The following is a 57,090-nucleotide window of genomic DNA, read 5'->3' as shown; positions in this document are numbered from 1 at the left end:
GGACTCGCGCTCGGGGACGCCCTGGGATTCCCCACCGAGTTCGACGACGTGCCGCGGATCCTCGCCACGTGCGGCCCCTGGCGCGAGATGCCGCTGCCCCGGCCCGCGTACGTCACCGACGACACCCAGATGACCATCGCCGTCGCCAACGGCATCCGCACCGCCATGGACCGCGGACTGCTCGTCGCCTCCCGCCTCGTCCGCCCGCTGCGCGAGGAGTTCACCTCCTGGTACCACTCCCCGGAGAACAACCGTGCCCCCGGCAACACCTGCCTCACCGCCTGTCGGCTTCTCGACGACGAACGGCGGCCCTGGACGGAGGCGAGCCAGATCGGCTCCAAGGGCTGCGGCGCGAACATGCGCGTCGCCCCCGTCGGACTCGTCCCCGGACTGAGCGACGAACAGCGCGCCGGGGCGGCCCAGCTCCAGTCCGCGCTCACCCACGGCCACCCCACCGCGCTGGCCGCCAGCGACCTCACCGCCCGCGCCGTCCATCTGCTGGCCCGGGGCGCGGACCCGGCCGGCCTGGTGGTGCGGCTGCGCACCTACGCGTACGAGAGCCGCTCCCGCTACTACGAGCGCTGGCTCGGCGATCTGTGGACGAAGTCCTCCGACGCCTCGCCCCTGGCCTTCGTCGCGCGCGGCTGGGACGAGTGCCTCACCGCCCTGGACCGGGTGGCGACCGCCCTGCGCGACCCCGACCCGGAGACCGACCCCTGCCTCGCCACCGGCGACGGCTGGATCGCCGAGGAAGCCCTCGCCACCGCCCTGCACTGCTTCCTGCTCTTCCCCCGGGAACCGGTCACCGCGCTGCGCAGGGCCGCCTGCACCCGGGGCGACTCGGACTCGATAGCCGCCCTGACGGGCGCGTTCGCCGGAGCGCACCTCGGCGCGGACGCCTGGCCCAAGGAGTGGTCCGAGCGGATCGAGTACCGCAGCGACCTGCTCTCCCTGGGCGCGCTCTGGGACTCCTGACCCCGGCCGGCCCCGGCCCGGCCCCCGCCCCGGGGGCCGGTCGCCGCGGCGCGCGCCCGGACGGCTGACTAGGCTGATCGGGAACACCCGCCCGGACGCCGCCTCGCGCAAGGACATCACCCAGTGGGAAGCCACCAGTGAGAACCGCCCTCGTCATCGGAACCGGACTGATCGGCACCTCCGCCGCGCTCGCTCTCGCGGGCCGGGGGGTGACCGTCCATCTGGTCGACCACGACCCCGAGCGGGCCCAGACCGCCGCCGCCCTCGGCGCGGGCACCGACGCCCCGCCGCCGGGCCCGGTCGACCTCGCGATCGTCGCCGTGCCCCCGGCGTACACCGCCACCGCGCTCGCCGCCGCCATGCGCGACGGCGTCGCCCGGGGCTATCTCGACGTCGCCAGCGTCAAGGGCGCCCCCCGGCGCGAGCTGGAGGCCCTCTCCCTGGACCTCTCCGCCTACATCGGGTCCCACCCGATGTCCGGCAAGGAGCGCTCCGGCCCCCTCGCGGCCACCGCCGACCTCTTCGAGGGGCGGCCCTGGGTGCTCACCCCCACCGCCGCCACGGACACCGAGGTGCTCAACCTCGCCCTCGAACTGGTCGCCCTCTGCCGGGCCGTCCCGGTGGTCATGGACGCCGACGCCCACGACCGCGCGGTCGCCCTCGTCTCGCACACCCCGCAGCTGGTCTCCTCGATGGTCGCCGCCCGGCTGGAGGAGGCCGACGAGACCGCCGTGCGCCTGTGCGGACAGGGCATCCGCGACGTCACCCGGATCGCCGCTTCCGACCCCGCCATGTGGGTCGACATCCTCACCGCGAACCCCGGCCCGGTGGCCGACGTGCTCACCGGGATCGCCGCCGACCTGGACGAGACCGTCCGGGCGCTGCGCTCGCTCCAGTCCCCGGACGAGGAGCGCCGCCGGGACGGCGCGACGGACATCGGCGCCGTGCTGCGCCGGGGCAACGCCGGACGGGCCCGGGTCCCCGGCAAGCACGGCACGGCCCCCGCCGCGTACGAGATCGTCGGAGTGCTCATCAGCGACCAGCCGGGCGAGCTGGCCCGGATCTTCTCCGACGCCGGACGCGAGGGCGTCAACATCGAGGACGTCCGCATCGAGCACGCCACCGGGCAGCAGGCCGGTCTGGTGCAGCTGATGGTCGAACCCTCCGCCGCGGCCTCCCTCGCGGCCTCGCTGCGCGAGCGGGGATGGGCGATCCGGCAGTGACCGAAACGGCCGCTTCCGGACACTCGGCGTCACGGTGACGGCCGCCGGGGCCGCCCGGCCGTACGCGTGTCCGTGACGGGTCCCGGCACTCGGTAACCTTGGGCCGGGGCCCACCGCATTTCCGCGCGGCCCCGTCCCCGCCTCAGGAAAGGTGTCCGACACCGTGGAATCCGTGATCGTCGCCATCGACGGCCCCGCCGGCACGGGCAAGTCGAGCACGTCCAAGGCCGTGGCCGCCGCCCTGGGGCTGAGCTATCTGGACACCGGTGCGCAGTACCGGGCGATCACCTGGTGGATGGTCAGCAAGGGGATCGACCTCTCCGACCCGGCCCGGATCGCCGCCGTCGCGGACCGGCCGGCCATCGTCTCCGGCACCGACCCCGCCGCCCCGACCATCACCGTCGACGGCGTGGACGCCTCCGGCCCGATCCGCACCCAGGAGGTCAGCTCCAAGGTCAGCGCGGTCAGCGCCGTCCCCGAGGTGCGGACCCGGATCACCGAGCTCCAGCGCGAGATCGCCGCCGCGGCCGTCGCGGGCATCGTCGTCGAGGGCCGCGACATCGGTACCACCGTGCTGCCGGACGCCGATCTGAAGATCTTCCTGACCGCCTCCGCCGAGGCCCGCGCCGCGCGCCGCAGCGGAGAGCTGAAGGGCGCCGACCTGGCGGCCACCCGCGAGGCCCTGATCAAGCGGGACGCGGCGGACTCCAGCCGTAAGACCTCCCCGCTCGCCAAGGCCGACGACGCGATCGAGGTGGACACCACCGAGCTGACCCTTCAGCAGGTGATCGACCGGGTGGTCGCCCTGGTCCGGTCCCGGCAGGCCGAGGGCGTCACCGGCACCCGGGCGGTGCGGTGACCGATTCGGCCGTGAGGAATTCGGCCGGCGCCGCCCCCGCCGGGGACGCGGCGCCCTCCGCACGCGGTGCGGTGATCGGCCGGCGCATCGGCATCGGCCTGATGTACGGGCTGTGGAAGCCCCGGGTGCTCGGCGACTGGCGGGTTCCGTCCGCCGGCCCCGTGATCCTCGCCGTGAACCACTCGCACATGGTGGACGGACCCATGCTGATGGGCACCGCACCCCGCCCGGTGCACTTTCTGATCAAGAAAGAGGCGTTCGTCGGCCCGCTGGACCCCTTCCTGCTGGCGATCGGACAGCTGAAGGTGGACCGCTCCGGCACCGACCGCGCGGCGGTCACCGGCGCGCTCGGCGTACTGGCGAACGGCGGAGTCCTCGGCATATTTCCCGAGGGCACCCGGGGTGAGGGAGACTTCGCCTCACTGCGCGCCGGGCTCGCCTACTTCGCGGTACGCTCCGGCGCGCCGATCGTCCCGGTGGCCGTTCTCGGCGGCGACGAACGGCCCGGCAGGCTGATCAGGGCGCTCCCCGCGCTGCGCGGCCGGGTGGACATCGTCTTCGGCGACGCCTTCCGGGCGGGGGACGGCAGCGGCCGCCGTACGCGCACGGCGCTGGACGACGCCACCGTACACATCCAGCAGCGGCTGACCGGCCATCTGGAAAACGCCAGGCGCCTCACCGGGCGCTCCGGGTAAGACTTTGAGCAGGGGGTCACCGCGAGGTGGCCCGGTTGACGATCGAGGAACGGACTTCATGAACGACCAGCACGACCACGGAGCACTCGGCGACGCCGAGTACGCGGAGTTCATGGAGCTCGCCGCGGTAGAGGGCTTCGACGTCGAGGAGGTCGAGGACGCGATCGGCGAGGCCGGTCACGGCCCGCTGCCCGTCCTCGCCGTCGTCGGCCGCCCCAATGTCGGAAAGTCGACCCTGGTGAACCGCATCATCGGCCGCCGTGAGGCCGTGGTGGAGGACAAGCCGGGCGTCACCCGGGACCGGGTCACCTACGAGGCCGAGTGGGCCGGCCGCCGCTTCAAGGTGGTGGACACCGGAGGCTGGGAGCAGGACGTCCTCGGCATCGACGCCTCCGTCGCCGCCCAGGCCGAGTACGCGATCGAGGCCGCCGACGCGGTCGTCTTCGTCGTGGACTCCACGGTCGGCGCGACCGACACCGACGAGGCCGTCGTCCGGCTGCTGCGCCGGGCCGGCAAGCCCGTGGTGCTCTGCGCCAACAAGGTCGACGGCCCCAGCGGCGAGGCGGACGCCACCGCCCTGTGGTCGCTCGGCCTCGGCGAGCCCCACCCGGTCTCCTCGCTGCACGGCCGCGGCACGGGCGACATGCTCGACGCCGTCCTGGAGGCGCTGCCGGAGGCCCCGGCCCAGACCTTCGGCACGGTCCTCGGCGGTCCCCGTCGCATCGCCCTGATCGGCCGCCCGAACGTCGGCAAGTCCTCGCTGCTCAACAAGGTGGCCAACGAGGAGCGGGTGGTCGTCAACGAGATCGCCGGCACCACCCGTGACCCGGTCGACGAGCTGATCGAGCTGGGCGGTGTCACCTGGAAGTTCGTGGACACGGCCGGCATCCGCCGCCGGGTCCACCTCCAGGAGGGCGCGGACTACTACGCCTCGCTGCGTACCGCCGCCGCCGTGGAGAAGGCGGAGGTCGCCGTCGTGCTGATCGACGCCAGTGAGTCCATCAGCGTCCAGGACCAGCGGATCATCACCATGGCGGTCGAGGCCGGCCGTGCGATGGTCGTCGCGTTCAACAAGTGGGACACCCTCGACGAGGAGCGCCGCTACTACCTGGAGCGCGAGATCGACACGGAGCTGGCCCAGATCTCCTGGGCCCCCCGGGTCAATGTCTCGGCCCTCACCGGCCGCCACATGGAGAAGCTGGTCCCGGCGATCACCACCGCCCTGGCGGGCTGGGAGACCCGGGTCCCCACCGGCCGGCTGAACGCCTTCCTCGGTGAGATCGTCGCCGCGCACCCGCACCCGGTCCGGGGCGGAAAGCAGCCCCGTATCCTCTTCGGCACCCAGGCGGGCACCAAGCCGCCGAGGTTCGTCCTCTTCGCCTCCGGCTTCCTGGAGCACGGCTACCGCCGCTTCGTGGAGCGCAGGCTCCGCGAGGAGTTCGGCTTCGAGGGCACCCCGATCCACATCTCGGTGCGGGTCCGGGAGAAGCGCGGCCGCAACAAGTAGGGCTCCGTACGCGTACGGGTGAGGGCGCTGTCCCGGACCGGATGATCCTCCGGCCCGGGACAGCGCCCTCACCCGTACGGCGGGCGGGAACTCAGAAGCCCCGGCGGGGGGCCGGGGGCAGGGCGACCGGATGGTGGCCCACATAGGCCCGGGGGGCCGGGTAGGGCTGCCAGCCCGCGCCGGGATACGGCGGATGGCCGATGCTCCCGAAGCCCCGGCTGCTGGTCAGCCCCATGCCGAAGTCCTTGAATCCGAGATCTTCCTCACCGCTCCGGTCGCCGGGCAGTGCCCGGAACGCCCTGCGGTACTCGGCGCACAGTGTGTCGTAGATGGGCGTGGGGGAGGGGGCCGGGGGCACCTCGTAGGCGGGGCGCATCGCCGGGATCTGGGGCGGGTACTGATGGCGGGTCGGGTCGTATGAGTGCACGTACCTGCAACGAGGCACGCCCCCGGCCCGTCACTGCCCGGCCCGCCGCAGAAATGTCCCGGGATCAGGTGTTCCGGCGGGCGGGCCGGGCAGGGGGCAGGGGGGAGCCGCCGGGGGCGGCGCGGTGGGTGGGGCCGGGCCCTCAGGTCCCGGCGAGCGGCATCGCGGCGGCCACCAGCCGGCCGCCCGCCGCCGCCTTCTCCAGGGCGTCCCGCAGCAGATCCTCCCGGGGCTGCTGGCCGATCGAGCCGACCGGGGCCGCGTAGACCAGCACCGTGCGGGACTTGTTGGCGGCGGTCCGCCAGCCGTCGGTGACCTGGAGCGGCTGATGCGCCTGCCACCAGGCGACCTGATTGCCGCCGCCGGTGCCGGGCTGGAGCACGGCGTGCAGCTGGCCCATGGCGAGCAGCACGGACCAGCCGGGGAGCTGGCCGGGCGGCCGGGCGACGTCGTGGACGGGTCCGAAGCCCTGCTCGATGAGGAGGGTGAGGAAGTCGTCGCCGCCCTCGCCCGTGGTGCCGGGGCGGGCGATCGGCGCGGTCGGCTCCACCACCAGCGCCGGGCGCAGCTCCCCCTGGATCAGCAGCAGCCCGCTGGTGATGCCGAGGACCGCCTGCCCGGGGGCGGGGCCGGCCTCGGCGGCCAGGGGCGCCGGGGCGGGCACGGGCGCGGGTGCGAAGCCGCCCGCCTGGTCGCCGGTGATGGAGCGCACCGCGCCCTGGAGCTCGGACTCGGCGACCTGGACGACCTGCGAGGGGATGCAGGTGGCGTGGGCGAAGGCGAGGACGGCGGTCTCCTCGCCGACGAACAGCACCGTGCTGGTGCGCTCCTGCTCGGTGTCGCCCGGGGTGCGGCAGGAGGTGCAGTCGTAGCTGCCCGGGGCGTTCTCGCCGGCGAGCAGCCGGTCGGCTTCCTGGTCACCGATCTCGGCGCGTACGTCCTCGCTGACGTCGAGCATGCGCGGCACGGGTGGCTCCTCGGGCTTGTTCTTGTGAGCCGGGCCGATCCCCGCTCATAAAGGGTTCAACGGGTGTCTGTGTCCGGAGTCACGCCTGGAGGGGAACGGAAACGAACCATCCGGGACGGGAGCGGCGACCTCGGCCGGAATCGGCTGGTCCGGGCCAAGGAGCGCTGGTGCGGGGGGTGTCGACGCGGTGCGCGGGCGGGCCGGACCAGCCCTGGAAGAGTCCATAAATCATGAAATAAGCGAACCAAAAGGGTGGCCTGATGTGATCCTTACCGAAGGTAATCGCCGAGGGCGTGGGGCCGGGTTCGGAGCCGCCCCCGGAAGGGTCCGAACGCGCGCGACCAGTAGGGTCCGTTCCTGACCGCTTTTTTGTTGTTCCCGGGGGAACGGACGCCACCGCGCATGCGCATCTCTTTTCTGCTCCACAACGCCTACGGCATCGGGGGCACGATCCGCACGACCTTCAACCTCGCCCAGACCCTCGCCGAACGGCACGAGGTCGAGATCGTCTCCGTCTTCCGCCACCGCGACAGCCCGCTCATGGGCGCGCCCGACGGCGTCGTCCTGAGGCATCTGGTGGATCTGCGGAAGAAGAGCCCCGGATACGACGGGGACCACCCCGACTACGCCAGGCCGGCGAAGGTCTTCCCGCGCGGCGACGGCCGGCACAAGCAGTACAGCCGGCTCACCGACGCCCGGATCGGGGCCCATCTGGGGTCGGTCGAGGCCGATGTCGTCATCGGCACCCGCCCCGGCCTCATCGTGCACGTGGCCCGCCAGACCCGGCCAGGACCGCTCAAGGTCGGCCAGGAGCACCTCACCCTGGACGGACACGGCTTCCGGATGCGCCGCGAGATCGGCTACCGCTATCCGCTGCTCGACGCGCTCACCACCGTCACCGAGGCCGACGCCCGCGCCTACCGGGGGCTGGGCCTGACCGGACCGCGCATCGAGGCCGTCCCCAACAGCGTGCCCGCGCCCTCGGTCGAGCCCGCCGACTCCACCGCCAAGTACGTCGTCGCGGCGGGCCGGCTCACCAGGGTCAAGCGGTACGACGTCCTCGTGGAGGCCTTCGCCCTGGTCGCCGCCGAGCGCCCGGACTGGAAGCTGCGCATCTACGGCAGCGGCGACCAGACCGGCAACGAGCGCGACACCCTCAAGGCGCTGATCGCGGAGCGCGGGCTGAGCGACAGCGTCGCGCTGATGGGCAACGCCGACCCGCTGGAGAAGGAGTGGGTCAAGGGCTCCGTCGCGGCCGTCACCTCGGTCCGGGAGTCCTTCGGGATGACCATCGTCGAGGCGATGCGCTGCGGACTGCCCGTCGTCTCCACCGACTGCCCGCACGGCCCCCGCGAGATCATCGAGGACGGGGTGGACGGCCGGCTGGTGCCGGTCGGCGATGTGAAGGCGGTCGCCGCCGCCCTCCTTGAGCTGATCAACGACGACGAGCTGCGCCGGCGCACCGGCGCGGCGGCCCTCGCCGCGTCCGAACGCTTCGACCCGGCCCGGATCGCCGCCCGCCACGAGGCCCTCTTCACCGAGCTGGCCGACGCCCGGGCGGCCGGCGGCGGCCCGCGCGGCGCTCTGCGGGACCGGGTCTTCCGCGCCCGGGGAGCCGTGCTCGACGCCTTCTACTCGGCCCGCCATCTCGCCGGACGGGTGATCCGCCGGAAGGGCTGACCACCCGGACCCGCCGCCGACCCGCCGCTGCCCGGCGGCCGTGGCCGCGGTCGTGGCCGCGCACGGCGGTCGCGGACACAGGCTGTCCGCGACCGCTGGCAGACTTCCTCCCATGCTGGAGACCTCCGCACGGCTGCTGCGCCTGCTCTCACTGCTTCAGGCCCACCGGGAATGGCCGGGGGCCGAACTGGCCCGACGGCTCGGCGTCACCCCGCGCACGGTGCGCCGCGACGTCGACCGGCTGCGCGAGCTGGGCTATCCCGTCAACGCCAGCCCCGGCACCGGCGGCGGCTACCGGCTGGGCGCGGGCGCGGAGCTGCCCCCGCTGCTCCTCGACGACGAGGAGGCGGTGGCCGTCGCGGTCGGGCTGCGCACCGCGGCGGGCCAGGGCATCGAGGGCATCGGCGAGACCTCCGTACGCGCCCTCGCCAAGCTGGAGCAGGTGCTTCCGCACCGGCTGCGGCGGCGGGTGAGCGCGCTCACCGACTTCACCGTGCCGATGCTGCGGCCCGCCAGGGCCCAGGTCGACGCCTCCCTCCTCACCGAACTGGCCAACGCCTGCCGCGATAACGAGCGGCTCCGCTTCGACTACCGCGACCACGGGGGCACCGTCACGAGCCGGAGCGCCGAGCCGCACCGGCTGGTGTGCGCGGAGGGCCGCTGGTATCTGGTCGCCTGGGACCTGGACCGCGCCGACTGGCGCACCTACCGGGCCGACCGGATCACCCCCACCCCGCCCCACGGCCCCCGGTTCGCCCCGCGCACCCCGCCCGCCGACGATCTGGCCCGCTATGTCTCCCAGGGAGTCTCCACCCGGGCCTACCCGGCGCGCGCGGTCGTCCGCCTCCACACCTCCGCCGAGGAGGCGGCCCGGGTCGTCGGACCGTCCGACGGAGTGGTCGAACCGATCGACGCGCACAGCTGTCTGCTGACCACGGGCGCGACGAGCGTGGAGGTGATGGTGATTCATGTGATGCTCATGGGAGTGGATTTCGACGTCGTCGAGCCGCCGGAGCTGAAGGACAGCCTCAGGGTGGTCCGGGATCGCTTTTCCCGTGCCCTGGCGGAGCCCGGGACGGTTGATTCCCGTTCCCCGGCCGTTCCGGATCAATAGCGGGACGCTCGGAGCGGATCCGGGGCGGTGCGCGGAAGCCGCCGCCCTCCTCCTGTACGGCGTGAGTGGTGTGCCGTACGAGGCGGGGGAGGCGGGTACGAGCGCCTGTCCGAAGAACGGGCCGTCGGGGGCGGTGCCGCCCGCCCGGCCGCCGTCGCGCGCCCCGTCGGCTGCGGAACGTGCGCTCCGGCCCCGGCGGAACACACAAGGGGATCCTGTAAGGAAGAGGTGAATTCTTGACGCCCCGGCGAACGATTCGCCGAACGGTCCGTCAATTCACTCCCGGATGTGCTGACTCATTAATTGACCAGGGAATTGCACGACTCCGGCGGGCTATCGGGAATTTCCGTACACCGGTCCCAGAAGTGCTCGTTCGGGTGACGCGCATTGAGCCGTACGCGTGTTGAGGAGCTGTGACAGAAGCGTGACCGCTGGGGTACCTGAGGTGGGTGAAGGGTGTACGGCCGTCCGCTTCCGTCACCGTCCGCTGCCGCCTACCGTGGGGTCATGGCACCCACACCGAACCCCTCGGCCCATCCCGAAGACGACCCCGCCGCCTATGTCGGCCTCTTGGCCGAGAGCGCGGAGCGGCTGGCCCGGCAGCGCGGCTGGAGCACCGTGCGCTCGCTGCCGCCGGGCGCGATCGTCACCCTGGAGTATCTGGCGGGGCGGTTGAACTTCGAGGTGAGGGGCGGCGAGGTGGTCCGCTCCTGGACGGGGTGAGCCGCCGCGGGCCGCGCGAGGCGAAGGCCCCGACCGCAGTGGTCGGGGCCTTCGCCCGTGGGTGTCGCGGATCCGCCGAGCGAGCCGCCGTCCGCCGTCAGCCGCCGGACGAGGGCCGTGAGGCCGAGGCGTGGTGGCCCGCCGGCGGGGCGGCCGGTGACCGCTCGGCCCGTACGGTGCGGGCACGCGGCCGGTCCCGCTGGGCGGTCGACCGCCCGCTCTGGCCCGCCCGCTGGCCGCCCGCCGCCACCGGCTCGTACAGCCTGCCGTCCGGCACGGGCTCCCGCTCCGGGGTTCCGGCCGCCGCCGGGGAGGGCGATCGGCGCTGGGAGACCAGCACCGGCCGGGGTCCGCCCGCCGCCACCGGCAGCGAGGGCACGAGCCTGCGGCGTGCCCGCCACCGCTCGCGCTGCGCGAAGATCAGGGCCTCGGTCCTGGCGATCAGCGGTTCGCACCACGGCAGTCCCAGCAGGATCAGCAGCCCGGCCGCCCAGCCGAGGAGCACATCGCTCAGCCAGTGCGTACCGAGATAGGTGGTGGTCAGACCGACCCCGAGCGAGACCGTCGCGGAGAGCGCCGACAGATAGCGCCGGGTCTTGGGGGTGGTGGCCAGATACGCCAGGATTCCCCAGGTCACCACCGCGTTGGCGGTGTGCCCGGAGGGAAATATATCGCCGCCGGCGAACAGCTCGGGAGAGCCGATCCGGGTGGCGTAGTGAGGGCCGAGCCGGCCGAGGCCGATCTTGACCGCGCCGACGGTCGCGTTGAGCAGCAACAGCGACACGCCGAGCACCAGCAGGGGCCGCAGGGTGTGCTGGCGCCAGGAGCGCCAGCCCAGCCAGGCGGCGACCATCACGGCCGTGGGGCCGCGTTGGCCGAGCACCACGAAGTAATCGAGATAGGGGTGCAGCTCCGGCCACTGCTGATAGGGCCGGAACAGCATGACCTTCCAGTCGATGAGCACCAGCCAGGTCGAGGCCAGTACGGCGACGACGATGGCGAGATAGAACGCAGACGTCCCGCCGAAGAGGGCGAGGCGAGTGCGGCTCATCCGCGGGATCTCTATCTTCGGCGGTTCCGGCTCTCGGTCCAAGCGGGCGAAGATGTCGGTACGCACCCTATCGACGTTACAGCGAGTGAGTGCGGGGCTAGGCCGATCCAGCGTCTTTGTGATGACGATGTGATGTGGAGTATGTCTCAGGCGTGATGGTTTATTTGGTGCCAACTCGGAAATCCCGGAGGTCACCCGGCCTATTGCTCATCCGCTCTGTTGAAGGGGCCTTTCGGCGGCGCGAATTGACGTTCACCACTCTGCCGTATGAATTCTTTCTCATCTCCGCCGCCGTCCCGGGCCCGGGCGGCAGTGCACCGGCGGCGACCCGGCGTGGCGCACGCCACACGCGACCGCCGCTCGGAACTCGCGTACGCTGACGGCTCACTCGCCCGTCGATGCCGGACCGCCCTGAGGGACCGTCCCCGTCCCCGGCTGGCCCGCCGAGCGCGAGGAGAGATCACTGGAGGTGTGCATGTCAGGGGCGACCACGGCCGCGGCACGATTGCGTGCGGCGGGCGGCGGCGGCAATCGCTGGGTCGTCCTTCTCGTCCTCTGTGTGAGTCTGCTGCTGGTCGCGCTGGACGCCACCGTGCTGCACATCGCGGTGCCGGCGGTCACCGAGGACCTGCGCCCCACCGGTGTCGAGCTGCTGTGGATGGTGGACGCCTATCCGCTGATCTGCGCCGCGCTGCTGATCCTCTTCGGAACGCTCGGCGACCGCGTCGGCCGCCGGCGGGTGCTGCTGCTCGGCTTCGGGATCTTCGGTGTCGCCTCGGCCCTCGCCGCGTTCGCCACCACCCCCGAGGTGCTGATCGCGGCCCGTGCCCTGCTCGGCCTCGGCGGCGCGATGATCATGCCGGCGACCCTCTCGATACTCCGCTCGGTCTTCCCCGACCGGCGGGAGCGGGCGATGGCCATCGGCATCTGGACCGCCGTCGCCGCCATCGGCGCGGCCACCGGGCCGGTCCTCGGCGGCTTCCTCATCGAGCACTTCTGGTGGGGTTCGGTCTTCCTCATCAACATCCCGCTGATGATGATCCTCCTCCCGGCCGGCCGCTGGCTGCTGCCCGAGTCGAAGGGCGGCTTCGACGGCCCCTGGGACGTGCTCGGCGCGCTGATGGCGGCGGGCGGAATCCTCGGCATCGTCCTCTGGGTGAAGCGGATCGGCGCCGGACACCAGCTGCTCGACCCGGCCACCGCCCTCCCGCTGCTGGCCGGCGCGGCGCTGCTGACCCTCTTCGTCCGCAGGCAGAGGCGCCGCAGGCACCCGCTGATCGACATCCGGATGTTCGCCGCGCCCGCCTTCTCCACCTCCGTCGGCTGCATCGTGCTCGCCATGCTCGCGCTGGTCGGACTCCAGCTGATCGCCGTCCAGTACCTTCAGCTGATCCTGGGGCTGGGCCCGCTGGAGACCGGGCTGAGACTGCTGCCGCTGACCTTCGCCGCGATGGCCGCCGGGGCGAGCGGCTCGTACATCCTGCGCCGTGTCGGCACCCGCCGCATGGTCGGCTGGGGCTTCGTGCTGACCGCCGGGGCGGTGCTGCTGCTGACGCTGATGGGCCAGCAGGACCGGCCGGTGCTGCTCACCACCGGATTCGTCCTGCTCGGATTCGGTCTCCAGACCACCCTGTTCGCGGCGTACGAGTCGATGCTCAGCGAGGCTCCGCCGGAGCACGCGGGCGGGGCCGCGGCGATCGGCGAGACCTCGTACCAGCTGGGCGCGGGCATGGGCACCGCGCTGCTCGGCAGTGTCATGAACGCGGCCTACGCCCCCGCGTTCCACTCGCTCGCCGGGGTGCCCCAGGGGGCCGCGTCCGCCGCCTCCCACTCGCTGGGCGAGGCCTATCAGGTCTCGGAGCGCCTGGGCGGCGCGGCCGGTGAGGCGCTGCGCGCCACCGCGCGCCACTCCTTCGTCGACGGTCTGCACATCACCCTGACGGTCAGCGCCGGACTGCTGCTGCTCGGCTCGCTCGCCGCGCTGAAACTGCCCACGATCATGGACTGCGGGCCCCGGGAGCGGGGTGCCAAGGCGGCCGGGACGGTCTGCCCGCCGCCCCGGCGGGGCGAACCGGCGGACCCCGAGGACCCGTGCGACGGCCCCCTCGCCGCGCTCCCCGGCACCGCCCTGACCGCCGGCCGCGAACCCGCCCCCTGTGTCGCCGACGCCTCCGGCCCCCCGCGCTGAACAGCCCCTCGTCCCCCGTCCGCTGAGACGCCCGGGGCGGGCGGGTCTGGACGGGTGGCACGGCGAACCGTAACGTCGGAGCCCGTGATCGACTGAAGCTGCCGAGCCGTCTGTCCAGCGGAGGCCCCCATGCCCGAGAGCCCGAAGCCCGCCCGCTTCGACGCCGCCGACCCGCTCGGCATCGACGAGCTGCTCACCCCCGAGGATCTGGCGGTCCGCGACACCGTGCGCGCCTGGGCCGCCGAGCGCGTCCTGCCGTACATCGCCGACTGGTACGAGCGCGGCGAGCTGCCCGGCATCCATGAGCTGGCCCGGGAGCTGGGCGCGATGGGCGCGCTCGGGATGTCGCTGAAGGGGTACGGCTGCGCGGGCGCGACGGCGGTCCAGTACGGACTGGCCTGTCTGGAGCTGGAGGCTGCCGACTCCGGCATCCGCTCCCTGGTCTCCGTGCAGGGTTCCCTCGCGATGTACGCGATCCACCGCTACGGCTCCGAGGAGCAGAAGCTGCGCTGGCTGCCCGGCATGGCGGCGGGGGAGACCATCGGCTGCTTCGCGCTCACCGAGCCCGACCACGGCTCGGACCCGGCCGGCATGCGCACCCACGCCCGGCGGGACGGCCCGGACTGGGTGCTGACGGGCCGCAAGACGTGGATCACCAATGGCTCGGTGGCCGGGGTCGCCGTGGTCTGGGCCCAGACGGACGAGGGCATCCGGGGCTTCGCCGTCCCGACCTCGCTGCCGGGCTTCACGGCGTCCGAGATCCGCCACAAGTGGTCCCTGCGGGCGAGCGTCACCAGCGAACTGGTCCTGGACGGGGTCCGGCTGCCCGCCGACGCGCTCCTCCCCGGGGCCGCCGGCCTCGGCGGCCCGCTCCGCTGTCTCACCCACGCGCGGTACGGGATCGTCTGGGGGGCCATGGGCGCGGCGCGCGCCAGCTTCGAGTCGGCGCTCGACTACGCCCGTACCCGTGAGCAGTTCGGCAGGCCCATCGGCGGTTTCCAGCTCACCCAGGCCAAGCTCGCCGACATGGCGGTGGAGCTGCACAAGGGGATCCTGCTCGCCCACCATCTGGGGGTGCGGATGGACGCGGGCCGCCTCCGCCCGGAGCAGGTGAGCTTCGGGAAGCTGAACAACGTCCGCGAGGCGATCGACATCTGCCGGACCGCGCGGACGGTGCTGGGGGCCAACGGGATCTCGCTGGAGTATCCCGTGATGCGGCACGCGACCAATCTGGAGTCGGTGCTCACCTACGAGGGCACCGTCGAGATGCACCAGCTCGTGCTGGGCAAGGCGCTCACCGGGCTGGACGCGTTCCGGTGAGCGGCCCCGCTCAGCTCTGGTTGTAGAAGCCGTCCTGGGGACGGCCCTGCGGCTCGCCGTTGACGACCTGGGTGTGCGCGGGGCTCAGCAGGAAGACCCGGGTGGCCACCCGCTCGATGGAGCCGCGCAGTCCGAAGGTGAGCCCGGCCGCGAAGTCGACCACGCGCTTGGCGTCGCCGGACTCCAGCGAGGTGAGGTTGACGATCACCGGGACGCCCTCGCGGAACAGTTCGCCGATGTTGCGGGCGTCCCGGAAGCAGGTGGGCGAGACAGTGGCGATCCGGCGGCTCTGGGCCTGGGCGGACTCGGAGGCGACGCGCACCCGGGGGTCGGTGACCCAGGCGTCGGCCGTCTCGGCACCCTCTGAGTACTCGGCGTACTCGTCGGCGTAGTAGCGCTCGTCGTTGTCCTCGACGAGTCCCAGCCAGGCGCTCGCCTTGCGCACAGATCCCATGGACGCCTCCTTCCACTGCGGTCCGCTCACTAGCGGTCTTTCGTCTTTCCTGTCCCTATCGTGGTCCATCATGCGGATCGCGCGCCAAGTGGATAGCCGCAGCGCAGGGGTTTCGTGACGGGACTGGTGCAGATGATGTGGTGGTTCGTCAGCTTTCTTCCCGTATGCGGGTGGTGATCCGCACAAAATATGAAAGTCAGTCCGGATGGGTGACGTCCAGGGCGTACGGGTGATCGATCCCTCGATACGATGCGGCCCGCACAATTGAACGACGCACGGGGGAAAACCATGTTCGGGATCGTCCGGCCCTGCGGCCATCGCCTCACCGACGGCCTCAGGGCGGAGTGGATGGCGCACCTCTGCGGCCTCTGTCTGGCACTCCGCTCGGACCACGGTCAATTCGCACGAGTGGTCACCAATTACGACGGCCTGATCATCTCCGTCCTGACGGAGGCTCAGTCCGAATGGACCCCCGCGGCCCGCCGCACCGCGGGCCCCTGCCCGCTGCGCGCCCTGCGCACCGCACCCGTCGCCCGGGGCGAGGGGGCCCGGCTCGCGGCCGCCGTCTCGCTGGTGCTGGCCTCCGCCAAGGTGCGCGACCATGTCGCCGACCGGGACGGGCTGCTGGCCCGCAAGCCGGTCGCCGCCGCCGCCCGCAAGGTCGCCGCGGGCTGGGACCGGGCGGGTTCGCGGGCGGGCGCGCGCGTCGGCTTCGACACCGCCGTACTCCTCGACGCGGTCGACCGGCAGACCGGGATCGAGGCCCTCGCCGGCCCCGGCACCCCGCTGCTGACGGTCACCGAGCCCACCGAGACGGCCACGGCCGCCGCCTTCGCGCACACCGCCGTGCTCGCCGGACGCCCCGAGAACGCCCTCCCGCTCGCCGAGGCGGGTCGTCTCTTCGGCCGCCTCGCCCATCTGCTGGACGCGGTCGAGGACCAGGGGGCCGACGCCGCCGCCGGGGCCTGGAACCCGCTCACCGCCACCGGGACCCCGCTCGCCGAGGCCCGCCGGCTCGCCGACGACGCCGTCCGCGGAGTCCGCCTCGCGCTGCGCGACGCGCGCTTCACCGACGGCCGGCTCGTCCACATCCTGCTCGCCCACGAGCTGGCCGCGGCGGTGGACCGGGCATTCGGTACGACAAGCTGCTCCCACCAGGGGCAGGTCTCGACGCCCGGTTCGCACCGAAGCGGACCGAACCACTCGTACGGGGGAGGCGGTCAGTACGGCGGGGCACACCCCGGTGACCCCAGTGGCCCCAGGACTCCCGGCGGGCCGGGCGGCCCCGGCGGGAGCGGCCGACCGCCCGCCGACGGACCCCGGCCCCCCTCGCCCCGGGGCTTCCTCGCGGGCTGCGCCGCGTTCACCCGGCTGCTGTGCACCTGCCGGCTCTGCTGCGCCAAGGAGTACGAGGGCCCCTGGTCGCGCAAGAAGCGCAAGGGCTGCTGCCGCGACGGCGACTGCGTCGAGTGCTCCTGCTGCTCCTGCGAGGGCTGCTGCTGCGCCTGCGACTGACGGCCCGCCGGGGCGTCAGGGCCTCGAAGCGCCCGTCTCCGTCTCCCCGGGCAGCTCCTTCTCGAACGACAGCAGACCGAGCGACTCCGGATCGGCGCGGACATCGAAGAGCGGGCGATAGCCGGTGGCCAGATACAGCCCCCTGGCCTCCGGCTGGCGCGGCCCGGTCGTCAGATGGATCCGGGTGTAGCCGTGCCCGGCAGCCTCCGCCTCCAGCACCCGCAGCACCTCACGGGCGAGCCCCCGGCGGCGGTGGGCGGAGTGCGTCCAGATCCGCTTCAGCTCGGCGGTGACGCCGTCGTACCGCCGGTACGCGCCGCCGGCCACCGGCCGCCCCCGCTCCAGCAGCAGCAGGAACGCCCCGTCGGGCGGGGCGAATTCGACGGCCGGATAGCGCGTCATGTCGGAGCTGTCCCCGTACCGGACGAGGTACTCGTGGGACAGCTCCTCCAGCAGGGGCCGCGCCAGCGGGTCGGCGGGCGTCGTACGGAGGACCGTCGTACGGGGTGCCGTCGTACGGAGAACCGTCGGGACGGAATCGACGGAATCGACGGAGTCGACGGGATCACGGTGCGGGGTGTACGCCATGCGGACCCTTCGAGTTCGAGGGAGTGCGGTCGGGGCGACGGTGCGGCGAGGGGAGTGGAGCGTGGTGCGCATCGCGGAGCAGGGTGACGACAGTGCCGTGACGGGGGTCGCGCGGCCCGCCGGACGCCGACGGCCGGTCCGGGAGGACCGGCGGCGGTACGTCAGGGGCGGGGCCGGGCGGGGAGGGGGGGCCGAAGGGCCCACGAGGCAGCGCGGTCGGCTCAACAGGAAGCGGACCACACGCGACCGAAGTCGATGTGGGAGCGCCTGACCAGCGGCTGCTGTGAAGACATGGCCCAAGTGGAACAGGCATCCGTTTTGGCGTCAACTGCCGTGAGATCAACGGCTCACAGTGTGGACACCCTTGACAGTGGACCCCGCCGAGCGCCTAGCCTCGGTCGGGGGTCGTGCTGAGGGGCGCGCTCCCCATCGCCTCGGCGCGCGCAGCGCGGACGCTTCCGGTGAAGACAGGCCCGTGTTCGATACACGCATCCACGGAGCCCTTCTATGGCCGCCCCTGCCGACGCCTTCTCCGCCTGCCCCCCGGCCCCGCCCGGTCCCACCGATGAGATCCGGCCACCCACAACCCCACCCCGCCGCGCCCGCAGGCCCGCCCCGCCCGCCCCGCCGTCCATCGCCGTCATAGGCGCGGGCCCGCGCGGGGCCGGCTTCCTGGAGCGGCTCGCGGCCAACGCGTCCGAGCTGTACGGGGACCTCCCGCTGGAGGTCCATCTCATCGACCCCCACCCGCCGGGCCCCGGCCGCATCTGGCGCGCCGACCAGTCCCCGCTGCTGTGGATGAACTCCATGGCCGAGGACGTCACCATGTTCACCGACGACACCGTCCGCCAGGAAGGACCCGTCAGACCCGGCCCCACCCTCGCCGAATGGGCCGGGGTCGACGGCCGCACCTTCTCCGCCCGCACCAGCCAGGGCTCCTATCTGCGCTGGTTCTACGAGCGGGCCGTGGCCGCCCTCCCGCCCTCCGTCACCGTCCACGAGCACCGGGCCACCGCGCTGCGCGTCACCGGACCGCGCGACGGCCCGCAGCGGATCTCGCTCGCGGGCGGGAGCCGGCCGCTCACCGCCGATCTGGTACTGCTCACTCTCGGCCATCTCGACGCCGAACCCGACGCCGAACAGCGCGCCCTCGCCGACTTCGCCGACCGCCACGGACTGCTCCACCTGCCGCCCGACTTCACCGCCGACAGCGACCTCGACCGCATACCCGCCGGTGAGCCCGTCATCGTCCGGGGCCTCGGACTCGCCTTCATCGACCTCATGGTGCTGCTCACCGAGGGCCGCGGCGGACGGTACGAGAACGGCGAGTACCTCCCCTCCGGCCGGGAGCCCGTCCTGTACGCCGGATCGCGGCGCGGAGTCCCGTATCGTACGAAGATCGGATACGACCTCGGGGGCGAACCCCCGCCGCTGCCACGCCACTTCGGCCCCGAACAGACCGCGGAGCTGCTGCGCCGGGGGCCGCTCGACTTCCGGCGGGACATCTGGCCGCTCATCGACAAGGAACTCGGCCACGCCCACTACCACCGGCTCTTCCACGCCCACCCCGAGCGCACCTCCGGCGGCGGCTGGGCCGCCTTCGACGAGAGGTACACCGCCGTCGAACCCGGCTCCCCCCGGCTGCGCGAACTGATCGCCGGAGCCGTGCCCGACCCCGCCGACCGGCTCGACCTCCTCGGTCTGGACCGGCCCCTGGCGGGACGGAGCTTCGCCTCGCACGAGGCGGTCCAGGACACGCTGCGCGCCCATGTCGAAGCCGATCTGATCCGCGCCCACGACCCCGCCCGCAGCCCCGACCTGGCCGTCTTCATCGGACTGCTCTCCGTCTACGGACAGCTGGTCCGGCTCGGCGACGTCGGCAACTGGTGGCACGGCTACTTCAGCTATCTCGCCTCCGGCCCGCCGGGACCCCGGCTGCGCCAGCTGCTCGCGCTCTCCCGCGCCGGGGTCGTCCGCTTCCTCGGGCCCGACACGGCCGTCGGCACGGACGAGCGGCGCGGGGTCTTCCACGCGGCCGGCGCCGGAGTGTCCGGCCCACCGGTGACGGCCCGGACACTCGTCGAGGCACGGCTGCCCGAACCCTCGCTGGCGCGCAGCGCGAGCCCCCTGCTGCGCGCGCTCCACGAGGGCGGGGCCGCGGGCACCCCCACCGGGCTGCTCGCCGTCGACCCGGCGGACGGCCGGATCCTGGACCGTACGGGAGCGTCCCACCCGCGCCGGTTCGCGCTCGGGCCGCACACCGACGGCCGCAACAGCGGGGCGTTCACCCGGCCCCGGACCGGCGGGGCGGCCTTCGGACAGAACGACGCCACGGCGCGCGCGGCGCTCACCCTGCTGCGCGAGCTGTCCGCCCGAGCCCACCCCTCCGCCTGACCCGCCCCGCCCGCTCCACCCCGACCGCCCGCACCACCTCGTACCGCCCGTGACCGGACACCCCTCCGGCCGCGGCGCTTCGACCGACCTCTTGCGCACCCACCGGTGAACCGACCATTCACCGGACCACCGCCCGTCGCGGGACCGACCGCCCGCGACGGCTCCGACCCCCCGGAGAGGCCTCCCATGTCCGCCACCCGCTCCCCTCATCTGGCCGTCGCCCTCGACGGCCCGGCGCACTGCGGCGCCGAGCACTACGCCGAACTCGCCGGGCTCGCCGAGCGCGGCGCCCTCGACTTCGTCACTCTCGGGGACTCCTTCGCCCGGCCCGGGCTCGACGCGCTCGCCGTGCTGGCCCGGCTCGCCCCCGGTACCCGACGGATCGGTCTGGTGCCGACCGTGACCACCACCCACACCGAGCCGTTCCACGTCTCCACCTCGGTGGCCACCCTCGACTGGGTCAGCCGGGGCCGGGCCGGCTGGTCCGTCGGGGTCTCCGCCACCGAGGCCGAGGCCAGGCTCTTCGGCCGCCGCCCCGCCGCCCCCCTGGACGCGCTCTGGCGGGAGGCGGGCGAGGTCGCCGACGTCGTCGCCCGGCTCTGGGACAGCTGGGAGGACGACGCCGAGATCCGCTCCACCGCGACCGGCCGCTTCATCGACCGCAAGAAACTCCACCACGTCGACTTCCAGGGCTCCTCCTTCCGGGTCCGGGGCCCGTCGACCGTGCCCCGGCCGCCCCAGGGCCGCCCGGTCACCGTCGTGGACCTCACCGGCACCGGGGAGCAGGGCCACCGGGTCGCCGCCGCCCACGCCGATGTCGTCCTGGTCCGGGCCGCCACCCCGGAGCGGGCGGCCCGGCTCCGCGCCGATCTGCACCGCGCGGCCGGGGCCCGCGGCCGGGACCCCCGGCAGCTGCGGGTGCTCGTCTCGATCGCCGTCGACCTCGGCGGGAGCGAGTCCGTCCCCCAGCCGGGGCTGGAGGCCAGACCCCGTACCGCCGCCCCCGTCGCGCACTTCAGCGGCGGCCCCGTCGAACTGGCCGAGCTGATCGCCCGCTGGCACCGGGCCGGGGCCGCCGACGGCTTCCATCTCGCCCCCATCGCCCCCCACCGGGACCTGGAGCGGATCGTCAACGGCACGGTCGCCCTCCTCCAGCACCGCAGCCTCTTCCGCACCTTCCACCCCGGCGGCACCCTCCGCGAACACCTGGGGCTCGCCCGGCCCGCCAACCAGTACGCCACCGCGCCCGGGGGAGGGGCCGCATGACCGCCTTAACCCGCGAACTCCACCTCGCCGCCCACTTCCCGGGCGTCAACAACACCACCGTCTGGTCCGACGAACGCTCCGGCAGCCAGATCGACTTCACCTCCTTCGAGCATCTCGCCCGCACCGCCGAACGCGGACTCTTCGACTTCTTCTTCCTCGCCGAAGGGCTGCGGCTGCGCGAGCACAAGGGCCGGGTGCACGATCTCGACGTGGTCGGCCGCCCCGAGTCGATCACCGTGCTGAACGCGCTCGCGGCCGTCACCGACCGGCTCGGACTCGCCGCCACCGTCAGCGCCACCTTCAACGAGCCCTATGAACTCGCCCGCCGGCTGGCCTCCCTGGACCATCTCAGCGGCGGCCGGGCCGGCTGGAACGTGGTCACCACCTCCGACGCCTTCACCGGCGAGAACTTCCGGCGCGGCGGCTATCTGGACCGGGCCGACCGCTACCGCAGGGCGGAGGAGTTCCTCCACGCCGCCCGGAAGCTCTGGGACTCCTGGACCCCCGACGGCGCGGCGCGCCCCGTCGAGCACACCGGCGCCCACTTCACCATCGAGGGGGAGTTCACCGTACCCAGGTCCCCCCAGGGGCATCCGGTCGTCATCCAGGCCGGGGACTCCGCCGAGGGGCGCGACTTCGCCGCCGCCTCGGCGGACGTGATCTTCAGCAGGCACGGCACGCTGGAGGCGGGCCGCGCCTTCTACGCCGACGTCAAGGCGCGCCTCGCCGCACACGGCCGGCACCACGACGACCTGAAGATCATGCCGGGGGTCACCTTCGTCCTCGGCGACACCGACGCCGAGGCCCGGGAGCGGGCCGCCGAGATCCGCCGGCAGCAGATCTCCCCGCAGAACGCGATCCTCGCCCTGGAGCAGATCTGGGGCCGGGACCTCTCCTCGTACGACCCCGACGGCCCGCTCCCGGAGACCGACCCGGAACCGGACTCCGCCCTCGCCCAGGGCCGGGTGAGAGCGGGCGACCCCTTCGAGGTCGCGGCCCGGTGGCGGGCCCTGTCGGAGGCGAAGGGCCTCTCGATCCGGCAGACCGTCATCGAGGCCACCGGGAGGCAGTCCTTCGTCGGAACCCCGCGGGCGGTCGCCGAGGAGATGCGGCGCTTCGTCGACCTGGGGGCGGCCGACGGATTCATCCTCGTACCGCACATCACCCCCGGCGGACTCGACGAATTCGTCGACCGCGTGGTGCCCCTGCTCCAGGAGCGCGGAGCCTTCCGGACGGGCTACTCCGGCACGACCCTCCGCTCCCATCTGGGGCTCGCCGAGCCGATATGGAAAGGTTGAGAGCATGACCACCCAGGCACAGAGACCGGCCGAGGACGGCAGCGACGAGCCGCAGGAGTGGCGGAAGTGGCACCGGCGGCGGGTGGAGACCATCACCGCGCCGTACGGGCCGCTCTCGCTCACCGGCACACACTGGCTGGAGGACCACCCGGACGGGCGGATCCCGCCGGTCCCGGGCACCTGGACGGCCGACGGCGACGAGGTGGTGCTCACCGCCGGGCCCGCCGACGGGCTCACCCTCGACGGCAAGCCGTTCACCGGGACCGCCCGGCTCACCGCCCACCACGGACCCATCCCCGAGGCGCCGGTCGCCCACGGGGACCGGCGGCTCGTGGTGCTGCGCCGCGAAGGGCTCTGGGCGGTACGCGACTTCGACCCGGGCTCCCCGGCGCGCGCCGCGTTCACGGGCATCGAGGCCACCGGGTACGACCCCCGCTGGACGCTGCCGGGGCGTTTCCTTCCCTACCCGGAGCACCGCAGCGTCCGGGTGGCCAACGCCGACGGGCGCGAGCGCGGGCTCGGCCTCGCGGGCGAGATCGTCTTCGTGCTCGACGGGGAGGAGCACCGGCTGCACGCGGCCGTCGAGGACGACGGCTCGCTCTGGGCGGTCTTCTCCGACACCACCGGCGGGGACACCAGCTACCGGTTCCGCTTCCTGCGCCCGGCGGCCCCTGCCGAGGACGGCTCGGTGACCGTCGACTTCAACCGGGCGCTGCTGCCGCCCTGCGCCTTCGCCGACCACTTCATCTGCCCGTTCCCGCCGCCCGGGAACACCCTCCCGGTCGCCGTGGCGGCGGGGGAGCGCGTCCCGCTGGGCGGCTGACCCGGCCGCCGCGCCCTCTTCGCTCCCCCTTCCGCCCCCGGCCGCCTGCGCGCCGCCGGGGGCGGTGCTCCGTCCCCGATGCCCCGAACGACCCCGGAACGGGGGAGTACGCGCCCCCGGCGCAGGGAAGGCCGTCTGCGGGCCGCGGCGACGGGGCCCGGCGTCACGGAGCGCCCCGGGGACGAGGCCCAGGGGCCCAGAGACGGGGGCGGGGACATGAGGCGGATCGGGATCACCGGCCACCGGTTCATCCCCGAAGGGGCCGGCGGACACATCAGGGCCCGGCTGCGCGAGGCGCTCCACGGCCACGAGGGGACGCTGGAGGCGTACTCCAGCCTCGCCGTCGGCGCGGACCAGATCTTCGCGGACGTCGCGCTCTCCTGCGGGGCCGAGCTGACGGCCGTGATCCCCAGCGGCGACTACGCGGACGGCTTCACCGAACCGGCCGAACTCGCCCGCTTCCAGGAGCTGAGGGGGCGCGCGACCAGGGAGGTCCGGCTGGCCTTCCCGCACTCCACGGACGAGGCGTACTACGCGGCGGGGGCGTACATCGCGGACCACTGCGACCGGCTGTTCGCCGTCTGGGACGGCTGCCCGGCGCGCGGGCTCGGCGGCACGGCCGACATCGTCCGTTACGCCAGGGGCCGGGGCACCCCGGTGACCGTCATCTGGCGCGAGGGCCTGAAGCGCCCCTGACCCCCGGTCTCCCGCCCCTCCCTCAGCTCCGGTGCCGGACCAGCCAGTCCGTGTGCTGCGGGGACACGATCCGCTCCGTCTCATAGACGGCGGACGGCCACTGCGCCTCGGTGACCGTGGTCTCCATCGCCGTGTGCATCGCCGCCAGATCCTCCTCCACCAGCGAGTGCGCGGCGATCAGCGGCTGGTGCCGGCGGATCTCGGACCAGGCCAGAGCCGCCGCCGCAGCCGCCGAGAGCACCCCCGCCGCGCCCGCCGGGCCGGTGAGCGAGAAGGCGCGCAGCAGGGAGACGAAGAGCGCCCCCAGGGTGAGCAGGCCGATCGAGAGCGACCACAGCAGCGTCGCCCGGCGGGAGTTCTCCGCGCTGCGGTGGTACCAGTTGCGCTGTTCGATCAGCCGGTCCCGGACGAAGGTCTCCCGGCGGGCGGGGTACGGCTCCGCGCGCAGCCGCCGCATGGCCGGGGTGACCAGCTCGGCGGCGGCCAGCTCGGGCAGGGTGTTCCGGGGGTCCCGCCAGCCCACTTTGGCGAGTTCCCCGAGTCCGTCCCCGAGCCGTTCGGCGAAGGCCGCGTCGGGATCGCCCGATCGGGCATCGAAAGGTGCTCCATGCACGGAATAGCGCCAGCACAGTGATTTGATGAACTCGGCCGCCGAGCGATTCAGTTGCCATTGCGACTTCGCGCCGCGCTTGGAAGCGCGGTAGCCCAGCAGGAGCACTCCGGCGTACGCCAACGCCCCCAGCACGCCCGGGAGTTGGACGGAGCCGCCCACCGTGAGCGACGACGGCAGCGCCGCCGCAGCGGCCCCCGCCACCAGCAGCAGCAGGGAAATTCGGGTGGATCCGACGGATTCCCGCTGACGGGCGATGGCTAGGGAGTCGGTGTGGTGGAAGAGGGCGGGGAGATCGCTGTTGCGGAATACGATGCTCCCCGTTGCACCAGGAAACCCGCTCATGTGTCCCCCTGACTGCTGCATGCCTTCACTCTTTAGGTGGAATGACCCGTTCTGGAGCCGCCTGTGAGAATGTGACGAACTCTTTCGCGCCCTGTCCCCGAGCTGAGTTGCCGACAGTGGCCATGAGAGTAAAGTCGTGCCGCCACCACCGCAATGGTGCGTGGTGAACAGCGTTGGGACACAAGATCAAAGGACGGCCCCCCATGACGATTCAGACCATCCCGGCCTTCGCCGCCGCGAAGAAGAACAGAGTTCCCCTGGCGCAGATCGACGTTCGCGGGGCGGAGGCGGCAAAGAGGCTCGCGCGGGTTCTCCCCACGACGGGCGAGCACACCGTACGCTCCGCCACGTTCAACTCGGCTCTCTAGCCCGGTCTTCCGCCGCTCTGCCCCTAGACTGGCGGAATGAAAGGACCGCTGGTCCCGTTCCGCGAGATCGTCCTGAAGGTTCACAGCAGGTGTGATCTCGCGTGTGACCACTGCTATATCTACGAACACGCCGACCACAGCTGGCGTAACCGTCCCAAGGCAATCTCCGACGAAGCGATTTCCTGGACAGCTCTGCGACTGGCCGAGCATGCCAAGAGCCATGCCCTGCCCTCCGTGTCAGTGATCCTGCACGGAGGGGAGCCTCTGCTCGCCGGTCCCGGCCGGCTCCGCCGGGTGTGCGAGGAGCTGACCGCCGCTCTCGACGGCGTCGCGGAGCTGGATCTCCGGATCCACACCAATGGGCTCCAGCTCAGCCCCCGCTATCTCGATCTGTTCGACGAGTTCGGCGTCAAGGTGGGCATCTCCCTCGACGGCGACCGCGCCGCCAACGACCGGCACCGCCGCTTCGCCGACGGACGCACCAGCCACCCCCTGGTCCTGCGCGCCGTCGAACTGCTGCGCCAGGAGCGCTACCGCCATCTCTACCTCGGTCTGCTCTGCACGGTCGACATCGCCAACGACCCCGTCGCCGTGTACGACGCCCTCGCCGAACTCGCCCCGCCGCGCGTCGACTTCCTGCTCCCGCACGCCACCTGGGAGAGCCCGCCGCCCCGGCCCGACGGCTCGCCCACCGCGTACGCCGACTGGCTGCTGACCGTCTTCGACCGCTGGGACGAACGCGGCAGGACCATCCCCGTACGCCTCTTCGAATCCGTCCTCTCCACCCTCACCGGCGGCCCGGGGCTGACCGAATCGCTCGGTCTGGCCCCCACCGACCTGGTCGTCGTCGAGACCGACGGCGCGCTGGAGCAGGTCGACTCGCTCAAGAGCGCCTACGACGGGGCCGCCGCCACCGGCTTCGACGTCTTCACCCACCCCTTCGACCTGGTGGCCGGCCACCCCGGGGTCAGAGCCCGCCAGCTCGAACTGGCGGGCGTCGGCGAGACCTGCCGCACCTGTCCCGTCGTGCGCTCCTGCGGCGGCGGTCTCTACGCCCACCGCTACAGCGCCCACCGGGAATTCGACAACACCTCCGTCTACTGCGGAGACCTCGAAGCCCTCGTCCGGGGCATCGAGGCGCGCGACGCCGAGGCCCTCACCCCCGCCGCCGTGACCGATCCGGCCGCCCTCGCCGCCGAACACCAGAACCTCACCCTCACCCTTCTCGCCTCCCTCCACCGCGAACTGGACGGGCGGGGCGGCGAGGAGTGGGACCGGGCCTGGCGGCTCGCGCTCGCCCTCGACCCCGGCGGCCCGGCGCTCGACGCCCTGCTGAGCCACCCCTACACCCACACCTGGCTGCGCCGCACCCTCACCGGGCTCGCCGCCGGACACCCGGGGGCCACCGCCGAGGCCCTGCGGCTCCCCGCCCATCTCGCCGCCGCCCTCATCACCGCCGGCGACCCGGCCGACCCGGCCGACCCGGCCGTCCCCGTCCCGGTCCCCGTCCCGTACGAGGACGGACTCCTCGAACTGCCCGCGCTCGGCACACTGCGCCTCTTCCCGCCCGGCCCCCGCTCCCGGGGCGAAGCCCTCGTCACGGCCGAGGCGGACGGATTCACCGTGACCGCCGAGGGCCGGGGCCCGCTGCGGGTGGCCCCGGGCGTCGAGACCGCCGACTGGCGGCCCGTACGCGTCATCGGCGGCGGCGGCGGCGGAGACGGAGACGGCGGCGGAGTGCCCCCGCTCCGTCTCGACGACCTCGACCCCTGCCGGGACTGCTTCGACGCCCCCGCGCTGCCCCGGCTGGATCCGGCCGAGGCCGACCGCTGGGACCGCCGGCTGACCGGGGCCTGGGCGCTGCTGCGGACGGCCGCCCCCGCCCGGGCGGCGGAACTGGCCGGCGCTCTGACCACCCTGACCCCGCTGGCACCTGGGGGAACACCGGTTTTTGGCCGGCCGGCCACGCGTGAGCCGGGCGTACGCGGGCACGGTTATGGAGCGCTGGGAATCGCCCTGCCCGCCACCGACCGGGAGCTGGCGATCGCGCTGCTGGGCGCTTTCGGGCGGGCCAGGCTGAACGCGCTGCTCGAAGTGGCGGATCTCTACGCACAGGACGGCTGGTGGCGTCATCCGGCGCCCTGGCAGGAGGGGGAGGTCCCGGTGTCGGAACTGCTGGCGGGAGTCTGCGAGAGAGTGGCTCTCGCGCCCTTCGACCCCGAGGGCGCGCACCAGGCCGCGCAGGGGCTGAAGATCCTGGAGGGCGCGCCCGAACCGACCGTCGCCGGGCGGCGGCTGCTGGCCGAGCTGAGGCGGGAGCTGGACGCCACCGTCGGTCCGTATGGCTCGGACGGTGCGAGCGCCTCGGGCGGTCCGGACGGCCCCGGCGGGGAGCCGGGCCATGCCTGAGCCGGGGCGCGCGAGCCCCCGGGAGCAGGAGCGCCTCACCCGCTCCCTGCGGGCCCTGGGCGTGGCCGAGGGCACGACCCTGCTGGTGCACGCCGCCCTGCGAACCACCGGACTCCACTCCGACACCCTCAGGGACGCGCTCCTCGACGCCCTCGGCCCGGACGGCACCCTGGTCGCCCCGGCCTTCACCGAGGCCAACTCCGACACCTCCGACGCCTACCGCGCCCTGGTGGCCGGTCTGACGCCCGAGGAGACCGAGACCTTCCGCCGGAACATGCCCGCCTTCGACCCGGCCACTACCCCGAGCCAGGGCATGGGCCGGCTCGCCGAGTCCGTCCGCACCGCCCCCGGGGCCGTCCGCAGCACCCATCCGCAGACCTCGTTCGCGGCCGTCGGCCGGCGCGCCGGGGAATTGCTCTCCGGTCACATCCTCTCCTCCCACCTCGGTGAGAACTCCCCTCTCGGCGCTCTCTACCGGACCGATGCACGCGTATTGATGATCAATGTGGATTTCGACGTCTGCACCGCCTTTCATCTCGCCGAGTACCGGACCAATGCGCCCCTTCGGTCGTATCGTTGTGTAGTTCTGTGCCCCGACGGGGGTAAGAAATGGACGGAGTACGACGACGTCCGTCTGGACGAGAGCGATTTTGGTGCGATCGGCGCCGCGTTCACGTGGGGCATGGAACAGAAGGGGCTGCTGAGAGGCAGGCCCACCAGACTGTTCTCGGTCCGGGCCGCCGTCGATCACGCCGTGGCCTGGATGACGGAGAAACGGCGCTGATTGACCGAACAGCGGGGAGACGGGATGTGTCGGGCTCCGAAATGATTAATTCGTTGTTGTCCCGCGTCGAAACCGGATGCGGAGGCGGGTGTTCCCACAGGACGGGGGTCGTGTGTCGGAAACAGCGCAGCGTGCGCCGGACCATCGGCCGTACTTCTTCTTGAGCTACGCGCACACACCGAGGTACGGGGTGGGCGGACCGGACCCCGACATGTGGGTGGAGCGGCTGTTCAGGGATCTGTGCGGCCATGTGCTGGCGCTGACCGATCTGCCCGCCGGATCCCCGGCCGGCTTCATGGACCGGGAGATACGCTCCGGCGAGGGCTGGTCCGAGCGGCTCGGCGAGGTGCTGTCCACCTGCCGGGTCTTCGTCCCGCTCTTCTCCCCCCGCTACTTCGCCAGCGAGATGTGCGGCAAGGAGTGGTACGCCTTCGCCCAGCGAGCCATCTACCACCAGGCCAAGAGCAACCGCTCGGCGGAGGCCATCGTCCCCGCGCTCTGGGTGCCACTGCCCCCCGAGCAGCTCCCCGGCCCCGCCGAACGGCTCCAGTTCAACCACCGCGCCTTCGGTGACCGCTATGTCACCGACGGCCTCTACGGCCTCATCAAGCTGCGCCGGTTCGCCGAGGAGTACGAAGCCGCCGTCTATGAACTGGCCAAACGTATCGTCAGCGTCGCCGACACCACCCGGGTCGCCTCCGGCAGCCCGGTCGACTACCGGCACGCCCCCAGCGCCTTCGGGAAACCCAGCGGCGGCCCCCGCCCCATGCACCTCACCATCGCCGCGCCCACCCGGCACGACCTCCCCGAGGGCCGCGCCCCCGACTACTACGGAAAGCAGTCCCAGGACTGGAACCCCTACCACCCCGACTCGGCGCGCCCCCTCGCCTATGTCGCCCAGGACCTGGTCCGCTCCCTCAACTACCAGGCCACCGTCTCCTCCTTCGACCACGAGGCCCCGCCCGAGCCCGACCAGCCGCCGGCCCGCCCCGAGATACTCCTCGTGGACCGCTGGGCCCTGGAGGACGACGAGCGCTGCGCCCGGCTCGCCGCCTTCGACGCCGAGCCCCGCCCCTGGGTCAGCCTCGTCGTCGCCTGGAACCGCGACGATCCGCAGAGCAGACTCTCCGAAGCCCAGCTGGTCAGGAAATTGGAACGGACCATGCCACGCCAGATGAGCCAGGGCCGCCCCGCCTGCCGCCTCGCGGCCCGGGGGGTCTTCAGCATGGAGGCCTTCGGCCAGATCCTCCCCCAGGTCGTGGAGTCCGCGGCCCAGGAGTATCTGCGGCACGCCGAGGTCTTCCCGCCCGCCCCACCGCCCGGTTCCGCCCGGCCCACCAGATTCCGGCTCAGCGGCCCCATGGGAGCCCCCGCCCCGGCTCCCGCCCCCGACCACCCCGACACCCACTCGCGTGGCACAGCCCCCGATGCGGAGGACACGGATGACGGCCGGTCGTGACGGACGCATCGTCACCTTCTACTCGTACAAAGGCGGCACGGGCCGCACCATGGCCCTGGCCAACACCGCCTGGATCCTCGCCTCCAACGGCAAACGGGTCCTCGCGGTCGACTGGGACCTGGAAGCACCCGGACTGCACCGCTTCTTCCACCCCTTCCTCGACCCCTCCACCCTCGGCGCGACCACCGGTGTCATCGACCTGATCACCGACTACGCCTGGGCCGCCATCACCCCCGACACCGCCCGGCGCGACGACTGGCACGTCGACTACGCCCGTATCCAGCCGCACGCCGTCTCCCTCTCCCCGGAGAACCTCGGCTGGGAGTTCCCCGGCAAGGGCACCCTCGACTTCGTCTCGGCCGGCCGGCAGAACCGCGAGTACTCGGCGACCGTCTCCACCTTCGACTGGGACAACTTCTACGACCGGCTCGGCGGCGGCCTCTTCTTCGACGCCCTGCGCGACGACATGAAGGCCACCTACGACTACGTCCTCATCGACAGCCGCACCGGGCTCAGCGACATCGCCGACATCTGCACCGTCCACCTCCCCGACATCCTGGTCGACTGCTTCACCCTCAGCGACCAGTCCATCGACGGCGCGGCCTCCGTCGCCCGGCAGATCGACGAGCGCTACGGCGGCCGGGGCATCAAGATCTACCCGGTGCCGATGCGGATCGACGAGGGCGAGAAGGAGAAGGCCGACGCGGGCCGGGCCCTGGCCCGGGTCAAGTTCGACCGCTTCCCCACCGGGCTCTCCGGGGACGACCTCACCTCCTACTGGGGCGCGGTGGAGATCCCCTACCGGCCCTACTACGCCTACGAGGAGACCCTCGCCACCTTCGGCGACGAGACCGGGCTGACCAACTCCCTCCTCTCCGCCTTCGAGCGGCTCACCGCCGTCATCACCGAACAGCAGATCACCTCCATGGCCACGGTCGGCGACGAGACCAGGCTCCGCATCAAGGACGCCTTCACCCGGCGCAGGCCCGCCCTCCCCGCCGACCTCTTCCTCAGCTACGTCGCCGAGAACCGGATGTGGGCCGACTGGATCGAAGCCGTGCTCACCCACGCCGGCTTCCGCGTCGTGCCCCGCGACGTCTCCGTCGAGCGCGAGGGCTCCGACGACCACACCATCGCCGAGAACGCGGCCCGCACCGTGGTCCTGCTCTCCAGCGCCTACCTCAAGTCCCCCCGAGCGGTCCATCTGTGGCAGCGCTCCTTCGGCGAGGACGGCGGCGGAGCCCGCCACCATCTGCTGCCCGTCCGGGTCGGCGACGTCCGCCTCACCACCCCCTACATCGACCGCAACCCCATCGACCTCTTCCGGCTCGACGAGGTCCAGGCCACCAGCGCCCTGCTGCGCGCCCTGGAACGGCCCGTACAACTGCCCGACGGCGGATCGCCCGGACCGCGCTTCCCCGGCACCGTGCCCAAGATCTGGAACGCGCCGCCCCGCAACCCCGGCTTCACCGGCCGCTCGATCGCGCTGGAGCAGATGCGCGACCGGCTCGGCGGCGGCATGTCGGTGGCCGCCGTGCTGCCCCAGCCGCAGACCCTCTACGGACTCGGCGGCGTCGGCAAGACCCAGGTCGCCATCGAGTACGTCCACCGCTTCATGGCCGACTACGACCTGGTGTGGTGGATCTCGGCGGAACAGCCCGACGATGTCATCGAAGGCCTCGCCGAGCTGGCCACCCGCCTCGGCGCACAGGGCGGCGAGGACATGACGGCCGCCTCCAGCGAAGCCATCGACCTGCTCCGCCGGGGGGTGCCGCACGCCCGCTGGCTGCTGGTCTTCGACAACGCCGACGACCCCGAGCAGCTCAAGCGGTTCTTCCCGCCCCAGGGCCCCGGCCACATCCTCGTCACCTCCCGCAACCAGACCTGGTCCCAGTACGGCGACGCGCTCCCCATCGACGTCTTCACCCGCGAGGAGTCCGTCGAGCACCTCCAGCGGCGCGCCCGCGGACTGACGGTCGCCGACGCCGACCAGGTCGCCACCGCCGTCGGCGATCTGCCGCTCGCCGTCGAACAGGCCGCCGCCTGGATCGCGGAGACCGCGACCCCGGTCTCCGACTATCTGGAACGGCTCCGGGAACAGGCCACCAGCGTCCTCGGGCTCAACCAGCCCGCCGGCTACCCCCAGCCCGTCGCCGCGACCTGGAACGTCTCCATCGAGAAGCTCAAGGAGCGCTCACCGGCCGCCGTGCGCCTGCTCCAGCTCTGCGCCTTCTTCGCCCCCGAGCCGATCTCCGCCAATCTCCTCTACAGCAAGGAGATGATCGACGCCCTCAAGCCCTACGACGCCTCGCTCCAGGAGAAACTGGTGCTCGGCCGGGTCATCCGGGAGATCGGCCGGTTCGCGCTCGCCAAGGTCGACCAGGTCAACAACAGCATCCAGGTGCACCGCCTCGTCCAGGCCGTCATCCGGGCCCAGCTGACCGAACAGGAACAGCGCGACGCCCGGCACGCCGTCCACCGGGTACTCGCCGGGGCCAGGCCCGACGACGACGAGCCGATCGACAACCCCGCCACCTGGGAGCGGTTCGCCACCATCTGGCCCCATCTGGCCACCTCGGAGGCGCGCAACTGCTCCGAGCCCGAGACCAGACGACTCCTCATCGACCGGGTGCGCTACCTCTGGAAGCGCGGCGACTGGGTCACCGCCCGCTCGGTCGCCGACGAGGCCCGGGAGACCTGGCGCACCATGCTCGGCACCGACGACCTCCAGTACCTCTACCTCTGCTTCCACATCTCCAACCTCTACCGCTCCCAGGGCCGCTACAAGGAGGCCAGGGCGCTCGACGAGGAGACCCTGGAGCGCCAGCGGGCCGTCCTCGGCGCGACCCACCCGCACACCTACATGACCACCAGCGGACTCGCGATGGACCTCGGCACCCTCGGCCAGTACGCCAAGGCGATGGAACTCGCCCGCGAGGCCCACGACGGATTCAGCCAGATCTTCCACGAGTCGCACCCCAGGACCCTGGCCGCCGCCAACAACCTCGCCCTCAACCTGCGGATGGTCGGCCAGTACTCCAGAGCCCGCGAGATCGACCAGGAGGTCTTCGACCGCCGCACCGAGGTGCACGGCGCCGGCCATCCGTACACCCTCTCCTCCGCCACCTCGCTCGCCCGCGACCTGCGGGAGACGGGCCGCTACGAGGAGTCCGTCATCCTCCTCGGCCGCACCTACGAGCTGTACAAGGAACACCTCGGACGGACCTTCCCCGGCACCCTCGCGGCCGGCAAGAGCCTGGCCGTCTCGCTGCGCAGGGCGGGCCGGCTGGAGGACGCCCGGCGGCTCACCACGGCCACCCGCAACCGCTACCGGTCCCGCTCCTCCAACCCCGACTCCCTCGCCTGCGACCTCAACCTCGCCGCCGACCTCTTCGCGGGCGGCGAGCCGGTCGCGGCGCGCGATCTGGCGCAGGAGGTGGTGGACCAGTACATGCTGGTGCCGGGCGAGCGCCACCCGTACACCCTCGCGGCCATCAACAACCTGGGCATCTTCCAGTGGGGCTGCGGCGACCCGGAGTCCGCGGAACGGCTGCTGGCCGATGTGAGCACCAAGATGCGCGAGGTGCTCGGCGAGAGCCATCCCCACTTCCTCTACAGCACGATCAACCTCGCCAACGCGCTCGCCGACCTGGGCGCCACGGCCGAGGCGCTGGAGATCGAGCAGCGCTCGGCGGCCAGGCTCCGCGATGTGCTGGGCCCCCACCACCCCGAGGTGCTCGGCGTCGTCTCCAACCTCGCCGTCACCCTCGGCGCGCTCGGACGCGAGAGCGAATCCTCCCGGCTGCGGGCGGAGACGGTCGCCGAACTGACCCGCCAGCTCGGCGAGGACCACGCGCTGACGAGAATCGCCCGGGACGAACGCAGGGTCCACCGGGACCTGGAACCGCTGGCCGTCTGAGCCCGACCGGCCGGCCCGTGCCGCCCATGGGGGCACGGGCCGGTCCCGTCAGTCCGCCAGCAGCCAGGTCAGCACCCGGGGCAGCGCGTGCAGCGCGTCGAAGTGCGCGGCGGCCGGCTCCAGCACCGCCGTCGCCCCGGGGATGCGCTGGGCCAGCCACCGCGAATGCCCCACCGGCGAGAAGACGTCCTTCTCGCCGTGCCAGAGCATCACCGGCCCCTTGATGTCCGCGGGATCGAATCCCCAGGGGCTGCAGAAGGCGAGCGCGTCGTCGATCCAGCCGTACGCCGATGTCCGCAGCGCCTCCTGGTAATTGCGCAGCAGCATCGAGCGGACGCCCGCGTCGGCGACCACCATCCGGTCCGATTCCGTCAGTTCGCGGCGCAGATCGTTGAGAAGCTTGAAGGGGTCCTTCCGGATCTCCGCCGAGCGGAGGATGAACCGCTCGGTGAGCACCGCGGGATCGTCCGAGGCGAAGGTGAACTCCATGACATTGGAGGCCGCCATCCCCTCGAACCAGTCCAGCCCGTCCGCGTCCCGGGGCGCGAGCGTCACCAGCGCGGCGGTACGGGTCACCCGCTCCGGCATCAGCGCGGCGCAGGCCAGCGCGTGCGGCGCACCGCCCGACCGGCCGACCACGGCGAACCGGTCGAGCCCCAGCTCATCGGCGATGGCCCGGACATCCTGGGCCACATCGACGACGCTGCGCCCGGCCAGCCGGTCCGAGCCCCCGTACCCGGGGCGGTCGTAGGCGATCAGCTGGGTGTGCCGCTGATACAGCACCATGCCGCGCGGCGCGGGCCCCAGCCGGCTGCCCGGGGTGCCGTGCAGCAGGAAGACCGGCCTGCCGCGCGGGTCCCCCAGCCGCTCGACCATCAGATGCCGCCCGTCCCCCGCGTGCACCCGACGTCGCACGCCCGCCCCCTTCGTCGTCAGTGACCTCTGCATGCGTGTGTGTGCCTTCGGCATTCCCACCCCCTGACGTCTACCCAGCGCGGTCCCCGACCGGGCCTGCTTTCACCGTCTTTCCGGAATTACCGCCAAAGTGCCGTACGTATGCGGCGAAGAGCCCCTGAAGGCCCGCGCGCCCTCGTCCGCCCGTTCTGGAACCGGCCTGATGTGCCCGCGCGGGTGCCGCGCGCCCCTCATCCGCCGGAGCCGGGCGGGTCCGCCGGGGCGCGGGCGGGCCGCCGCAGCGCGCAGACCGTGGTGATCAGCGCGCCCGCCACCGCCCACGCCGCCAGGATCAGCATCGGACCGGCCGCGCCGTTGCCCCGGAAGTACGCGATCGAGCGCGCCGCGAAGGTGCCCGCGCCCGGGGGCAGCGCCGGGCCGATCTCCCGCCAGAACGGCGGCAGCAGCGGATACGGATAGGCCCCGCCCGCGCTCGGATTGCCGAGGACCACCACCAGCAGGATCGCCAGACCGATGCCGACGATGCCCGCGAGCCCCTGGAGGGCCAGGGTGATCGCCCCCACCGTGAAGACCAGCAGCGCGCCGAGCCCCCAGAGCGCGGGCACACTGCCGGGCAGCGCGTCCAGCACCGGGCCGGCGATCACCGTGCCCAGCAGCCCCGCCGCGATCGAGTACAGCAGCAGCGCGCCCAGCCGGATCAGCGCGCGATGGCCGTTGGCGGGCCGCGCGCCCGCGCTGATCGCCAGGATCGCCGCGCAGAGATAGCCGCCCACGCACCAGCCCACGACCAGATAGAAGGAGGAGAGGCCCCGGGCGTCGCCGGGGGAGTCCGGGACCACGTCCACCACCTCGACGGAGCGCCCCTGCTCGCGCTCGGCCCCGGCGACGACCTCGGTCAGGGCGTCCGCGAGCGAGGCCCCCGAGGCACTGGCGACCAGCAGCCGGTCCGGCCCGCCGCCGGGGCGGACGATCAGCGCCCCGTCGACCTCCCGGGTCTCGATCCGCTGTCGCGCGCTCGCCTCGTCCGGCGCGGCGCGGGGGTCGAGCGGATCTCCCGCCAGCCCGGCGAGCCGGTTCACGGTCCGCTCGGTCAGCTCCGGGGCGGGCGCGGCGACCGCGATCGGGATCCGGTGCGGCTCGGGCCGGTGGAAGGCCCCGATGTACGAGGTGATGAAGGCGATCTGGAGCGCCAGCACCCCGATGACCAGCACCGCTGCCCGCACGCTGACCGCGTCCTTGACCTCGGCGACAAAGCCCTGGGAGCCGCTTCGGTCCGCCGGGGGAGGGCCTTCGGGAGGGCCTTCGGAAGTACCTCCGGGCGCGCCGCTGGGTGTCCGCTTCATGGCCCCACGCTCCGCGCCGGGCGCGGTTCACGCAGTCGCTGGGCGGCCGAATGGCGCAACGGCGGCCACCACGAGCAGCGCGCCCGCCGGGGAACGGCGGGCGCGCTGGATCGTCACCGGTTCGGTTCGATCAGAAGATGATCACCAAGGTCAGTGACCGGCCCGGGCACCGGCCGTGGCGCGGCGGCGGGCGGTGCCGAACATCGCGGCGGCACCGAGGGCCAGCGCGGCCGCGCCGCCGATCGCGATGTACGGGGTGGTGCTGTCGCCACCGGTCGCGGCGAGGTTCTCCTCGGCCGCGACCTCGGCGGCCGAGCCCTGGGCCTCGGGGGCGTTGCCGGCCGGCTTGGCGGCGGTCTGCTGGGCGACGTGCTCGGCGTTCGCCGCCTTCTCCGCGGAGGTGTCACCGCCGTGTCCGCCGTGGTCGACGGTGGAGTTCTCGGTGCCCTGCTTGATCTCGCCCTCGGTGGGGGCCTGGGCGACCGGGGCGGCACCGGCGCCCGTACCGGTGCCGATCACCACGTCGGAGCAGGTGTAGAACGCCTCGGGGGAGTCCGAGCGCTGGAGGATCGAGTAGATCAGGTGACGGCCGGAGCGCTGCGGGATGGTGCCGTCGAAGACGTACGAGCCGTTCACCAGCGTCGGGTTCTTGATGCTGGCGAAGGGCTGGGCCTCCAGGTCCGACCACTTCAGCGGCTTGGTCGCGTCGTAGCCCTGCTTGGTGATGAACAGCTCCATCGTGCCCACGTGGGGGGCGGTGGCACGCCAGCGGAAGGTGTGGTTGCCGGAGGCCAGCTTGGTGGTGGGCCAGTCGGTGCGGGGGAGGTCGAGGCCCTTGTACTTGGCGCGGCCCACGCTGCACAGCTGGCCGTCGGGGATGATCTGACGGTGGCGGCCGGCCGCGTCACCGATGTTGACCTCGTTCCAGTCGTACAGCGGCTGGGTGCCGCCCGCGGCGACCAGCGCCTTGCAGGCGGCCGAGTCGGGGCTCTCGGGGCCCTCGGCGAAACACGCCGAGATCCGGCTGACCGGGTCCTGCATCGAACCGTGCGCGGCGGCGGGCGTGGCGGTCAGGGTGGTCAGCGCGATCGGCGCGACGGCCAGGGCGGCGACCATGGCCACCTTGCTACGAGTGGTCATTCTGGCGTTCTCCTCGGTGGGCGTCGTGGGGGGTTCCGGGGCCGGTCCAACACAGGCGGTGCGGCTCTTGACCGCCTGTGGTGCTGTCGTTCGAACCGGCCCCGGCGATCAGAAAGTTAGCTGTTCGAATCGTCGAAATCGCCCCTGAGGACGGCTGCCCGGTGATCCTTATCCTTGCTTTAAGGAAGTGCTAAGAGGGGGCTGAGGAACACCACTCGGCCGCGAACATTCGTGACTCTCGGTGAGATTCCTGCTGGTGAAACGTTCGCGAAGGTAACTGGCCGCGTTTACCGGGACCCGTTCGGGGCGGCGCGGTTGACGCCCGCGCGATCGCGGCCCCCGAGCCGGCGCCCGTGCCCGGGGCGGGAGCGCAGGGGCCGCCGGGGGTGCCGGGAGGGGCTGGGCGTCAGTCCGCGCACGGATGGCCCTCACTCGATCGAAGGAACCTGTCCCGGCCATGTCTTGACGGTTCGTCACCTCAGGGGCGGGAGTGCCCGCGAGTCTTCCCCGGCCGCCGTCGGCCCCGCCCCCGGCGCGCGCGGGCTGAGCGGGTGCGCGCCGGCCCGGCCGGGTGGCCGCCCGCCGCGCCGGGGGGCGGGCGGGAGGCCGGACGGTATCGCGGGGGCCGGAGGGTTCCGGCAGCTCAGCGAGGGTGCCTGGGGCCTGATTCGCCGGACGGGGGACCCGGCCGCCGGTCCGCTCGCGGCGGCGGACCGCCCCGGCCGGGGCGAGTGCGCCCCGGAGCCGCCCTCGCGCCCCGGCGGCGGGCCCGGACGCCCAGCGCGGCCGGGCCCGCCCGCCCTCGGCCGCCGTCCTCGCCCGGCCCGTCGGCCCGCCGTCGGGGCACCGCCCTCCCGGAAGGGACAAAAGCGGTCAACTGGCGGGCGGTGTACCGCTCAAGTGGGAGGTGCCGCCCGCCCGGAACCTGTAACTTCGTCCCGTCGGCCGGCCACTTTCCGGCCGTCCGTCACACCCGGGCCCGGGCCGGCACAACCGGCGGACCGAGCGGAGGAGTCATCCGTGACCCTGACCCCTGAAGAGCGTCAGCAGTTCCTGGCCGAACCGCATATCGCGGCCCTGGCGGTGAGCGCGGAGGAAGAGGACCGGGCGCCGCTGACGGTGCCGGTCTGGTATCAGTACGCACCGGGCCGGGACATCTGGATCCTCACCGGTCTCGGCTCCCGCAAGGAGCGGCTCATCGCCCGCGCGGGCCGGTTCTCCCTGCTGGTCGACCGGCTGGAGCCCAGCGTGCGGTACGTGTCCGTGGAGGGGCCCGTCGTGGCCACGGTCCCGGCCACCCGCAAGGAACTGGTGGAGATCACCGCACGCTATCTGCCCGCCCGCAAGGTCGCCTCCTACGTCGAGTTCGCGGAGAAGGAGCTGGGCGAGCAGGTGATCATCCATATGCGCCCGCAGCGCTGGAACAGCGCGGACCTGGGCCGGGTCTGACCGTACCGCCGGACGGTCACCCCTCGTGTGCGGGTGCGAATCCGGTGGCGGGCGCGAGAGCCCGCGCCGGTAACGCCCCGCCCGGCGCGGGGCCGCCTTCCGCCAGGGCCTCAGCCCCCTCGTCTGCCATGGCCCGCGGCACCCCCGCCCACCAGGCGATACCGCCGCTCCGGGCGTCCCGTGCCGCCGTACCGCAGGGTCACCTCGACCCGGCCGGTCTCCACGAAGTACTCCAGATACCGCCGGGCGCTCACCCGCGACAGCGAACCGGCCTCCGCGCACTCGGTCGCCGACAGATCGCCGCCGCGCTCCCGCAGCACCCGCTCCACCAGCTCGGCCGTGTGCGCCGCAAGCCCTTTCGGCAATCCGCGCGCGCCCGGCGGCCGGGCCCCGAATATCTGATCCACATCCTCCTGACGTGCCTCCCCGAGCCTCTCGAACCGCGACCGCAGGGCCGCCATGTGCCTCAACTGCTCTTGCAGGGAAGCCTGGTTGAACGGCTTGATCAGATAGTGCAGCGCGCCCGCCCGCAGCGCCGCCCGCACCAGCCCCGCGTCCCGGGCCGCCGTGATGAACAGAGCGTCCACCCTCGCCCGTGACTCGTCCCGCTCCTCCGCCGCCCGCAGCTCGCGCAACACCGTCAACCCGTCCATATCGGGCAGATAGATGTCGAGCAAGACCACATCGGGCCGCAACCGTTCAGCCGCACGCAGCGCCTCGGCACCGGTGTGCGCGACTCCCGCGACCCGGAACCCCTCCGCCATGGACACATAGCGGCTGTGCAGCTTGGCGACCATGAAGTCGTCATCGACTACCAGCACTTTCATCACGCGCACACGCTAAGCGGTGACCACAATGACCACAACGTCCGTTGATTCCGGAAGAGAGACACTTTCTTAACGCCCCGGCAACATGTGGGCCACTTCACACATTCCCCCTACCGAAAGGCGGCTCACGTGCGATTGCGCACTCCCCTCGCCCTGCTCGGGGCTGCGTTGCTGGTGTTCGTGGGGCCGCCACTGCTCAGCGAGGGCAAGGGCTCCGACACCGGAACACAGATCCCCGGACTGCGGTTCATGGTTCCGAACACTCCCGGCGGCGGCTACGACATCACCGCGCGGACGGCGGCGAAGAACGCCGAGGACGCCGGTCTGACCCACAACGTCGAGGTCTTCAACCTCCCCGGGGCCGGCGGCACCGTCGGACTGACCCGGCTGGTCGGCGAGCACGGCAACGGCAAGCTCGCCATGTCGATGGGCCTCGGCGTCGTCGGAGCCGTCCACACCAACAAGACGCCCAAGACGCTCGCCGACACCACCCCGATCGCCCGCCTCACCGAGGAGCAGGGCATCGTGGTCGTCGGCAAGGACTCCCCGTACAAGAACATCGACGATCTCGTCGCCGCGTGGAAGAAGGACCCGGGCAAGCTCCCGGTCGGCGGCGGCTCCTCCCCGGGCGGCCCCGACCACCTCGCGCCCATGCTGATGGCGCAGGCCGCGGGGATCGCGCCCAAGACCGTCAACTACATCCCCTTCGACGGCGGCGGCGAGCTTCTCGCCTCCATCCTCGGCAACAAGGTCGGCTTCGGAGTCTCCGGCGTCGGCGAGTACCTCGACCAGATCAAGTCCGGCGAACTCCGCCTGCTCGCCGTCACCGGCGCGGAGCGGGTCCCCGGCCTCGACGCCCCCACCCTGCGTGAGGCGGGCATCGACACCGAGTTCACCAACTGGCGCGGGATCGTCGCCCCGCCCGGCATCTCCAAGAGCGAGCGGGAGAAGCTCACCAACCTGATCGAGGAGCTGCACGCCTCCGACGAGTGGAAGGAGTCGCTCAAGAAGAACGGCTGGAACGACGCCTTCCTCGTCGGCGACAAGTTCGGTGACTTCCTGGACGAACAGGACAAGCGCGTGGACTCGGTGCTGAAGGAGCTCGGACTGTGAACTCACAGGAATCCCCCGCGACTCAGTCGACGGACGCCTCCGCCCGCCCGGCCGGCCCCCGGTCCTGGCTGCGCGAACACTCCGAGATCGGCGTCAGCGTCCTTCTCTTCCTGATCGGTGTGCTCGTCCTCGCGGACGCCCTCACCATGGACGTCGACATCTCCCAGCGCGGCCCCGTCGGCCCCAAGACCGTCCCGATAGCCGTCGGCATCGGCCTCCTGGTGATCGCCGTACTCCTCGCCGTCGACGTCATCCGCGGCGGCCACGGAGAGGCGGAGGGAGGCGAGGACGTCGACCTCAGCGAGCCCAGCGACTGGCGTACGGTCCTGCTGCTCGCCGGAGTCTTCCTCGGCTTCGCCGTCCTCATCGGCCCGCTCGGCTTCCCCATCGCCGGAGCGCTGCTCTTCTGGGGCGCCGCGTTCGCCCTCGGCAGCCGGCAGTTCCACCGCGACCCGCTGATCGCCGCGTCCCTCGCGCTGGTCACGTACTACATCTTCAACAATCTGCTCGGCGTTCCGCTCCCCGGTGGCCCGCTGATGGGGGTGCTCTAGCCGATGGACTCTCTCAATTCGCTGATCGACGGATTCGGCACCGCGCTGACCCCGATCAACCTGCTCTGGGCGGTGATCGGCGTACTGCTGGGCACCGCGATCGGAGTGCTGCCCGGCATCGGACCCGCGATGGCCGTGGCGCTCCTCCTGCCCGTCACCTACGGCCTCGAACCGACCGGCGCGTTCATCATGTTCGCCGGCATCTACTACGGCGCGATGTTCGGCGGCTCCACCACCTCGATCCTGCTGAACACACCGGGTGAGAGCGCGGCGGTCGTCGCCGCCATAGAAGGCAACCCGATGGCCAAGTCGGGGCGGGGCTCACAAGCCCTCGCCGCCGCCGCGGTCGGTCACTTCGCGGGCGGTCTGATAGGCACCATCCTGCTGGTCGCCCTCGCCCCCACCGTCGCGGAACTGGCCGTCGACATCGGCGCGCCGGACTACTTCGCCATCATGGTGCTCGCCTTCATCGCGGTCACCTCGGTCCTCGGCTCCTCCCGCATCCGCGGTCTCGCCTCCCTGCTGATCGGCCTCACCATCGGCCTCGTCGGCCTGGACCAGATGACCGGCCAGCAGCGCCTCACCTTCGGCTCGCTCCACCTCGCGGACGGCATCGAGGTCGTCATCGTCGCGGTCGGCCTCTTCGCCATCGGCGAGGCCCTCTGGGTCGCGGCCCACCTCCGCCGCAACTCGGACCCGCCCATCCCGGTCGGCCGCCCCTGGCTCGGCAAGGACGACCTGAAGCGCACCTGGAAGCCCTGGCTGCGCGGCCCCTTCATCGGTTTCCCGTTCGGCGCGATCCCCGCGGGCGGCGCGGAGATCCCGACCTTCCTCTCCTACGTCACCGAGAAGCGGCTCTCCAAGAACAAGAAGGAGTTCGGCAAGGGCGCCATCGAGGGCGTCGCCGGTCCCGAGTCGGCGGCCTCCGCCTCCGCGGCGGGCACCCTGGTCTCCATGCTGACCCTCGGACTGCCGACCACCGCGGTCGCGGCCGTCATGCTGGCCGCCTTCCAGCAGTACGGCATCCAGCCCGGACCGCTGCTCTTCGAGCGCGAGCCGGACCTGGTCTGGGGCCTCATCGCCTCGCTGTTCGTCGGCATGGTCCTGCTGCTCGCCCTCAACCTGCCGCTCGCGCCGGTCTGGGCGAGGCTGCTGAAGATCCCGCGCCCCTACCTCTACGCGGGCATCCTCTTCTTCGCCGGAGTCGGCGCGTACGCGGTCGGCGGCGAGGCCCTCGACCTGGTCATCCTGCTGCTCATCGGTCTGCTGGGCTTCGGGATGCGGCGGTACGGCCTGCCCGTGCTGCCGGCCGTCATCGGTGTCATCCTCGGCCCGGCCGCCGAGCAGCAGCTGCGCCGTGCCCTCCAGATCAGCGACGGCAGCGTCAGCGGCCTGTTCAACACGCCGTTCTCGGTGACGATCTACGTGATCATCGCCATCCTGCTCTCCTGGCCGCTGATCAAGAAGGCGATCGTCCGCCGTCGCGGCGCCGACGCCTGATTCTCAGCACCTGCCCCGCAGCTCCCGCCGATGCGCCGGCGGGGCGGGCCGTGATCCGAACGGTCCGCCCCGCCCGCATCGAACGGATCGGCGTCGTGCCCGCCTCTCTCCCCCATGGAGGCGGGCACGACGCCGTTCACGGGACCGGTCAGCGCCCCCGCCGGAGCAGCTCCCCCAGCCCGCCGCCGCGCGCCACGGCCTCCAGCTCGTCGAGGGCGTCCATCGCCCGCCCGGCCGCCTCCGGGTCGGTCCCGGCGAGCCCGCTCGCGGCGAACTCGTCCTCGTCCAGCCGCAGCACCTCACGGCCGTCCGCCGAGACCCACAGATCGAGGTCCAGGTCCTCCACGCTCAGCTCACCGCCCGCCACCCGGGCGGGGCGGGTGATGTCGCAGTACCAGCCCTTGAGCACGCCCCCGCCGGTACGCACCTCCTTCACCGCGTACCACCGGTCCCGCCAGTAGTGCTCGGTGAACACATCGCCCGGCTCGAAGCGGACGAACCCGAAATCCCGCACCCCCGCGCCCGCCCACTCCGCGCGGACCACCGTGTGGACACCGTCGTCGGCCACCAGCTCCGCCGGATAGCGGATCTTCGTCGCGCCCGCTTTGATCAGCCGTACCTCAACCGAAACCGTCATGGGCCGGACCGTACGCGGACGTCCGGCCGTGTCGCCTCCGGGTTTCCCCCGGGGCCCGCCGGGCGATGGGGGAGAATCGGGGGGTGACCCTCAAGATCGTCATCGACGCGGCATCGCCCGACGCGCCCTTCGAACAGCTCCGTGCGCAGATCTCCGGACAGGCCCGCTCCGGCGCGCTCCCGGTGGGCCACCGGCTGCCGACCGTCCGCGGCCTCGCGGAGGAACTCGGCCTCGCCGCCAACACCGTGGCCAAGGCCTATCGAGCCCTGGAGGCGGACGGGGTGATCGAGACCCGGGGCCGCAACGGCACCTTCGTCGCACCGGCCGCCGACGCGGCGGCCAGGGAGCTGGCCTCGGCCGCGCGGGCGTTCGCGGAGCGGGCGCACCGCCTCGGGGCGACCCGCGAGGAGGCGCTGTCCGCCGCCCGGGACGCGACCCGGGCGGCGTACGAGAGCTGATGTCCTCTCAGAGGTAGAGGCCCGCGTCCGAACCGCCGTGCTGCTCGGGGATGGCGGCCGGGCCGACGCCCCGGCGCAGCGCGAACAGCTCCGCGAGCGTCGAGCCGCCCCGGCCCACGCCCTCCTCCGAGCCCAGCCAGCCCACCGCCTCCGCCCGGGTGAGCGCGCCGACCTCGATCCGGGCCAGACAGCGGCCCGGACGGACCACCGCCGGGTGGAGCCGCTCCAGATCCTCGTTGGTCGTCACCCCGACCAGCACATTGCGGCCCTGGCCGAGCAGCCCGTCGGTGAGGTTCAGCAGCCGGGAGAGCGCCTGGCCCGCCGTGTGCTTGGCCTCGCCCCGGATCAGCTCGTCGCAGTCCTCCAGCAGCAGCAGCCGCCAGCGGCCCTTCGCGGCCCCCTCGTCCTCGCCGATCGCGATGTCCATCAGATACCCGACGTCGTTGAAGAGCCGCTCCGGGTCGAGGACGCAGTCCACCTGGCACCACTCCCGCCAGGAACGCGCCAGAGTGCGCAGCGCCGAGGTCTTGCCGGTGCCCGGCGGGCCGTGGAGCAGCAGCAGCCGGCCCGAGATGTCGTCCGGGGTCACCTTCATCAGCCGGTCCATGGCGCTCGCCACCGGAGCGGTGTAATTGGGCCGGATCTCCTCCCAGGTGCCGGCCGAGATCTGGCGGGTGGTGCGGTGCGGGCCGCGCCGGGGGGAGACGTACCAGAACCCCATCGTCACATTCTCCGGCTGCGGCTCCGGATCGTCGGCCGCCCCGGCCGTCGACTCCTTGACGATCCGCTCGGCCAGCTCGGCGCTGACCGCCGTCACCGTGACGTCCGCGCCGCGATTCCAGTGCGAGACGAGCACGGTGTAGCCCTCGCCCTCGGCGAGCACCGCGCGGCGGTCGTCGTCCCGCGCGGAGCGCAGCACCTTCGAGCCCGTGGGCAGCAGCTCGAACCCGGGTTTGACGCGATCGATCTGATGGGCGTGTGCGTAGGGCTGCTCCCCGGTCGCGAAACGTCCGAGGAAGAGCGCGTCGATGACGTCCGACGGAGAGTCGCTGTCATCGACATTGAGCCGGATCGGCAGAGTGTCCTGTGGCTGTGCGGCTGCGGCAGACATGCGCTCCATCTGAGGCTGTACGGCTGACATGGGGCCCATGATCCGGCACCCGCCCCCCGGACGCACGGAGTTTTGCCCGGTGGCGCGCCCCGCCCCGCGGCACACCACCGGACTGCCCGCCCGGACCGCCCTACCCCCGTCCCCGGAGCACCGTCAGCGCCCTCCGGGTCCGGCGCACCATCGCGTACCCCTTGGTGAGCGCGCGGTCCCGGGCGAAGTTCCGGGCGAGGGACCGCCCCTCCACCAGCCGTTCGAACTCCTCCGCGCCGGTGGAGCGCCGGACGGTCACCCGCTGGACGGCGTACGGCCCCTGGGCGGGCCGGGCGAGCGCGTTGCCGACCGCGAGGGCCTGGGCGAAGCCCGCTTCCCGGACCGTCTCCCGGACCCGGCGGCTGGAGTAGCCGTAGGGATAGGCGAAGGAGAGCGGGGCCACGCCCACCTCGTCGGCGATGATGTCGCGGCAGCGGGCCGTCTCGTCCCACAGCCGTTCGCCGTCCAGCTGGTCCAGCTGCGGATGGCTGTGGGTGTGGCCGCCGATCTCGGTGCCCGAGTGGGCCAGCTCCCGCACCTGGTCCCAGTCGAGCATGGTGTCAAGCGCGCCGCCCTCGTCGTGCGCGCCGCGCAGCCAGCCGGTGGAGACGAAGAGGGTGGCGGCGAATCCGTGCTTGGCGAGCACGGGCAGGGCGTGCCGGTGGACGCCCTCGTACCCGTCGTCGAAGGTGATCAGCACGGGCCGGCGCGGCAGCGGCACCCGGCCGCCGGAGCGCCAGGACTCGCCCAGCCGGGCGGTGGTGACCGGGGTGAAACCGCGCTCCTCCAGCACCGCCATCTGCTCGGTGAACGCGGCGGGGGAGACGGAGAGGCCGTGGGTCGCCCTGGCCGGCTGATGAGCGACGGCGTGGTACATCAGCACGGGTACGGGTTCGCTCATCGGGTCTCACTCCCCGAAGCCGAAGCCGAAGCCGAAGCCGAAGCCGCCGCTTCCGGGCCGGTCTCCGGCAGGGGGACGATCGGACCGGAGGAGAAGCTCACCGCGCCCCGCCGGGCCCGGGCGGTCCCGATCGCGTATCCGCCGGCCGCCGCGGCGACCCCGGTGAGGATCGCGCCCGCCCGGCCCGCGCCGCCGCGCCGCCCCAGCGCCGCGTCCCGCAGCCCGCGCAGCACCCCGGCCGGCAGCACCCGGGTGGTGTAGCGGCGTTCGGACTCCAGGCCCTTGCCCGCCCCGACGCTCCGGGCCACCAGCGCCTTGGACAGCCCCTCGGCGTAGGCGCGGGTACGGAAGTAGGCGAACCGCTCGCGGGCGGCCGGGACCTTGTGGTGGATCACCGCGCGGTCGTCGATCAGCAGCACCGCCCCGGGGAGCGCCTTGGAGAGCCGGATGCACAGCTCGGTCTCCTCGCACCCCAGCGGCCGTTTGTCGCCGTCGCGCCCGATGCCGGTGGCGAATCCGCCGGAGGCGTCGAAGGCGGTGCGCCGGAAGGAGGCGTTCCCGCCGAGCACATTGCGGACCCGCACCCGGCCCGGGGGCAGCCCCCGGTAGGTCGCGCCGACGACCCAGTCGAACTCCTCGGGGAACCAGTCGGGCCGCCGGCCCGACTCCCAGGCGGCGGCGGTCCGCCCGCCGACGGCCATCACCCTCGGGTCGTCGTACCCTTCGGCGAACCAGCGCAGCCACTCCTCCTCGGCCACGGCGTCGTCGTCGAGGAAGGCGACGAACTCGCCCTTGGAAGCGGCGATTCCGGTGTTGCGGCCCGCGGAGAGACCCCGGGGTCCGGCGTTGGCGAGCACACGTACCGCCGCGCCCGGCGCGTCGGAGGTCTCCCGGTACCGGAGGGCGAGCCGGTCGAGCAGCGCCGGGTTGTGGTCGACCACGAGAAGGATCTCCAGCGCCGGCAGTGACTGATTCCGCACCGAGGCGACGGCCGCGAGGATGTCGTCCCAGCGGTCTTCGGTGTAGACGCAGATCACCACCGAGAAGCGGTGGTCGCTCAAGACATCTCTCCCCGGGGTATGCGCACGCCGGCCGAGGCCCCGACGCGCCGGCGCTCGGCGAGGCCGACGCCCTTCTCCTGAAGGATCACCTTGAGCACACGGATGCCGTCGCGGACGGCGCTCAGATTGCTGACGCCGTGGATGCGGTTGTACTCGTGGCTGGGGACCTCCTGGACCCGGAGCCCGGCCTTGACGACGCGGATGTTCATCAGGGTCTCGATCTCGAAGCCCGTGCAGTCCAGGGTGATCTTGTCGAGGCAGTGCTTCCAGAAGGCGTTGTATCCGTAGCAGAGATCGGTGTAGCGGGCCCCGAACTTGGTGTTGACGATGGAGCACAGGACCGAGTTGCCCAGCCTGCGGATGAAGGTCATGTCGTCGGTGCCGCCGCCGTTGGCGAAGCGCGAGCCCTTGGCGAAGTCGGCCCCGGAGACGAGGGCCGAGACATAGGAGACGATCTCGCTGCCGTCCGCGGAGCCGTCGGCGTCCACCATGACGATGATGTCGCCGGTGCAGGCCGCGAACCCGCTGATGAGGGCGTCCCCCTTGCCCTTGCCCACCTGTCTGACCACCTTGACGTCGGGGCGCAGCGCGCGGGCCACCTCGACCGTGTCGTCGGTGGAGTTCCCGTCGACCAGCACGACCTCATGGATCCAGTCGGGCAGGGTCCTGAAGACGTGCGGGAGGTTCGCCGCCTCGTTCATGGCGGGGATCACGACGCTGACGGGCGGGGTGATCGCCAGATGGGTGGAGATCGGCCGGTAGCTGCCCGCCGGCCGCCCCGTCCGGTCGGCCGGGGCTCCGGCCGGGGTCGACGGGTCTGGCCCCGGAGCGGCCGGGTGCAGGACTGAACTCATGAGTTTCTCTTCCCTCTCCACCGGTGGACCGCCCGCCCCCGGGCGATCCGGATGAGTGTCCGGTTCGAAAGGGGGGTCCATCGCTCACCGGGCCGTGGCGGAACAACCTCCGGGCCGGCCGGACGGGCGATGGAATCTGGCCGCGCGGTGTGACGGCTCGGGATGAGCACGAAAACCGGCCACGGCACCCCCCTGCCACGCTCCGCTCCCAGTCCATCGCGACGCTGAGCCCTCCCCTTGAGCCGCCGCCTGCGTGATGAACCGTTGCGGGTGGGTGTACGACGTATTGACGACCGAGACTCTAAGGCAAATCTGAGTAACTGCCCTTAGTTTTTGCATATTTGATAACTACTCAGGGCTCACGTGTTAGCCCAACCTGCGGTAGGGGGTCCTCGCGGTTCGCCTCCGCCTTCCCTGCCGCCGGCCCGCCGCCCCGGGGGTACGCCGACGGGGTCGCGTCGCGAGGGCGAACGATGCGCGCGGCGCTGGATCGGCGCCGGTCGGGGTCGATCGGGGCCGGTCGGGGCCGGGGCGGTGGTGGCGACCGATCCCGTGCGCGCCGAGGCCGCGAGGCGGCGGCGGCGATTCCACTCGGACTGCCGGCCGCCGCTTTCCAGTGATTCACATGGCTGGATCTCGCCCCTCGGGGTCTCCGTCCCCGCCCCTCGTGCCGTGCGCCCGGCGCGGCCGGGCCGGGTCGCCGCCGCCAGTTTTGGCATGGACACTTCCAGTGAAGTCTACTGACTGGTAAGAAAGTTGGGGCAGGCACTCTGCTACAGGGAGGTTCCATGAAACTGTCCCGAATCGCGGCCTCGTCCTCCTCTCTCCTCCTCGCCGCCGTGCTCGCCCTCGCCGGGACGGGCCAGGCGAGGGCCGCCGACCGCGCCCTCGCCCTCGACTACGTGGCGCTGGGGGACTCGTACTCCTCGGGTCTCGGCGCCGGCTCCTACGACAGCGCCAGCGGCGACTGCAAGCGCAGCAACCGCGCCTACCCCAAGCTCTGGGCGGCCGCGAACGCCCCCTCGTCGTTCGCCTTCACCGCTTGCGCGGGCGCTCGTACGAGTGATGTCACCGCGAGCCAGCTCGGCCCGCTCAACGCCTCGATCGACCTCGTCTCCCTCTCCGCGGGCGGCAATGACGCGGGATTCGCCGATGTCATGACCACCTGCGTCCTCCAGTCCGAAAACGCCTGCGTCAATCGGGTGAACCAGGCCCGGGGGTACGTCGACACCACCCTCCCGGGCAGGCTCGACTCCCTGTACACGGCCATCGGCTCCCGGGCCCCCGGTGCGGCGGTCGTCGTCCTCGGCTACCCCCGCTTCTACAAGCTGAGCGGCACCTGTGTCGCCGGGCTGACCGAGCGCGAGCGGTCCGCGATCAACGGGGCCGCCGACCATCTCAACGCCGCCCTCGCCAAGCGGGCCGCCGACCACGGGTTCGCCTTCGCGGACGTGGTGCAGGCCTTCACCGGGCACGAGATCTGCTCGGGGGCGTCCTGGCTGCACAGTCTCAATCTGCTCAACGTCAGCGAGTCGTACCACCCCACGGCCTCCGGCCAGTCCGGCGGCTATCTCCCCGTCTTCACCGCGCACGCCTGAGCCGCGCCGTCCGGGTTGCGCCGCCCGGGCCGGGCCGCCCGGGCTGCCGGTGGCGCAGATCACACCCCTGATTCCGGCCGGGAACGGCCGTCGCGGCGGCCGGTGGTGAGCGCGGAGTGCGGACTCGTGAGCAAAGAGTTCGCTGGGGTGCGAGTGGTCCGGCGGGGCGGTGGGAAGAATAGGCGAGTGGAGACTCGAATCTGTCCAACTCGCCCTGGAAAAGACCGGATTCGTAGCGTCAGCGTCAACTCGCGTACGGGTGCGGTGAATCCTGTGGGTGGGATACATGCGTGCCCTGGTGGGGCGATAGGGTTAACCTGCCCGGGCCGGGTGCGTCGTACGGGTGGGGAGTGACATGGAACAGATAACAGTGCGCAGCAGGGCGCGTGTGCCCGCGATCGTCTGCGGGAACAGCGCGACCAGCTCGCGCCTCGACCGACATCTGTCGGTGCTCGGCGGTCCCGCCGTGCCCCAGCGGGAGACGGCCGAGGCGACGTCGCTGATGCGTGAGCTGACTTCGCGCGATGTGGCGCACGACCGCGGCGGCAGGAGCGGAGTCTCGCTCTTCGCACCGCTGCGGAGGCTGCGTCGCACGCTCTTCGGCAGCCGCCACTGATCCCTCCGGCCCCGCTCGGGAGTCCCACTCCTCCCGAGCGCGTCCCGCCCCTTCATGTGTCACCGCCTGCGCGGCCCCGCGCCCAGGCGATCGCACCCCCTGGCACGGTCCGGCGAAGACTCGTCGGCCGGCGCCCCCGGTGACCCCGGCGACTTCCGGGCGTCCGCGCGGTCACGACCGCGCGGACGCGGGTCGTGAGGCCCTCATTCCGCCTCGACCGTCACCGAGAACGAGAACCGGTCCCCCCGGTAGCGGATCCGCGCCACATCCACGACCTGGCCGTCCCGGTCGTAGGTCACCCCCGTGTAGTGCAGGATCGGGCTCAGCAGCGGCACCTTCAGCAGCTCCGCCGTGCGCGGGTCCGCCAGCCGCGCCTCCACCGTGTCGGTGATCCGGCTGATCCGTACACCCACCCCGTCCCGCAGCGCCTTCGTCATCGGCCACCGCTCCAGGTCGGCCGGGTCCAGCCGCGCCGCGACGTCCGGGCGGACCGCGTTCTCCGCCCAGTTGCTGGGCTCGCCGCTCTCGCCGTCCCAGCGCAGTCTGCGATAGGCGACGATCTCGGTCAGACCCGGGAAGTACTCGGAGAGCTCCCCCGGCACCGGCTCGGGGCCGTGCCCCAGGACGGTCGTCCGCTCGCCCGACTGCTGCGCCACGATGGCGTCGATCGAGCCCAGCAGCCGTCTGGGCGCGCCTCTGCGCGCCCCCGGCTCGATGAAGGTGCCCCGCCGCCGGTGGCGGCTGATCAGCCCCTCCTCCTCCAGCTCCTTGAGGGCCTGCCGCATGGTCAGCACGCTCACCCGGTAGTGCGCGGCGAGCTGCTCCTCGGTGGGCAGCCGCAGTGACGCGTCGGAGGTGCGGCCGAGTATCGAGGCGCGCAGGGACTGCGAGACCTGGTACCAGAGCGGCAGCTTCCGGTTCAGTACCAGTGAATCAGGGGCGAAGGAGGAGGTCACGGGGGCTCCGTCTCTCCGGATCAGGGCGTATCACGACGTGAAATGACGTTCAAGACCCTGCCATACGCCGTCGTAGCCCTTCTGCAGATGGTCCGCGTTCGCCGCCTGCCCGGTCGCCGTCACCGGCCAGCGCGTCTCGAACATGAAGGCGAGACCGTCGTCGATCTTCTGCGGCCTCAGCTCGGCTGCGCTCGCCCGGTCGAAGGTGTCCCGGTCCGGGCCGTGCGCCGACATCATGTTGTGCAGCGAGCCGCCGCCGGGCACGAAGCCCTCGGCCTTGGCGTCGTACGCGCCCTCGATCAGGCCCATGTACTCGCTCATCACATTGCGGTGGAAGTAGGGCGGACGGAAGGTGTCCTCGCCGACCAGCCAGCGCGGCGCGAAGACCACGAAGTCGACGCCCGCGAGCCCGGGGGTGTCGGACGGCGAGGTCAGCACGGTGAAGACCGAAGGGTCCGGGTGGTCGTAGGAGATGGACCCCATGACATTGAAGCGGCGCAGGTCGTAGACGTAGGGGACATGGTTGCCGTGCCAGGCGACCACATCGAGGGGGGAGTGGTCGTAGGAGGCGGCCCAGAGGTTCCCGCAGAACTTGTTGACCACCTCCACCGGTCCGGCGGCCTCCTCGTACGCGGCTTTCGGCGCGAGGAAGTCCCGCGCGTTGGCCAGGCCGTTCGCGCCGATCGGGCCGAGGTCGGGCAGTTCGAAGGGCTGTCCGTAGTTCTCGCAGACATAGCCCCGGGCCCGCTCGTCCAGCAGCTCCACCCGGAAGCGGACGCCGCGCGGGATCAGCGCGACCTCGCCGGGCCGGGCGGCGAGCATCCCCAGCTCCGTGACGAGCAGCAGCCCGCCCAGCTCCGGGACGATCAGCAGCTCGCCGTCCGCGTCGCCGAACACCCGGTCCCGCATCGGAGCGTTGGCGTGGTACAGGTGCACGGCCATGCCGGTGCGCTGTGCCGCGTCCCCGTTGCCGCCCAGCGTCCACAGACCGGCGAGCCAGTCGGTGCCCGGGGCCGGCTCCGGCAGCGGGTTCCACCGCAGCCGGTTGGGGTCGGGGACGGTCTCGGTGAACGGCGCGGTGCGCAGCCGGCCGTTGTCGGCACGGCGGTACGGCGGATGGGCGGCCGAGGGCTTGATCCGGTACAGCCAGGAGCGGCGGTTGCGGGCCCGGGGCTCGGTGAACGCCGAGCCGCTCAGCTGCTCGGCGTACAGCCCCAGGGGGGCGCGCTGCGGGGTGTTGCGGCCGACGGGAAGCGCGCCGGGCACCGCCTCCGAGCTGTGCTCGTTGCCGAAGCCGGGGGAGTGCCCCAGCGCTCCGGCCGTCTTCCGTGCCCGCTCCATGGCCTGCTCGATGCCGCTCATCGCCGCTCCCGGTACTGAAAAGCCGAAGGGAATCCTATGGGTCACCGTAGGATTGGGTGAGCGCCCCGTCAACGCCAAACGCCCCCGCGTACGGGGGCGTGTCCGGGGGCCGTCCGGCGGGCCGCGCGCGGGCGCTGCGGCCCGGAAACCACCAGTAAGACGTTGACCTGGGGTTTTGCTCGTATTGCTCACACGTCAACATCTTGTTAACAGCTTTTGACGCGACCTAACGTCATCCGGACCGCCGCCTCCGGTGGGAGTTCAAGGATGAACGTTAGGTAGCCCATGCTGACAATCCTCGGCTTCGCCATGATCGCGACCTTCCTGGTCCTGATCATGATGAAGAAGATGTCGCCCATCGCGGCGCTCGTCCTCGTCCCCGCGCTCTTCTGTGTCCTTGTCGGCAAGGGTGCGCACCTCGGGGACTACGTCATCGAAGGCGTCGGCAACCTTGCCCCCACCGCCGCGATGCTCATGTTCGCGATCGTCTACTTCGGTGTGATGATCGATGTCGGTCTCTTCGACCCGATCGTCCGGGCCATCCTGCGCTTCTGCAAGGCCGACCCGATGCGGGTCGTGGTCGGCACGGCGCTGCTCGCCGCGATCGTCTCGCTGGACGGCGACGGCTCCACCACCTTCATGATCACCGTCTCGGCGATGTATCCGCTCTACAAGCGGCTCGGGATGAGCCTGGTCGTGATGACCGGTATCGCCGCCACCGCCAACGGCGTCATGAACACCCTGCCCTGGGGCGGCCCCACCGCCCGTGCGGCCACCGCGCTGAAGCTCGACGCGGGCGACATCTTCGTCCCGATGATCCCGGCGCTCGCCGTCGGACTGCTCTTCGTCTTCATCCTCGCCTACGTCCTCGGCATGCGGGAGCGCAAGCGCCTCGGCTACCTCTCCCTGGACCAGGCGCTGGCGACCGACAGCGAGACGGTGCTGGTCAAGGCGGGCGGCTCCGGCGCGCAGGCCGGCAAGGGCTCCGCCAAGGGCAAGGGCAAGGGCAAGAACAAGGGCGAGGGTTCCGCCGCCGGCTCCGGTGACAGCGCGGCCGACTCCCCGGCCCCGGCCCCCGGACAGGGCGGCGACGAGGGCTTCCAGGGCCTCGACCCCAACCGCGAGACCCTGCGCCCCAAGCTCTACTGGTTCAACGCCGGCCTCACCATCGCCCTCCTCACCGCGATGATCATGGAGCTGCTGCCCATCCCGGTCCTCTTCATCCTCGGCGCGGCGCTCGCCCTCACGGTCAACTACCCGAACATGGCCGACCAGCGGGCCCGGATCGGCGCGCACGCCGAGAACGTCCTCAACGTCGCGGGCATGGTCTTCGCCGCCGCCGTCTTCACCGGAGTCCTCACCGGCACCGGCATGGTCAAGCACATGGCGGACTGGCTCGTCGGGGCCATCCCCGAGGGCATGGGCCCGCACATGGCCATCGTCACCGGTCTGCTGAGCCTCCCGCTCACCTACTTCATGTCGAACGACGGCTTCTATTTTGGTGTGCTGCCCGTCCTCGCCGAGGCCGGCGCCGCCCACGGCGTCTCCCCGCTGGAGATCGCCCGCGCCTCCCTCGTCGGCCAGGCCCTCCACATGTCCAGCCCGCTGGTCCCCGCCGTCTACGTCCTCGTCGGCATGGCCAAGGTCGAGTTCGGCGACCACACCCGCTTCACGGTCAAGTGGGCCGCGCTCACCTCGCTCGTGGTGCTCGCCGCCGGAGTCGTCTTCGGCATCATCTGACGGACGTCCGAAGGCCTCACCCCCGGTGAGCCCCCGGACGATCCCCCGGGCGGTCTCCCCACCGCCCCCCGCCGCCCCCGGTGTCACACCGGGGGCGGCGCATTCATCCCGTTTGCTGTGTTTCAGGTGCGGTGGCCGCGCCCGCCCCCGCGGAAAAGCTCCCCCAGGGAATTGGAAGGCGTTCATCATCGCGAGGGCCAGAACCGCACTTTGGCCGACGAAATAGGAAAAGGCCAGGTTAAACATCCGTCGGGATGATTCCCCGGCCGGGGTTAGTCAGCTATTTTCAAGCGTCTCAGCCGATCCCCATCTGACCCGGCGGGACCCCCACATGACTCGCGCTATTTCCCTTCATAACGTCAGCAAACGATACGGACGGGCACCGCGCGCCGTCGACCGATTGACCCTGGACATCGAAGCCGGAGAATTCCTGGTACTCCTCGGGCCCTCCGGCTGCGGAAAGTCCACCGTGCTGCGCATGATCGCGGGACTTGAGGCGATCACTGATGGTGAACTGCGGCTCGACGGCCAACTCGCCAACGACATGCCGCCCGGCGACCGCGATATGGCCATGGTCTTCCAGAACTTCGCGCTCTATCCGAACATGACCAACCGCGACAACATCGGCTTTCCCCTGCTGGTGGAGAACCCCCGGGAGGACCGGGGTCCGCGCGTCGACGCCACCGCCCGGAAGCTCGGTATCGAGGACGTCCTCGACCGCTACCCGAGCCAGCTCTCCGGAGGCGAGCGCCAACGCGTCGCCATGGGCCGTGCGATCTCCCGGCGGCCCTCCGTCTTTCTCATGGACGAGCCGCTCTCCAACATCGACGCCAAGTTACGCATTCAGCTCCGCTCCGAAATCGCCCAGCTCACGCGCGAGATGGGTGTCACCACCGTCTATGTCACCCACGACCAGGCCGAGGCGATGTCACTCGGCGACCGGGTGGCGGTGATACGCGGCGGAGTGCTTCAGCAGGTCGGAGCCCCGCGCGACATCTACGCCCTGCCCGACAACGTCTTCGTCGCCGCGTTCATCGGCACCCCCCGGATCAATCTCGTCCAGGGCTTCGTCCACGCGCCGCCGCGCGAAGGGATGACGCTGGACCTGGGCAGCCAGCGGCTCCCCCTGCCCGAGCCGCTCAGCGTCGACCATCAGCTGCTCCGTATCCAGCAGGGCCGGCCGGTCATCGTCGGACTGCGCTCCGAGGCCACCAGGATCGGCCTCCCCAGCCAGGCCAGACCCGGCGAGGTGCCGCTGACCGGAACCGTCGCGAACACCGACTACCAGGGCCACGAGGCACTCGTCTACGTCGACATCGGCTCCGAGCCCGCCGTCGTCGCCGATCTGGAGTCCCCCCGCCCGGACGGCTCGCCGCGCCGCAGAAGAGCCCGGCCGCGTCCGGGAGTCCTGGGCCGGCTGAAGGGGCGTACGGTCGCGCGAACGCCGGGTCCGCCACTGGCGCTCGGCGGATCACCGCGCCTCCCCTACAACCCGTACGCCTCCTACGACCCCGCCGCCCAGCGCGTCGGCGCGGGCGAGCTGGTCGTACGCACCCCTCCCAGCCTCTGGCTCCAGAAGGGCGCGCAGGTGCCCCTGCTGGTCGACCTGGCGCATCTCTACGTCTTCGACCGCCACGGCCGCAGGGTCTCCCCGGCCCCCGCCGAAATGCTCGGCGAGGATGTGTGAAGGACGGGTGAATCCCGGCCGGCGGCCGTCGGCGGGCCGTCATCGTGTGGGCGGGCGCACGAGCGGGGCGTCCCCGGAGGAGCGCGATGAAGGCCCATGACGCGATGTACATCGACGGCCGGTGGCGGCCCGCCGCCACCGCGGACACCATCGCCGTGGTGAACCCGGCCGACGAACGGACCGTCGCCCGTGTCCCGGCCGGCGCCGCCGAGGACGTCGACGCCGCCGTGCGCGCCGCCCGCGCCGCGTTCCCCGGCTGGGCCGCGACCCCGCCCGCCGGGCGCGCGGCCCGGATCGCGGCGCTCCGCGACGCCCTGGCGGCCCGCGCCGACGCGTTCACCGAGACGATCACCGCCGAACTGGGCGCGCCGCCCGACCTCGCCCGGACGGTCCACGCCGGGCTGCCGGTGGTGATCGCGGACTCCTTCGCGCGGCTGGCCGCCACGCACTCCTTCGAGGAGACCGTCGGAAACTCCACCGTGCTGCTGGAGCCCGTCGGCGTGGTCGGCGCGATCACCCCCTGGAACTATCCGCTCCACCAGATCGTCGCCAAGGCCGCCGCCGCCCTCGCGGCGGGCTGCGCCGTCGTGGTCAAGCCCTCCGAGGAGACCCCGCTGACCGCCCAGCTCTTCGCGGAGGCCGTCCACGAGGCGGACCTGCCCGCCGGGACGGTCAATGTGGTCACCGGCCTCGGCCCGGTCGCCGGGGCCGCCCTCGCCGCGCACGACGGCGTCGACCTGGTCTCCTTCACCGGCTCCACGGCGGTCGGCCGGCGGATCGGCGCGGTCGCCGGAGCGGCCGTCAAACGCGTCGCGCTGGAGCTGGGCGGCAAATCGGCCAGCGTCATCCTGCCCGGGGCCGACCTCCGGACGGCGGTCCGCGCGAGCGTCGCCCAGGTGATGTTCAACTCCGGCCAGACCTGCAGCGCCTGGTCCCGGCTGCTGATCCACCGCGATCAGTACGAGGAGGCCGTGGCCCTCGCGGCCGAGGAGGCCGCCGGACACACCCCGGGGGAGCGGATCGGCCCGCTCGTCAGCGAGCGGCAGCTGCGGAGCGTCCTCGGCCACATCGACAGGGCCGTCGCCGAGGGGGCCCGGCTGGTCACGGGCGGCCCGGCCGCGCCCCGCGACCTCGGCCACTACGTCAGCCCCACCGTCTTCGCCGATGTCACCCCCGGGATGGCCGTCGCGCAGGAGGAGATCTTCGGCCCGGTCGTGGCACTGCTGCGGTACGAGGACGAGGAGGACGCCCTCCGGATCGCCAACGGCACGGTGTACGGCCTGGGCGGCGCGGTCTGGGCGGCGGACGACGCGACGGCCGCCGCCTTCGCCCGCCGCATGGACGCCGGGCAGATCGACGTCAACGGCGGCCGGTTCAACCCGCTCGCCCCCTTCGGCGGATACAAGCGCTCGGGCTTCGGCCGGGAGCTGGGCGCGCACGGGCTGGCGGAGTACCTCCAGACCAAGTCCCTCCAGTTCTGACCGCCGGTCAAGCCCGCACCGGCGGTCAGCGCAGCGCCTCGGGGGCGATGCCGAGCAGCTCGGCCAGGGCCCGCTCCCCCTCGGCGGTCACCCGCACCGCCCG

At 72.4% G+C, this 57,090-nt stretch carries 49 protein-coding genes (2 of these 49 cut by a window edge); 31 read left to right on the top strand and 18 right to left on the bottom strand.

Going from position 1 to position 57,090, the window contains the following annotated elements:
- The 5 genes from ABD371_RS09810 to der form a co-directional block, all read left to right on the top strand.
- Positions 1–975: the 3' portion of an ADP-ribosylglycohydrolase family protein gene (locus ABD371_RS09810; protein ID WP_344474929.1), read on the top strand. 60 nt of this gene lie to the left of the window's left edge; 975 of the gene's 1,035 nt are visible here — the last part of the coding sequence; its start codon lies off the left edge, out of view; it ends in the stop codon at positions 973–975.
- A 137-nt stretch (positions 976–1,112) separates the two neighbouring features.
- Entirely contained in the window at positions 1,113–2,198 is a 1,086-nt protein-coding gene (locus ABD371_RS09805; RefSeq protein ID WP_344474927.1) for a prephenate dehydrogenase, read from the top strand.
- A gap of 151 nt (positions 2,199–2,349) precedes the next feature.
- The gene (cmk, locus tag ABD371_RS09800) at positions 2,350–3,057 is read left to right on the top strand and encodes a (d)CMP kinase (RefSeq protein WP_344474925.1); all 708 of its coding nucleotides are present in this window, start codon (positions 2,350–2,352) and stop codon (positions 3,055–3,057) included.
- A gap of 101 nt (positions 3,058–3,158) precedes the next feature.
- A complete protein-coding gene (locus ABD371_RS09795; RefSeq protein WP_344475015.1) occupies positions 3,159–3,752 on the top strand; it encodes a lysophospholipid acyltransferase family protein in 594 nt (197 codons plus the stop codon).
- Between the two features lie 58 nt (positions 3,753–3,810).
- Positions 3,811–5,259, top strand: a complete 1,449-nt coding sequence (gene der, locus ABD371_RS09790; RefSeq protein ID WP_344474923.1) for a ribosome biogenesis GTPase Der — start codon at positions 3,811–3,813, stop codon at positions 5,257–5,259.
- Positions 5,260–5,350: 91 nt separating this feature from the next.
- Here der and ABD371_RS09785 read toward each other — a convergent pair whose 3' ends face one another.
- The gene (locus ABD371_RS09785; protein ID WP_344474921.1) at positions 5,351–5,686 is read right to left on the bottom strand and encodes a hypothetical protein; all 336 of its coding nucleotides are present in this window, start codon (positions 5,684–5,686) and stop codon (positions 5,351–5,353) included.
- A 142-nt stretch (positions 5,687–5,828) separates the two neighbouring features.
- A complete protein-coding gene (locus tag ABD371_RS09780; protein ID WP_344474919.1) occupies positions 5,829–6,653 on the bottom strand; it encodes a hypothetical protein in 825 nt (274 codons plus the stop codon).
- Positions 6,654–7,055: 402 nt separating this feature from the next.
- Between ABD371_RS09780 and ABD371_RS09775 the strand changes: the two genes are divergently transcribed.
- The 3 genes from ABD371_RS09775 (at position 7,056) to ABD371_RS09765 (ending at position 10,170) form a co-directional block, all read left to right on the top strand.
- Positions 7,056–8,333, top strand: coding sequence for a glycosyltransferase family 4 protein (locus ABD371_RS09775; RefSeq protein WP_344474917.1), 1,278 nt, complete (start codon positions 7,056–7,058; stop codon positions 8,331–8,333).
- A 112-nt stretch (positions 8,334–8,445) separates the two neighbouring features.
- The gene (locus ABD371_RS09770; protein WP_344474915.1) at positions 8,446–9,447 is read left to right on the top strand and encodes a helix-turn-helix transcriptional regulator; all 1,002 of its coding nucleotides are present in this window, start codon (positions 8,446–8,448) and stop codon (positions 9,445–9,447) included.
- Positions 9,448–9,954: 507 nt separating this feature from the next.
- On the top strand, positions 9,955–10,170 hold the full coding sequence (locus ABD371_RS09765; RefSeq protein ID WP_344474913.1) for an I78 family peptidase inhibitor: 216 nt from the start codon (positions 9,955–9,957) through the stop codon (positions 10,168–10,170).
- 97 nt (positions 10,171–10,267) lie between these two features.
- Here the strand turns inward: ABD371_RS09765 and ABD371_RS09760 are convergent, their stop codons facing one another.
- A complete protein-coding gene (locus tag ABD371_RS09760; protein WP_344474911.1) occupies positions 10,268–11,287 on the bottom strand; it encodes a phosphatase PAP2 family protein in 1,020 nt (339 codons plus the stop codon).
- A gap of 409 nt (positions 11,288–11,696) precedes the next feature.
- On the opposite strand from ABD371_RS09760, the gene ABD371_RS09755 reads away from it, so the two are divergent.
- Together ABD371_RS09755 and ABD371_RS09750 are read left to right on the top strand one after the other, a co-directional pair.
- On the top strand, positions 11,697–13,409 hold the full coding sequence (locus ABD371_RS09755; RefSeq protein WP_344474909.1) for an MFS transporter: 1,713 nt from the start codon (positions 11,697–11,699) through the stop codon (positions 13,407–13,409).
- A gap of 129 nt (positions 13,410–13,538) precedes the next feature.
- Positions 13,539–14,729: an acyl-CoA dehydrogenase family protein gene (locus tag ABD371_RS09750; RefSeq protein ID WP_344474907.1), complete on the top strand. Its 1,191-nt coding sequence runs from the start codon at positions 13,539–13,541 to the stop codon at positions 14,727–14,729.
- Between the two features lie 10 nt (positions 14,730–14,739).
- Here the strand turns inward: ABD371_RS09750 and ABD371_RS09745 are convergent, their stop codons facing one another.
- Positions 14,740–15,183, bottom strand: coding sequence for a cell division protein SepF (locus ABD371_RS09745; protein WP_344474905.1), 444 nt, complete (start codon positions 15,181–15,183; stop codon positions 14,740–14,742).
- A 288-nt stretch (positions 15,184–15,471) separates the two neighbouring features.
- Between ABD371_RS09745 and ABD371_RS09740 the strand changes: the two genes are divergently transcribed.
- Positions 15,472–16,698: a DUF5685 family protein gene (locus tag ABD371_RS09740; protein WP_344474903.1), complete on the top strand. Its 1,227-nt coding sequence runs from the start codon at positions 15,472–15,474 to the stop codon at positions 16,696–16,698.
- Positions 16,699–16,713: 15 nt separating this feature from the next.
- Here ABD371_RS09740 and ABD371_RS09735 read toward each other — a convergent pair whose 3' ends face one another.
- A complete protein-coding gene (locus ABD371_RS09735; protein ID WP_344474901.1) occupies positions 16,714–17,286 on the bottom strand; it encodes a GNAT family N-acetyltransferase in 573 nt (190 codons plus the stop codon).
- 507 nt (positions 17,287–17,793) lie between these two features.
- Here ABD371_RS09735 and ABD371_RS09730 point away from each other — a divergent pair.
- The 5 genes from ABD371_RS09730 to ABD371_RS09710 all read left to right on the top strand — a co-directional run bounded on the left by ABD371_RS09730 (position 17,794) and on the right by ABD371_RS09710 (position 23,763).
- Complete coding sequence (locus ABD371_RS09730) at positions 17,794–19,680, top strand: FAD/NAD(P)-binding protein (RefSeq protein WP_344474899.1); 1,887 nt, start codon at positions 17,794–17,796, stop codon at positions 19,678–19,680.
- Between the two features lie 186 nt (positions 19,681–19,866).
- A complete protein-coding gene (locus ABD371_RS09725) occupies positions 19,867–20,946 on the top strand; it encodes an LLM class flavin-dependent oxidoreductase (RefSeq protein ID WP_344474897.1) in 1,080 nt (359 codons plus the stop codon).
- Positions 20,943–22,244, top strand: a complete 1,302-nt coding sequence (locus ABD371_RS09720) for an NtaA/DmoA family FMN-dependent monooxygenase (protein WP_344474895.1) — start codon at positions 20,943–20,945, stop codon at positions 22,242–22,244. Before ABD371_RS09725 ends, ABD371_RS09720 begins: the two co-directional genes overlap by 4 nt.
- 4 nt (positions 22,245–22,248) lie before the next feature.
- Positions 22,249–23,067, top strand: coding sequence for a DUF1684 domain-containing protein (locus tag ABD371_RS09715; RefSeq protein WP_344474893.1), 819 nt, complete (start codon positions 22,249–22,251; stop codon positions 23,065–23,067).
- Between the two features lie 216 nt (positions 23,068–23,283).
- The gene (locus ABD371_RS09710; RefSeq protein ID WP_344474891.1) at positions 23,284–23,763 is read left to right on the top strand and encodes a hypothetical protein; all 480 of its coding nucleotides are present in this window, start codon (positions 23,284–23,286) and stop codon (positions 23,761–23,763) included.
- 22 nt (positions 23,764–23,785) lie between these two features.
- On the opposite strand, the gene ABD371_RS09705 is transcribed toward ABD371_RS09710, so the two are convergent.
- The gene (locus ABD371_RS09705; protein ID WP_344474889.1) at positions 23,786–24,718 is read right to left on the bottom strand and encodes a DUF4231 domain-containing protein; all 933 of its coding nucleotides are present in this window, start codon (positions 24,716–24,718) and stop codon (positions 23,786–23,788) included.
- Positions 24,719–24,921: 203 nt separating this feature from the next.
- Between ABD371_RS09705 and ABD371_RS09700 the strand changes: the two genes are divergently transcribed.
- The 5 genes from ABD371_RS09700 (at position 24,922) to fxsT (ending at position 33,657) form a co-directional block, all read left to right on the top strand.
- Positions 24,922–25,086 carry an FXSXX-COOH protein gene (locus ABD371_RS09700; protein ID WP_190124504.1) on the top strand — a complete coding sequence of 55 codons (165 nt, stop codon included), beginning with the start codon at positions 24,922–24,924 and terminating at the stop codon, positions 25,084–25,086.
- A 36-nt stretch (positions 25,087–25,122) separates the two neighbouring features.
- Positions 25,123–27,495: a radical SAM/SPASM protein FxsBH, inactivated beta-hydroxylase extension form gene (fxsBH, locus tag ABD371_RS09695; protein ID WP_344474886.1), complete on the top strand. Its 2,373-nt coding sequence runs from the start codon at positions 25,123–25,125 to the stop codon at positions 27,493–27,495.
- Positions 27,488–28,279, top strand: coding sequence for an AAC(3) family N-acetyltransferase (locus ABD371_RS09690; RefSeq protein WP_344474884.1), 792 nt, complete (start codon positions 27,488–27,490; stop codon positions 28,277–28,279). Before fxsBH ends, ABD371_RS09690 begins: the two co-directional genes overlap by 8 nt.
- 76 nt (positions 28,280–28,355) lie before the next feature.
- Entirely contained in the window at positions 28,356–29,738 is a 1,383-nt protein-coding gene (locus ABD371_RS09685; RefSeq protein ID WP_344474882.1) for a TIR-like protein FxsC, read from the top strand.
- Positions 29,722–33,657: an FxSxx-COOH system tetratricopeptide repeat protein gene (gene fxsT / locus ABD371_RS09680; RefSeq protein WP_344474880.1), complete on the top strand. Its 3,936-nt coding sequence runs from the start codon at positions 29,722–29,724 to the stop codon at positions 33,655–33,657. Before ABD371_RS09685 ends, fxsT begins: the two co-directional genes overlap by 17 nt.
- A 48-nt stretch (positions 33,658–33,705) precedes the next feature.
- Here fxsT and ABD371_RS09675 read toward each other — a convergent pair whose 3' ends face one another.
- The 3 genes from ABD371_RS09675 to ABD371_RS09665 all read right to left on the bottom strand — a co-directional run bounded on the left by ABD371_RS09675 (position 33,706) and on the right by ABD371_RS09665 (position 37,055).
- Positions 33,706–34,572, bottom strand: a complete 867-nt coding sequence (locus tag ABD371_RS09675) for an alpha/beta fold hydrolase (RefSeq protein ID WP_344474878.1) — start codon at positions 34,570–34,572, stop codon at positions 33,706–33,708.
- 230 nt (positions 34,573–34,802) lie between these two features.
- Complete coding sequence (locus tag ABD371_RS09670; RefSeq protein WP_344474876.1) at positions 34,803–35,915, bottom strand: DUF3533 domain-containing protein; 1,113 nt, start codon at positions 35,913–35,915, stop codon at positions 34,803–34,805.
- A gap of 150 nt (positions 35,916–36,065) precedes the next feature.
- Positions 36,066–37,055, bottom strand: a complete 990-nt coding sequence (locus tag ABD371_RS09665) for a lytic polysaccharide monooxygenase auxiliary activity family 9 protein (RefSeq protein WP_344474874.1) — start codon at positions 37,053–37,055, stop codon at positions 36,066–36,068.
- A 1,020-nt stretch (positions 37,056–38,075) separates the two neighbouring features.
- Between ABD371_RS09665 and ABD371_RS09660 the strand changes: the two genes are divergently transcribed.
- Complete coding sequence (locus tag ABD371_RS09660; protein ID WP_190124496.1) at positions 38,076–38,504, top strand: pyridoxamine 5'-phosphate oxidase family protein; 429 nt, start codon at positions 38,076–38,078, stop codon at positions 38,502–38,504.
- A 110-nt stretch (positions 38,505–38,614) separates the two neighbouring features.
- On the opposite strand, the gene ABD371_RS09655 is transcribed toward ABD371_RS09660, so the two are convergent.
- Positions 38,615–39,331, bottom strand: a complete 717-nt coding sequence (locus tag ABD371_RS09655) for a response regulator (RefSeq protein WP_344474871.1) — start codon at positions 39,329–39,331, stop codon at positions 38,615–38,617.
- Positions 39,332–39,460: 129 nt separating this feature from the next.
- Between ABD371_RS09655 and ABD371_RS09650 the strand changes: the two genes are divergently transcribed.
- From ABD371_RS09650 to ABD371_RS09640, 3 genes are read left to right on the top strand one after another with little or no spacing between them, the layout of a single operon-like run.
- Positions 39,461–40,444 (top strand): Bug family tripartite tricarboxylate transporter substrate binding protein, encoded by a 984-nt coding sequence (locus tag ABD371_RS09650; protein WP_344474869.1) that lies wholly within the window; start codon positions 39,461–39,463, stop codon positions 40,442–40,444.
- Positions 40,441–40,995, top strand: coding sequence for a tripartite tricarboxylate transporter TctB family protein (locus ABD371_RS09645; protein ID WP_344474867.1), 555 nt, complete (start codon positions 40,441–40,443; stop codon positions 40,993–40,995). The genes ABD371_RS09650 and ABD371_RS09645 overlap by 4 nt, the downstream gene beginning before the upstream one ends.
- 3 nt (positions 40,996–40,998) lie before the next feature.
- Positions 40,999–42,495, top strand: coding sequence for a tripartite tricarboxylate transporter permease (locus ABD371_RS09640; protein ID WP_344474865.1), 1,497 nt, complete (start codon positions 40,999–41,001; stop codon positions 42,493–42,495).
- Between the two features lie 148 nt (positions 42,496–42,643).
- Here ABD371_RS09640 and ABD371_RS09635 read toward each other — a convergent pair whose 3' ends face one another.
- On the bottom strand, positions 42,644–43,132 hold the full coding sequence (locus tag ABD371_RS09635; RefSeq protein WP_344474863.1) for a ribonuclease FAU-1 family protein: 489 nt from the start codon (positions 43,130–43,132) through the stop codon (positions 42,644–42,646).
- Between the two features lie 83 nt (positions 43,133–43,215).
- Here ABD371_RS09635 and ABD371_RS09630 point away from each other — a divergent pair, with 83 nt between their 5' ends.
- The gene (locus tag ABD371_RS09630; RefSeq protein WP_344474861.1) at positions 43,216–43,590 is read left to right on the top strand and encodes a GntR family transcriptional regulator; all 375 of its coding nucleotides are present in this window, start codon (positions 43,216–43,218) and stop codon (positions 43,588–43,590) included.
- A gap of 7 nt (positions 43,591–43,597) precedes the next feature.
- Here the strand turns inward: ABD371_RS09630 and ABD371_RS09625 are convergent, their stop codons facing one another.
- The 4 genes from ABD371_RS09625 to ABD371_RS09610 form a co-directional block, all read right to left on the bottom strand.
- Positions 43,598–44,710 carry a DUF5925 domain-containing protein gene (locus ABD371_RS09625; protein ID WP_344475013.1) on the bottom strand — a complete coding sequence of 371 codons (1,113 nt, stop codon included), beginning with the start codon at positions 44,708–44,710 and terminating at the stop codon, positions 43,598–43,600.
- 121 nt (positions 44,711–44,831) lie between these two features.
- Entirely contained in the window at positions 44,832–45,632 is an 801-nt protein-coding gene (locus ABD371_RS09620) for a polysaccharide deacetylase family protein (RefSeq protein ID WP_344474859.1), read from the bottom strand.
- Complete coding sequence (locus ABD371_RS09615) at positions 45,629–46,693, bottom strand: glycosyltransferase family 2 protein (protein ID WP_344474857.1); 1,065 nt, start codon at positions 46,691–46,693, stop codon at positions 45,629–45,631. Before ABD371_RS09615 ends, ABD371_RS09620 begins: the two co-directional genes overlap by 4 nt.
- Positions 46,690–47,547: a glycosyltransferase family 2 protein gene (locus ABD371_RS09610; protein WP_344474855.1), complete on the bottom strand. Its 858-nt coding sequence runs from the start codon at positions 47,545–47,547 to the stop codon at positions 46,690–46,692. Before ABD371_RS09610 ends, ABD371_RS09615 begins: the two co-directional genes overlap by 4 nt.
- Positions 47,548–48,335: 788 nt before the next feature.
- On the opposite strand from ABD371_RS09610, the gene ABD371_RS09605 reads away from it, so the two are divergent.
- A complete protein-coding gene (locus tag ABD371_RS09605) occupies positions 48,336–49,145 on the top strand; it encodes an SGNH/GDSL hydrolase family protein (protein ID WP_344474853.1) in 810 nt (269 codons plus the stop codon).
- Positions 49,146–49,500: 355 nt separating this feature from the next.
- Positions 49,501–49,761, top strand: a complete 261-nt coding sequence (locus ABD371_RS09600) for a hypothetical protein (RefSeq protein ID WP_344474851.1) — start codon at positions 49,501–49,503, stop codon at positions 49,759–49,761.
- A gap of 203 nt (positions 49,762–49,964) precedes the next feature.
- Here the strand turns inward: ABD371_RS09600 and ABD371_RS09595 are convergent, their stop codons facing one another.
- Positions 49,965–50,717, bottom strand: coding sequence for a GntR family transcriptional regulator (locus tag ABD371_RS09595; protein ID WP_344474849.1), 753 nt, complete (start codon positions 50,715–50,717; stop codon positions 49,965–49,967).
- 30 nt (positions 50,718–50,747) lie between these two features.
- Positions 50,748–52,079: a homogentisate 1,2-dioxygenase gene (hmgA, locus tag ABD371_RS09590; protein ID WP_344474847.1), complete on the bottom strand. Its 1,332-nt coding sequence runs from the start codon at positions 52,077–52,079 to the stop codon at positions 50,748–50,750.
- Between the two features lie 285 nt (positions 52,080–52,364).
- On the opposite strand from hmgA, the gene ABD371_RS09585 reads away from it, so the two are divergent.
- The 3 genes from ABD371_RS09585 (at position 52,365) to ABD371_RS09575 (ending at position 56,987) form a co-directional block, all read left to right on the top strand.
- Positions 52,365–53,819 carry a CitMHS family transporter gene (locus ABD371_RS09585; RefSeq protein ID WP_344474845.1) on the top strand — a complete coding sequence of 485 codons (1,455 nt, stop codon included), beginning with the start codon at positions 52,365–52,367 and terminating at the stop codon, positions 53,817–53,819.
- Between the two features lie 331 nt (positions 53,820–54,150).
- Positions 54,151–55,506: an ABC transporter ATP-binding protein gene (locus ABD371_RS09580; protein WP_344474843.1), complete on the top strand. Its 1,356-nt coding sequence runs from the start codon at positions 54,151–54,153 to the stop codon at positions 55,504–55,506.
- A gap of 86 nt (positions 55,507–55,592) precedes the next feature.
- The gene (locus tag ABD371_RS09575) at positions 55,593–56,987 is read left to right on the top strand and encodes an aldehyde dehydrogenase family protein (protein ID WP_344474841.1); all 1,395 of its coding nucleotides are present in this window, start codon (positions 55,593–55,595) and stop codon (positions 56,985–56,987) included.
- 25 nt (positions 56,988–57,012) lie between these two features.
- Here ABD371_RS09575 and ABD371_RS09570 read toward each other — a convergent pair whose 3' ends face one another.
- Positions 57,013–57,090, bottom strand: the 3' end of a protein-coding gene (locus tag ABD371_RS09570) for an ArsR/SmtB family transcription factor (protein WP_344474839.1). Its footprint extends 621 nt past the window's final position; only the last 78 of its 699 coding nucleotides appear in the window; its start codon lies beyond the right edge, outside the window; the stop codon is at positions 57,013–57,015.

Origin of the sequence: Streptomyces amakusaensis (assembly GCF_039532665.1) — a bacterium.
In the GTDB taxonomy this organism is placed as follows: domain Bacteria; phylum Actinomycetota; class Actinomycetes; order Streptomycetales; family Streptomycetaceae; genus Streptomyces; species Streptomyces amakusaensis.
The sequence above is the reverse complement of the archived record's forward strand: the minus strand, read 5'-3'. Positions and strand labels throughout refer to the sequence as shown.

Bases quoted from the DNA above. Each gene is read 5' to 3' on its own strand.
- ABD371_RS09745 (WP_344474905.1), bottom strand. From the start codon at position 15,183: ATGGGATCTGTGCGCAAGGCGAGCGCCTGGCTGGGACTCGTCGAGGAC.
- ABD371_RS09625 (WP_344475013.1), bottom strand. From the start codon at position 44,710: ATGGAGCGCATGTCTGCCGCAGCCGCACAGCCACAGGACACTCTGCCG.
- ABD371_RS09575 (WP_344474841.1), top strand. From the start codon at position 55,593: ATGAAGGCCCATGACGCGATGTACATCGACGGCCGGTGGCGGCCCGCC.
- ABD371_RS09795 (WP_344475015.1), top strand. From the start codon at position 3,159: ATGTACGGGCTGTGGAAGCCCCGGGTGCTCGGCGACTGGCGGGTTCCG.
- ABD371_RS09585 (WP_344474845.1), top strand. From the start codon at position 52,365: ATGCTGACAATCCTCGGCTTCGCCATGATCGCGACCTTCCTGGTCCTG.
- ABD371_RS09600 (WP_344474851.1), top strand. From the start codon at position 49,501: ATGGAACAGATAACAGTGCGCAGCAGGGCGCGTGTGCCCGCGATCGTC.
- ABD371_RS09750 (WP_344474907.1), top strand. From the start codon at position 13,539: ATGCCCGAGAGCCCGAAGCCCGCCCGCTTCGACGCCGCCGACCCGCTC.
- ABD371_RS09700 (WP_190124504.1), top strand. From the start codon at position 24,922: ATGACGATTCAGACCATCCCGGCCTTCGCCGCCGCGAAGAAGAACAGA.
- hmgA (WP_344474847.1), bottom strand. From the start codon at position 52,079: ATGAGCGGCATCGAGCAGGCCATGGAGCGGGCACGGAAGACGGCCGGA.
- ABD371_RS09605 (WP_344474853.1), top strand. From the start codon at position 48,336: ATGAAACTGTCCCGAATCGCGGCCTCGTCCTCCTCTCTCCTCCTCGCC.
- ABD371_RS09655 (WP_344474871.1), bottom strand. From the start codon at position 39,331: ATGAAAGTGCTGGTAGTCGATGACGACTTCATGGTCGCCAAGCTGCAC.
- ABD371_RS09610 (WP_344474855.1), bottom strand. From the start codon at position 47,547: ATGAGTTCAGTCCTGCACCCGGCCGCTCCGGGGCCAGACCCGTCGACC.
- ABD371_RS09635 (WP_344474863.1), bottom strand. From the start codon at position 43,132: ATGACGGTTTCGGTTGAGGTACGGCTGATCAAAGCGGGCGCGACGAAG.
- ABD371_RS09710 (WP_344474891.1), top strand. From the start codon at position 23,284: ATGAGGCGGATCGGGATCACCGGCCACCGGTTCATCCCCGAAGGGGCC.
- ABD371_RS09725 (WP_344474897.1), top strand. From the start codon at position 19,867: ATGTCCGCCACCCGCTCCCCTCATCTGGCCGTCGCCCTCGACGGCCCG.
- ABD371_RS09640 (WP_344474865.1), top strand. From the start codon at position 40,999: ATGGACTCTCTCAATTCGCTGATCGACGGATTCGGCACCGCGCTGACC.
- fxsT (WP_344474880.1), top strand. From the start codon at position 29,722: ATGACGGCCGGTCGTGACGGACGCATCGTCACCTTCTACTCGTACAAA.
- ABD371_RS09765 (WP_344474913.1), top strand. From the start codon at position 9,955: ATGGCACCCACACCGAACCCCTCGGCCCATCCCGAAGACGACCCCGCC.
- ABD371_RS09665 (WP_344474874.1), bottom strand. From the start codon at position 37,055: ATGACCACTCGTAGCAAGGTGGCCATGGTCGCCGCCCTGGCCGTCGCG.
- ABD371_RS09715 (WP_344474893.1), top strand. From the start codon at position 22,249: ATGACCACCCAGGCACAGAGACCGGCCGAGGACGGCAGCGACGAGCCG.
- ABD371_RS09705 (WP_344474889.1), bottom strand. From the start codon at position 24,718: ATGAGCGGGTTTCCTGGTGCAACGGGGAGCATCGTATTCCGCAACAGC.
- ABD371_RS09580 (WP_344474843.1), top strand. From the start codon at position 54,151: ATGACTCGCGCTATTTCCCTTCATAACGTCAGCAAACGATACGGACGG.
- ABD371_RS09685 (WP_344474882.1), top strand. From the start codon at position 28,356: ATGCGGAGGCGGGTGTTCCCACAGGACGGGGGTCGTGTGTCGGAAACA.
- ABD371_RS09730 (WP_344474899.1), top strand. From the start codon at position 17,794: ATGGCCGCCCCTGCCGACGCCTTCTCCGCCTGCCCCCCGGCCCCGCCC.
- der (WP_344474923.1), top strand. From the start codon at position 3,811: ATGAACGACCAGCACGACCACGGAGCACTCGGCGACGCCGAGTACGCG.
- ABD371_RS09720 (WP_344474895.1), top strand. From the start codon at position 20,943: ATGACCGCCTTAACCCGCGAACTCCACCTCGCCGCCCACTTCCCGGGC.
- ABD371_RS09755 (WP_344474909.1), top strand. From the start codon at position 11,697: ATGTCAGGGGCGACCACGGCCGCGGCACGATTGCGTGCGGCGGGCGGC.
- ABD371_RS09735 (WP_344474901.1), bottom strand. From the start codon at position 17,286: ATGGCGTACACCCCGCACCGTGATCCCGTCGACTCCGTCGATTCCGTC.
- ABD371_RS09770 (WP_344474915.1), top strand. From the start codon at position 8,446: ATGCTGGAGACCTCCGCACGGCTGCTGCGCCTGCTCTCACTGCTTCAG.
- ABD371_RS09670 (WP_344474876.1), bottom strand. From the start codon at position 35,915: ATGAAGCGGACACCCAGCGGCGCGCCCGGAGGTACTTCCGAAGGCCCT.
- ABD371_RS09775 (WP_344474917.1), top strand. From the start codon at position 7,056: ATGCGCATCTCTTTTCTGCTCCACAACGCCTACGGCATCGGGGGCACG.
- fxsBH (WP_344474886.1), top strand. From the start codon at position 25,123: ATGAAAGGACCGCTGGTCCCGTTCCGCGAGATCGTCCTGAAGGTTCAC.
- ABD371_RS09740 (WP_344474903.1), top strand. From the start codon at position 15,472: ATGTTCGGGATCGTCCGGCCCTGCGGCCATCGCCTCACCGACGGCCTC.
- ABD371_RS09690 (WP_344474884.1), top strand. From the start codon at position 27,488: ATGCCTGAGCCGGGGCGCGCGAGCCCCCGGGAGCAGGAGCGCCTCACC.
- ABD371_RS09620 (WP_344474859.1), bottom strand. From the start codon at position 45,632: ATGAGCGAACCCGTACCCGTGCTGATGTACCACGCCGTCGCTCATCAG.